We start from the raw sequence: 41,903 nt of genomic DNA on the forward strand, positions 1-41,903 counted from the left end.
TGCCCCCCGCGGGCTGGTCCACCCGGGGGCCCCGGGCCGGGCGCCCGCGGCGGGCAGGACTCTGGCGTCCTGCCCGCCGCGGCCTGTTCAGGGTGTCGGGTCGGCGCTGACCACGACGGCGTCCGGCGCGCGGGGCGGCTCGCGGTGCATCAGGTGGCGCAGCGCCGTGTTGAGCACGGCGACGATCGGCACCGCGATCAGCGCTCCGATGATCCCCGCGATAGCGATGCCCGCGGCCAGCGCCACGATCACGGCCAGCGGGTGGATCGCCACCGCGCGGCCCATGATCAGCGGCTGCAGCACGTGGCCCTCCAACTGCTGCACCAGGATCACCGCGGCGAGCACGATCAGCGCGGTGAGCGGGCCCTGGTCGACGAGCGCCACGAGCACCGCCACCGCCCCGGACACAGTCGCCCCGACGATGGGGATGAACGAGGACAGGAACACCAGCGCCGCCAGCACGAACGCGAACTCGACCCGCAGCAGCACCAGGGCCAGGCCGATGCCGACCGCGTCGATGAACGCCACGATCACCGTGGCGCGCACGTACGCCACCAGGGTCAGCCACCCGGCACCGCCGGCCTCCAGCACGGGACGGCGCGCGCGGCGCGGCAGGGCGAACGTCGCCAGGTGCCAGAGCCGATGCCCGTCGCGCAGGAAGAAGAACGTCACGACGATGACCAGCATCGCGGTGATGAGCACCTCGAATCCGGCACCGGCCGTGGCGAACAGGCCGCTGGTGAGGTTCTGCCGGTTGTCGCTCACCCAGGTGCCGGCCGCGTCGAACGTGCCGTCGAGCTGGCGGGTGGACAGGTGCAGCGGGCCGGTACGCAGCCACTCACGGACCTGCTGCAAACCGGCGGAGGCGTTCTCGGCCAAGCCGGGCATGCCGTCGACGAGCTGCGTGACCAGCAGGGTCAGAAAACCCACCGTCAGCAGCACCCCGCCGAACAGGACGATCGCGGTGGCCAGCGAGGCGGGCAGCCGCAGCCGCTCGCGCAGGATGCGCACCATCGGCGCGAGCAGCGCCGCCAGCAGCAGTGCGATGGACAGCGGCACCAGCACCTGGGCGAGCCGTCCGGCCAGCGTCAGCACCACCCAGCCGACCCCGGCGAGCACCAGCAGCCGCCAGCCCCACGCGGCCGACACCCGCAGCCAGTACGCGACGGCGAGGTCGGGGTTCCGGTGCGGGTCGTCCTCGCTGTCCGGGGCGTCCACGGTGTCGGGCAGCAGCAGCGGTGGCACGGAGCGGGCCGACTCCAGGCGCTCGCGGGCGGCGCGCAGGCTGGCCCGCCACCGTGCTGCCTCGGTCGACGGGGGAGCCGGAGTGACGGCGGGTTCAGAAAGGGACATGGGGGACCTCCGGGCAGCGGTGCGGGGGATCGGCGACGGCCGCCCGGCACGAGGGGAGGGTGACCGGCTGATCCCCCGGTTACCCTCGGCGACGATCGGCAAACGGCAACCCGCTGTCCGATGGTTTCCGTTACCGGCTGTTATCTGTCGCACATCCCGGGTACCGTCGTCGGCAGGTGCCCCGGATTTCGGGCCCTGCCCCCAGCTGTTGATCCACTTGGAGCATGTGTGTCCGCTGCATCCGTGAACCGTCCCGACCGGCCCAACCCGCCGGCCACGCTGGTCTTCAGCGCACCGGAGGAGCCCCGGACCGACACCCGCGACGCGGCCGAGCCCCGCCCGGTCGTGCTCGATCCGTTCGCAGTGCCGGCCGCCGGCAACGCCCACACGGGCGCCTGATCCGCAGCGAGACCACGGGCAGGCCGCTCGACCTCATGCGGGTCAGGAGCGAGCGGCCCAGCGCAGCCCGCGCTCGGTGAGCGTGCGGATCTCGGGGATGTCGAGGTCGGGCAGGTGGTGCCCGATCGTCGAGACGAAGATCCGGCCCAGACCCCACTGCCGGGTGTACACCGCCGGATGCGTCACCGGTTCGTCCCAGGGTTCGCCGTCCTCGACGTCGAACGTGATGGTGGCCAGGACGTCGTTGAGCGGGTCGGCGAGCATCCAGTAGCGCTCGGTGTTCAGCGCGACGGTGCTGATTCCCGCGACGATCGGATGCCCTGCCTTTTCCGGCCGCACCGTCAGCGTGTGCGGGACGAAGCCGCCCGGGTGGCAGGTGAACCAGCCGCCGGTGAGCCATTGGTAGCGGCGTTCGGTGAACGCGGCGACGATGCCCCCGTGCCAGCCTGCGAGACCGGTGCCCGCGCGCACCGCGGCGTCGAGGTTGCGGGCGCGGCCGGGGGTGAGCCCGTCGCCGCCCGCGGTCCAGCAGTTGACGATCAGGTCAGTGGCGGCGAGCAGCTCGGCGTCGTCGTATACGGCCAGGTCGTCGGCGGTGTCGACGGCGAATCCCTGCGCTGCCAGGAACGGCAGGAAGCTGTCGGTGGTGCCGACCGGGTCGTGGAACCCGGCACCACCGCGGACGATCAACGCGCTACGCATGGCGGTCAGCGTAGCCGCGCGCACGGATCATGTCTACATATGTGGACTGCAAGCGCCATCTTGGCAGGGCACTGGAATGCTGGCTATGCTGCTCGCCATGCGACGTATCTTGATCACTGGTGGCGCCGGCAAGGTGGCGACGCTGCTGCGTACGGGCCTGGCGCGGCCGGACCTCGTGCTGCGCCTGCTCGACATCCGCGAACCCGCGGTGCTGCCCGGGGTGGACGGCTCCCGTGAGGAGATCATGATCGGTTCGGTGACCGATCCCGACGTGCTCGCCGAGGCCATGCGCGACGTCGACGCGGTGGTGCACCTGGGCGGTCAGAGCCGCGAGTCCGACGTGCGCGACGTCATCGAGTCCAACATGTACGGCACGTACCTGCTGTTCGAAGCCGCGCGAGCGGCCGGGGTGAGCCGGGTCGTGCTCGCGTCGTCGAACCACGCCGCCGGCTTCCACCCCCGTGGCGAGGAACCCGCCCCGGCCGACCTGCCCGGCCGGCCGGACACGCTGTACGGCTGGAGCAAGGTCGCCATGGAGGCGTGCGGGCAGCTCTACGCCGACCGGTTCGGCATGGACGTGATCTGCCTGCGCATAGGGCTGTGGTTCCCGACGCCGCCCGGCCTGCGCGGACTGGCGCTGTGGCTCTCGCCTGACGACGGCGTACGGCTGATCGAGGCGTGCCTGTCCGTGCCGTCGCCGGGCTTCCGGATCGTGTGGGGGATCAGCCGCAACACCCGCCGCTGGTTCTCGCTGGCCGAGGGCGAGGCGATCGGCTACTTCCCGCAGGACGACGCCGAGGTGTTCGCCGAGGCGCTGATCGCCAAGCACGGCGAGCCCGACTTCGCGGCCGACCCGGTGCTGACCCGCCTCGGCGGCCAGTGGTGCGACGTCCCCCTCGGCGTCAGCTACTGACCCGTCCAGATCATTCGACCTGCCTGGCATGTGTGCGTATCTTGACCGCGCATACGCACACATGCCAGGCAAGTTCGCGGATCTTGCGGGAGGTCGGGACGCCCGACGGCGCCGTCAGCTGTCGGCGGTGTCCGTCGGCTTGCGCCAGACCGAGATGTGGCTCTCGCTGTCGGACGTGAACGGCGCCTGTGCCCAGTCCGCCACCCGCTGTTCGAGCACCAGGCCGGCCAGCCGGGCCATCAGATCGCACTCGGCCGGCCAGATGTAGCGGAAGTTGCTGCAGCCGTACCGGGTGCTGCCGTCGTCGAGCCGCCGGTAGTGGTGCGAGGTGCCCTGCTGGGTGACCATGTCGTAGGTGTCGAAGCCGACGTGCCGGTCGGTCACCGCGAACGGCACCGCGGACTGTCCCGGCGGGAACCGGCGGATGCCCGGCACCCACAGCTCGATGACGAAGCGGCCGCCCGGCGCGAGGTGCCGTGCGGCGTTCTGGAAGCAGCGCACCTGCTCGTCCTGGGTGCGCAGGTTGCCGATGCTGTTCCACGCCACGTACACCAGCGAGAACTCGCCGGGCACGGTGGCGGTCGCCATGTCGCCGACGACGACCGGCAGCTCTTCCTCGGACACCTTGCGGCGCAGGTGGTCGACCATCGGCTGCGACAGCTCGATACCGCTGACGCGGACGCCCCGGGCCGAGAGCGGGACGGCCACCCGACCGGTGCCGATCGCGAACTCCAACGCCGGGCCGGCACCGGCCAGCCGGGCGAGGAAGTCCACCGCGGGATCGAGCACGTGGGGTGCGAACATCTCGGCCGAGGTGTCGTCGTACCGCGCTGCTGCGTCCTCGTCCCACAGATCACTACTCGTCATGTGCGCGAGCCTGCCTGCCTCGATGCCGGCCCGCCACCGGTTTACGAAGAGCCCGTTCAGTTGTCGGCGACGACCAGGCCGTCTCGCTCGTCGTCCCAGGCGGCGGCACTGATCCGCCACCCGGCGGAGGTCCGGACGAACTGCATCGTCTTCATGCCCCGGCCGGTGAAGGCGGCGCCGTGCTGCGCGCCGGCCTTGGCGTAGGCGCAGAAGTGCTGGGCGATGTGGCCGAACACCTCGGTGCGTCCCGGCAGCGCCCACTCCCGGAAGCCGGTCAGCGTGCCGCCTGCCAGCAGGGCCTGCCGGGGTGCGATGAAGCCGTCGACGTCGTACATGGTCGGTTCGCCGCCGCAGGTCTTCACGATCACCGCGCCGGGCAGGAACAGCTGCCGGAGCGCGTCGAGCCGCGCGGTGCTGTCCGGGCCGGAGGTGAACGCGGCGAAGAACATGTGCACGATGTCCTCGATCGCCGCCCGGTCGGCGGCGTCCCGGCCGGTCACCGGATGCCGTGGCGGCGCAGGGTGGCGGCCAGTGCCGTCGCGGCGCGCACCACGGCCGCGGCCACGCGTGCGACTTCGGCGTCGGTGGCCAGGTCGGCGGGCATGGAGCAGCTGATCGCGTCGGTGGCCGGGATGCGGTAGTGCACGGCGGCCGCGACGCAGGCCACGCCATCGGTGCCCTGTTCGTGCTCGTGTGCCCAGCCGCGGTCGCGGACCCGGGTCAGCTCCTCGTGCAGCACGTCGCGGTCGGTGATCGAGTGGCTGGTGAAGCCGATCAGCTCGTCGGGCAGGATCTTGTCGACCTCGACCGGGGTCAGCTCGGCCAGCAGCGCCTGGCCCAGCGCGGTGATGTGCGCGGGCAGGCGGCGGCCGACCCGGGAGACGACCCGCACGGCGTCGCGCGACTCGCGGCTGCCCAGGTAGAGGACGTGGCCGTCGTCGCGGCGCGCGTAGTGCACGGTGTAGCCGATCTCCGAGCGCAGGTCTTCGAGGGCCTCGTAGACGTGCGGGAGCGCCGGATCGCGGTCGAGGTAGGCGGTGCCGGACAGCAGGGCGTGCGGGCCGACGCCGAACAGCGAGCCGCTGTCGTCGGCCTCGACCCATTTGAGCTCGCGCAGGGTGCGGACCAGGGCATGCAGGCTGCTACGCGGGTATCCCATGATCTCCTGCAGGTCGGAGATGCTCAGCCGGACGGGTGAGGCCGCCAGCGTCTCCAGGATGCGGACCGTGCGCTCGGCTGACTTCACCAGCGAGCTGTCGGGCTGGGTTGAGCTCATGGGTCCCACCGTCCACGCGAATTGTTTCGGGAGTGTTGACGGTCATAGTACCGGACGCTAACTTGTCGTTGCACCACTTGCAGATAAGAAGAATCCGTCCACATATGTAGACAGGAGGCAGCGTCCGATGCTCAGTCGAAAAGCGACCAGGCTCGTGGCGGCGCTGGCGGCCGTGTTCGCAGTAGCGACCGCGGCCGGCTGTGGTGAAGACACCCCGCCGGCGGCAGACAGCAAGGCTCCGCTGGAGATCTGGGTGCGCAAGCCCCCAGGCTCGAACACCGAGAAGACCCACCAGGCGCTCGCGGCGAAGTTCACCGAGGCTACCGGCATCCCGGCCAAGGTGACGGCCCTGTTCGAGGACTTCGAAACCAAGCTGCAGCAGGCCGCGGCCCAGAAGAAGCTGCCCGACATCGTCGTCAACGACACCGCGCAGCTGGGCACGCTGGTCAAGCAGGGCCTGGTCCGCGACGTGAACCAGGGCGACATCGCCGGCGGCGACCAGCTCACCCCGGCCTCCTGGGACGCCGCCCGCGGCGCCGACGGCAAGATCTACGCGGTGCCCTTCTCGGCGCAGTCGTTCGCGCTGTTCATCCGCAAGGACTGGCGCGAGAAGGTCGGCGCGGCGCAGCCCACGAGCTGGACCGAGCTGGACGCGCTGGCCACCGCCTTCACCACGAAGGATCCCGACGGCAACGGCAAGGCCGACACCTACGGCTACGTCATCCCCGGCTCCACCAAGCGCGGCTACCTGGACTGGTACTTCTCCAGCTTCCTGTGGGCCGCGGGCGCCGACTACTTCTCCGGCACGGCGGGCAGCCTCACCCCGGCGATCGGCTCCGACGCCTCGGTGGCCGCGGTGCAGTGGCTCAAGGACCAGTTCTGCGGCGCGAAGAGCGTCGTGCCCGGCGCGGTGACCTCGGAGACCACGCAGGCGCACCCGCTGTTCGAGGCGGGCAAGGGCGGCATCTACTTCACCGGCCCGTACAACATGGCGCGCTTCGACAAGAATCTCGGCAAGGACAAGTACGAGGTCGTGGCACTGCCGGCCGGTCCCGGCGGCAAGTCCGCGTCGCTGGCCGAGGGGGAGAACGTCTACCTCATGGCCGGCTCGGCCAACCCGGCCGGGCAGGAGAAGTTCGCCGAGTTCCTGATCACCGAGCAGGGCCAGACCATCGGCATGGCCGGTGACACCGACGGCAACGTGGTCCGGCTGCCCGTGAACAAGAACGTCGACCTGGCCAAGGTGCGCCAGGACACCCGCTGGCTGGTGTTCGACAAGGTCTACAAGGAGGCCGGCAAGTACGCGCCGGTGGTGCCCGAGTGGACCCCGTTCCGCACCGCGTCCTCGGAGAGCCTGAACGCGATCGTCGCGAACTGCTCCTCCGATCCCAAGGCGGAGCTGGCCAAGCTGGCCGCGAAGTTCAGTGAGGAACTCAAGAAGCAGAAGGCCGGCGCATGAGCGTCGGCATCGTGAGCTGGAGCGACTGATGCAGGCCACCGGTTCCGGGGCCACGGCGACCGCCGTGCGCCCCGGCCGGCGGCCCGGGCAGTCCGCCCCGCCGCCGGCCCGCGCCAGACGCGCCGGACGCTTCAACGTCAAGGCCGCACTGATCCCGTGGCTGTTCCTCGCCCCGGCGCTGGTCATCTTCGCGATGTTCAAGTTCTGGCCGATGGCGCAGGCCGTGAAGATGAGCCTGTACGAGGTCCGGCCCTACCTCGGCGACCGCTGGGTGGGCCTGGACAACTACCGGCAGATGCTCACCGATGAGGACTTCCTCGCCGCGATCGGCCACACCATTGTGCTCGCGGTCGGCCAGACCGGCGGCGCGATTGTGCTCGGCATGGGCCTGGCGCTGTTGCTGGAGGGCTCGGCCAGACACCTGTGGGTGGTACGCACTGCGGCCTTCCTGCCGACGGTCGCCGCGATGGCCGTGGTCGCCGAGGTGTGGCGCATCCTCTACTTCCCCGCGCCCGACGGCGCCGTCAACTCCATCCTGGGCTGGTTCGGGGCGGGGCCTTCGCAGTTCCTGAACGGCGAGGACAGCTCCCTGCTGTCGGTGATGGCGGTGGGCGTCTGGCGCGGTGCGCCGTACGACATGATGATCTTCCTGGCCGGGCTGGCCGGGGTCGACCGCAACCTCTACGAGGCGGCCGCGGTCGACGGCGCGAACGTCTTCCGCCGGATCTGGCACGTCACGTTCCCGGCGCTGCGCCCGGTCTTCGCCATCCTGTTCACCCTCGCCGCGATCCGCGGCCTGCGCGTGTTCACCGAGATCTTCCTGCTCACCAACGGCGGCCCCAACGGAGCGACCGAAGTGATGATGACGTTGATCTACAAGCTGGGTCTGGAACGCGGTGAACTCGGCATCGCCGCCGCCGGGTCGATGCTGCTGCTGGCGGCGACCGTGCTGCTCACCGTCGTGGTCCGCGCCGTGCAGGCCCGCTCGTCGCGGCAGGTGGCGTGATGGCGTCCGGATTCGACAGCGCGCTCGGGTTCAGCGGCCGCCGCGGGCCGGTCGCGGTCGTGGCCAAGGTCGTGGTGTACACGATCGTCGTCGCGATCTTCGCCGGGCCGCTGCTGGCACTGATGGTCGGCGCGTTCACCCGGGTGCCCGACCCGACGTCGCTGTCGCTGACCTCGGGCGAGTTCACGCTCGACAACTTCACCCGCGCCTTCGATCGCGGCGTGCTGGGTTACCTCGCGAACTCGTTCATCGTGGTGGGCGGCGGGCTGCTGCTGCAGATCGCGGTGAGCGTGTCCGCCGCGTACTCGCTGGCGCGTAAGAAGTTCCCGCTGATGAAGCTGGTGTTCCTGCTCATCCTCAGCACGATGATGCTGCCCGAGGAGGTGCTGGCGATCCCGCTGTCGCTGGTGCTGTCCGAGGTCAACCTCACCGGCTCACTGCTCGGGATGATCGTGCCGGTCGGCGCGTGGGCGTTCTCCATCCTGGTGATGACCGAGTTCATGAAGGAGATCCCGGTCGAGCTGGAGGAGGCGGCCCGCCTCGACGGGGCCGGTGACCTGCGCGTGTTCTGGTCGGTGGTGCTGCCGCTGTGCCGCCCGGCGCTCGGCGTGATCGGCATCTTCGGCTTCACCATGATCTGGGATCAGTACCTGCTCCCGCTGCTCGTCGCCACCGACGCGCAGCAGTTCACCCTCCCGCTGGCTCTGCGCACGCTGCGCTCCGACGAGGAGGTGGGCGTCGGCGTGCTGCTGGCCGCCTCGCTGCTCGCGCTGCTGCCCAGCGTGCTGGCCTTCCTCGCCATGCAACGCCAGTTCATGCGCGGCCTCACCTCCGGCGCCGTCAAGGGCTGACGCCGCCACCCGTAAGTCTGCTCAGCCACTACCGAGGAGATCCACCATGCGCCTGCAGGGGCTGCTCTCGTTCCCGCTCACCCCGTTCACCAGCGACGACAAGGTGGACCTCACCGTCTTCGCCGAGCACGTCGAACGCCAGATCGCGGCCGCGCCCAGCGCGCTGTTCGTGGCCTGCGGCACCGGCGAGTTCACGGCGCTGAGCGCCGACGAGTACCGCGACGTCGTCGCCACCGCCGTGCGGGTGGCCGACGGGCGGCTGCCGATCTTCGCCGGCTGCGGCGGGGGCCCGCAGGCCGCCCGCGAGTTCGCGCAGATCGCCGCCGAGTGCGGCGCGAACGGCCTGCTGCTGCTCCCGCCGTACCTGGTCACCTCGACGCCGGCCGGGCTGGTCGAGCACGTGCGCTACGTGGCGTCGGCGACCGCGCTGCCGATCACCGTGTACCAGCGGGCCAACGCCGTGCTCGACACCGCCGCCGCGGTCGCACTGCTGGACATCCCGACCGTCGTCGGCATCAAGGACGGCCGCGGCGACGTCGACGCGATGCTGCGCCTGGTCACCGCCGTACGCCAGTCCGGGCACCCGCGCGCGCAGGAGTTCGGCTTCCTCAACGGCCTGCCTACGGCCGAGATGTCGGTGCAGGCGTACGAGGCGATCGGCGTGGAGAGCTACTCCTCGGCGGTGCTCTGCTTCGCGCCCGACATCGCCACCGCGTTCTACCGCGCGGTCCGCGCGGGGGAGAAGGCGGCCGTGTCCCGGCTGCTGGCGGAGTTCTACCTGCCGCTGGTCGCGCTGCGCGACCGGGTGCCGGGATACGCCGTCGCGCTGGTCAAGGCCGGGGCGCGGCTCGACGGGCTGGAGGTCGGGCCGGTACGCCCGCCGCTGGTCGACCTGTCGCCCGAGCACCTGGCCGAGCTGAAGGCCATCATCGCGCGGGGCCGTGCCGCCCTGGCGCAGGTGACAGCATGATTCGCGTCCGGCACAACGGGGAGGCGGCATGAAAAGCACCGACATCAGGATCCGCGAGGTCGTCATCACGCCGGTGGCGTTCCCGGACCCGCCGATACTCAACTCGGCCGGGGTGCACCAGCCGTGGGCGTTGCGCGCGATCGTGGAACTGCGCTGCGGCGACGGGCTGATCGGGCTGGGCGAGACCTACGGCGACGCTCCGCACCTGGAGCTGCTGCGCAGCGCCGGGGCGACCCTGGTCGGGCTGGACCCGTTCGACACCAACGGGCTGTGGCGGCGGGTGTGCCGGGCGCTGGACGGCACGGACTCGCCCGACCGGCACGGCCTGACCGGCGGCTCCAGCCCGCAGAAGACCGCGCTGCGGGTGTTCAGCCCGTTCGAGGTGGCGTGTCTGGACTTGCAGGGGCACCTGACCGGGCGGCCGGTGGCCGACCTGCTCGGCGGGGCGGTCCGCGACCGGGTGCCGTTCTCGGCGTACCTGTTCTACAAGTGGGCCGCCCACCCGCCCGCCGACGGCCCGGCGTCGCTGGTCGGCGCGCTGCCGCCGGTCGACGACCCGTACCCGGAGGCGATCGACCCGGCCGGGATCGTCGCCCAGGCCCACCAGTTGATCGACCAGTACGGCTTCGGCTCGATCAAGCTCAAGGGCGGGGTGTTCCCGCCCGACGAGGAGATCGCCGCGATCAGGGCGCTGCGCGAGGCGTTCCCCGGCCTGCCGCTGCGCCTGGACCCGAACGCGGCCTGGAGCGTCGAGACGTCGCTGCGCGTCGCCGAGGAGACCGACGGGCTGCTGGAATACCTGGAGGATCCGACCCCGGGCATCCCCGGCATGGCCGCCGTTGCGGCGCAGGCCCCGATGCCGTTGGCAACCAACATGTGCGTGGTCAGCCCCGACGACATCGCGCCCGGGTTCACCCAGGGCGCGGTCGGGGTGGTGCTCGCCGACCACCACTACTGGGGCGGGCTGCGCCGCAGCGCCGAACTCGCCGCGATCTGCCGCACCTGGGGCGTCGGGGTGTCCATGCACTCCAACAGCCACCTCGGCATCAGCCTGGCCGCGATGACGCAGCTCGGCGCGGCGCTGCCCGAGCTGACGTACGCCGCGGACACGCACACGCCCTGGCAGTGCGGCCTCGACGTGCTGGAGCGTCCACTGCCGATCGTCGGCGGCGCGGTGGCGCTGCCCGACGGGCCGGGACTCGGCGTCAGCCTGGACCGCGACGCGCTCGCCCGGCTGCACGAGAACTTCCTGCGCTGCGCGATCCGCGAACGCGACGACACGGCATACCGGCGGATCTTCGAGCCCGGCTACACCAAGCGGAGGCCCCGATGGTGATCAGCGTGCACGCGTTCCCGTGGGACGTGCTCGACGACGACGGCATCGTCGACCGGTTCGCGCAGACCGGCGCGGACGCGGTGACCCTGGCCGTGTCGTACCACTCCACGCGCGCGGCCACGCCGCTGCACCCGTCGCGGCGCTTCGTCGACGCCCGCCATGCCGCGCTCTACCGGCCCGTACGCGAGCAGGCCTGGGCCGGTCGGCGGCTCGTGCCGCAGGCGCCGGACTGGACCGGCACAGCCGACGCGGCGGGGGAGGCCGCGGCGGTGCTGCGCGCAGCGGGCATACCCGTCAACGCCTGGATCGTGCTGGCGCATGACACCCGGCTCGGCCTGCTGAACCCCGACCTGACTGTGCTCAACTGCTTCGGCGAGCGGTACCCGTATGCGCTGTGCCCGGCGCAGGCAGAGGTGCGTGAGCACTGCGTGACGCTCGCGGGCGAGGCGCTGCGGGACCTGCCCGTCGACGGGGTGTCGCTGGAGTCGTGCGGGCAGATGGGTGTGGCGCACATCGGCTGCCACGAGAAGACCGACGGGGCGTACTCCCCGCTGGTCCAGCGGGTGCTGAGCATTTGCTGCTGCACCGCCTGCACCGCGGCCTGGGCCGCGCGGGGGCTGGACCCGGACCAGGTCGTCGCAGCCTTGTGCGAGGCGGTCCGCACCGAGACCCAGCTGCCCGAGCAGACGGCTGCGGCGCTGCTCGCGGCCCGGCAGGAGGCCACCGCGACGATGCTGGGCGAGGTGCTGGCCGAGGTGCGCCGGCACGCCCCGGTCGCGCCGGTGACCCTGCACGGCCACCCGGACTCGTGGGCGGCCGGCCCGTCACCGGGCCTCGCCCCGCAGGTGCTGCCACTGGTGGACCGGGTCCTGGTGCCGTGCTGGCCCACCGACCCGGCGACGGCCGACCTGGTGTCGGCACTGGCCGGACGTGTCATCGTGGACGCCTACGTGACCGTGCTGCCGCCGGCACAGCCCGACCGGCTGTCCACGCACGTGGCCCGGTTGCGCGAGGCCGGGGCGACCCGGCTCAGCCTGTACCACCTCGGCCTCGCCTCCGCCGCGCACCAGCCGCTGCTGGCCGCCCTGACCAAGGAGTTCCGCTCCTGACCGCACCCGCGGCCGCGCCGCTCCGGCAGCGCGGCCGCGGTCACTGGAACCGACGATCTCGCCGGCCGCCGACGGCGGCCGGCGACGGCAAGGAGAACACATGAACGTGTCCACCGCGGTGTCACGGGCCGTGGCGGCCGCACCGCACCTGGCCTCGCTCAGCGGCGAGCTGCGCCGCACCATGTTGCACGCGTGCGCGGACGCGCTCGCCGCGGCGGGCGGCGAGATCGTCGCGACCGCGCTGGAGGAGACCGGGCTGACCATGGCCCGGCTGCGCGGCGAGCTGGACCGCACCACCGGTCAGCTGCGGCTGCTCGGCGACCACGCGGCCAAGCCGTGGCGGCGGGTGTCCGCCGGGGTCGCCGCGGGCGGCGGTGACGTGGTGACCGTGCCCGTCCCGGTCGGCCCGGTCGCGGTGTTCGCCGCGTCGAACTTCCCGCTCGCGTTCGGCGTGAGCGGTGGCGACACGGCGTCGGCGCTGGCCGCCGGGTGCCCGGTGGTCGTCAAGGCACACCCGGCGCAGCCGCGCACCGGCGAGCTGCTCGGGCAGATCCTCGCCCGCGCCCTGCCCGACGGTGCGTTCTCGCTGGTAGCGGGCGGGCCGGAGGTGTCGCTCGAACTGGTGCGGGCGGCCGGGATCCGGGCGGTCGGCTTCACCGGCTCGCTGACCGGCGGCCGGGCGCTGATGGACGCGGCCGCGGCCCGGCCCGACCCGATCCCGGTCTACGCGGAGATGGGTTCGCTCAACCCGGTGCTGGTGCTGCCCGGCGCGGCCGTCCCGGCGACCGTGTCGGCGCTGGCCGCCGCGGTCACCGGCTCCGCGGGACAGCTGTGCACCAAGCCGGGCCTGGTCGTGACGGGGTCCGCGGCGTTCGCCGAGGAGCTGGCGAACGCGGTCGCGGCCGTGCCGGTGCACCGGATGCTGACCGCGGGCATGGCGCAGGCGCACGAGACGTGGCAGGCGCACGCGTCGGCGGCGCATCGGGTCGTCGCGGGGGCGGGCTCGCCCGCGCCGTTCGCGGTGGTCGTGGACGTCGACGACCTGGCGGGGGAGCTGCTGGAGGAGCACTTCGGGCCTTCGGTGGTGATCGCCGTCGGGGCGGCCGAGGACGTGCCGTCGCGTTTGGAGGGCTCGCTGACAGCGTCGGTCTTCGCCGACGAAGGTGACCGCGAGGCTGCCCGCTCGCTGCTGCCGGGTCTGTTGACGCGGGCCGGGCGCATCGTCTGGAACGGCGTGCCCACCGGTGTCGCGGTCTGCGACGCCATGCAGCACGGCGGGCCGTGGCCGGCGACGTCGGCGTCGTGGTCCACCTCGGTCGGCACGGAGGCGGTCGAGCGATTCCGCCGTCCCGTGGCGCTGCAGGGGTTGCCGGTGGAACTGCTGCCCTAGCTGCGAATACATATACCTGTAAGATCCACGGCGTCCATGTATGTGGACGCCGTGTCAATTTGTGGTTGCCTATTGACCTGCTGGATACATGTCAGCAAACTGTTCGATCACAGGAGTCCATTGGAGACCCCCATCCCCGGAGGCACCTGATGTCTCGACGATCCGTCCCCACCCCGCTGCTGGCCGGTGTCACCGCGGCCCTGCTCACCACAGGGCTGCTCATGGCGGTGCCCGACCGCCCGGTGCCGACCCCGGTCGCCGCGCTGACCACCCTCGACCTGTCCGCCGCCAACCGGCGGGCCCCGATCGCCGGTCTCTACGACTGGTCCAAGGCCGGCTACCGCGGCGGCGCGAACCTGCCCGGCGCGAGCGAGACCAACCCCGACGCCGCCTGCCAGATCACCCCCGCCGAGCTGGCCGCGACCTACGCCGTCACCCCGAACGACGGCGTCGACGACTCCACCGGCCTGCAGGCCGCCATCGACGCCGTGCGCACCGGCTGCTCCCCGGGCGCGAGCTACACCAAGCTCTCCCTGATCACCCTGCCCGCCGGCACGCTCAACGTGTCCCGGCAGCTCGCCGTCGACGCCGACTACCTGATCATCCGGGGCGCGGGCAGCGGCACCGGCGGCACGAAACTGGTGTTCCGGCCCGACGCGAACACCCGCTATGACGCGCTCACCGACGACGGCTCGGACTGGGACGAGGACGGCATGACCTCGGGCTCGGCCAAGGGCGGCTGGATCTGGCCCGGCCGCGGCCTGTTCCGGGTGCAGTCGCGCGGCGTGCACTCCAGCTACGCGAGCGAGTACGCCGCCGCGCCGGCCAATCGCAAGGACCTGTTCGAGGGCACCGTCAACGTGCACTGGAAGGCCGGGCTCAAGCTGCGCGGCAAGACCGGCGACACCGGCTTCGCCGCCCGCATCGGCGACACCGTGGTGCACCTGGCGACCAGCGGCTCGCTGAGCGCGTTCACGGTCGGCGGGCTGGTCAACATCCGCGCCGCGAACTCGCTGAACTTCTACGCCCAGCAGGACGTGACCCCGGCCGACGGCACCCTGCAGAACATTCACATGCGACAGCAGATCTTCACCATCACCGCCGTCGACAGCGCCAACCGCACCCTCACCCTCGACAAGCCCCTGGAGTACGACGTCCCGGTCACCTCGACCTCCGACGGCAGCGCCGCGATCGACGGCGCCGTCTACGACTCCAAGGCGGCCCCGCTGGTGGACCCGGTGCTCGGTGTCGGCTTCGAGAACTTCGCCCTCACCCAGGACATGCCCGGCCTGAACGCCGCCGACGCGGTGCACAACTACGGCAACATGTCCCCGGCCGACGAGATGCACGGCATCGTGTTCAAGTGGGCCGCCAACTCGTGGGTGCGCGGTATCAGCGCGCAGATGACCGGGTCGCACCCGATCGTCACCGAGGAGGCGTACCACCTGCAGATCGTCGGCAACTCCCTGGACGGGTCCTGGAACAAGGGCAAGGGCGGCAACGGATACTTCCGCGGCTCGCGCGTCTGGGACTCGCTGTACGCCGGCAACACCTCGCGCAACCTGCGCCACTTCACGTTCCAGTGGTCGTCGTCGGGCAACGTCGTCATCGGCAACGACTTCGACTCCGACATCAACCTGCACGGCGGCTGGGAGCGCAACAACCTCATCGAGCTCAACACGGTCACGGTGCCGTACCAGCACCGCTCCGCGAGCTGCACCGCCAACTGCGGCGAGGAGGGCGGCGGCGGCACCGACGCCTCGACCTGGTTCCCGATCTGGTGGGCCGCGGGCAAGAAGGCGGTCAAGTGGTCCGGCTCCTCCGGCCCGCGCAACGTCTTCTTCAACAACACGATGTCCAAGCAGGTCACCGCGGGCGCGGCCTACACCCCGTACTACGCCGACCACCAGCGCATCTACCAGTTCGGCTGGAACGGCACGGGATGGAAGCACCTCGACTCCGCCGGCACCCCGATCCCGGACTGGGCGGGCCGTGAACAGCTCGACTACACCGGCGGCCATGGCGTCGACGCCACCCGCACCGACACGGCCGCCTCGCTGTTCCTCAAGTCGCTGACCGGCGCGCCGAGCCCGTCCCCGACGGCCGCCTCGCCGAGCCCGTCCGCCCCGGCCTCCCCGTCGGCCTCGCCGTCGACCGTGCCGTCGCCGTCGGTCTCGCCGTCCCGGTCGCCGAGTCCGTCGCCGTCGGCTCCCGCCGGGTGCCTCACCGTGCGCACCGTGCAGACCTCGTCATGGAGCAGCGGCTACGGCATGGACGTGTTCATCAAGAACAACTGCGCCACCGCGACGACGAGCTGGACCGTCGAGTTCGATCTGCCCACCGGCACGACGGTCAGCAGCTCCTGGAGCTCCACCCGCACCTCGACCGCCCAGCACCACAAGTTCGGCAACGTCTCCTACAACGGCGACATAGCCCCCGGCCAGGAGGAGGACTTCGGCTTCAACGCCGCCGGCACCGGCCTCCCCCTCAACATAAGCGCCCGCTGACAGCACGAAGGAAGGGCACCTTCTTATCGCTCCGCGTATAAGAAGGTGCCCTTCCAACCCCGCATGGCGGGTGGGCGGGTCACCTGTCGAAGGTGATCCAGTAGCGGCGGACCCGGACCTGTCCGGTGTCGAGGATGCCCTGGAACACGCCGCCCTGGCTCTCGATGGTGCGGGCCGAGGCGACGTTGTCCTCCAGGCAGGGGATGAGCACCCGCTTCAGGCCGAGGACAGTGCGGGCTTCACCGAGCATCTCGCCCAGGGCCCAGCTCGCCAGGCCGCGGCGGCGGGCCGACGGGCGTACGCCGTAGCCGATCTGGCCGAGGTTGTCGTCCTGCCGGTGCCGCAGGGCAATGCCGCCGAGCACCTGGCCGTCCTCGACGATCCACCGGCAGGAGGCGTGCCGCTCGTCGGGGCAGGGGTCTCCGGCACCGTGGTCGAGCCGGTTGCGGCGGCCCACCCAGTCGGCGAAGCCGTCGGGGGAGTCCAGGTCGTCTTCGGGGCCGATGCCGAAGCCGTCCTCGTGCAGACCGGGCCCCCAGTCGTCACGGCAGTCTTGGAAGGCGGCATACAGCCTGGTGGTGGGCGCTATCAGAGTTGGCATGCGGGCCACCGTAGCCACGGTCCGGACCTCCGGCGACCCCGTCGTCTCCACTGTGGATCACGTCCACGGGTCGTCTCCGGGCTCGGTTGGTCTGTTCTGTTTGGGGGACTACGAGCGCCCGTTGGAGAAGGGTCCTCGACGGCCTCAGGGCGGCCGGGTGGCGGCATGCGGGACGGCGCACCCCGGCGTGCTGAAGTGCCTCCTCACCTGCCTTCGTGACCTGCGTCACAAAGTAGTCGCGGCACCCCGCGGGGGGTGCCGCGACTACTGCCTTCAGCTCGTGTTTCCCATGCTCTCCGCCGGGGGACCACCGGCGGAGAGCTGCCCGGTCACCGGGCGCGCAGTTCCGCGGCCCGGTCCGGAGAGCCGAGGATGCACAGCAGCGAGCAGGCCGTCGCCGACGACGTGCCCGACGTGCTCGGCGGGGTGCCCGGCGGCGCACCGGCCGCGCTGTAGTTGACGCCGGCCGTGTTGGTCAGCGGCAGCAGCAGTAGGAACGTCGAGCAGTGGATCTGCTTGCTCGCCCCCGCGGCCACGGTGAACGTGCCCGCCGCGGTGACGCAGCCCGGCGCGACCGAGTCGTTCACGGTCACCCCGACCGCGTCGACCGGGCCGGAGTTGGTCACCGTGATCCGCCAGTACGCCGTGCCGAGGATCCCGAGCAGCCCGGCCGGGCTGGTCTTGCCCCAGGGTCCGACGCCGCCCGGCCCGCACCGCGAGGCCCGGCTGTCCTTGCAGATCTCCTTGTTGACCGAGATGTTCGGCTGGCAGGCCTGGCCCGGGTTGATGGGCTGCTGGACGGTGTTGGAGGTGAGCGCGCCCCCGGCGTCGGTGCCGGTGGCGGTGTTGGACACGGAGTACACGCCGCAGTCGCTGCTCAGCTTGGTCTGGAAGCAGATCTGCGGCGGGTCGCCGTCGAAGCCCGCGACCAGGTGCGGCTGGTTGCCGCCGCCGAAGTCGTCGACGTTGAGCAGCCGCAGGCTGGCCTCGATGACCAGGGCCGGATGCGTGCTCGGCGAGATGCCGGACAGGTCGACGCTGCCGTCAGGCGCGAACGGCAGGGTCGCGATCACCGTGTTGTCCGGCTTGCTGATGGTCGCGGCGGAGTTGGCCAGGTCGATGTTGGTGATGTCGATGTCGACCAGGCGCGCGTCCTGGTAGCCGGTGATGTGCCCGGACGCGCCGTCGCAGTAGAAGTCGGGCGTGGTCAGGGTGAGCGACGCCCCGGCGCGGAAGCAGGGCGACGCGCCGGTGATCGGGTCCATGGAGAACAGCAGACCCGCGTCGCCGAGCCCGAGCAGGCACTCGCCGGCTTGGTCGTAGTCGTAGCCGTAGTCACGGGTGTTGCCGCTGCCGCCGACACCCGGGTGGGTCTTCGGGAAGGCCATGCCGACGCAGGCCGCGTCGGTGTTCCAGTCCCAGCAGCCGGTCGCGCCGAGGATCGGCCCGCCCCAGAACGGAAAGTAGCTGCGCAGGTGTCCGTCGGGGCCGGTGATCACCTTCGGGTTGAAGGTCAGCACGCCGTTGGGCATCGCCGGGAACGCGGGCGGGGTCAGGGTGGCGCCCGCGATCGTGTAGCAGTGCAGCTGGTAGACGCCGCCCGCCGGGGGCACGCAGACGCCCTCCTCGTCACCGCTGGTGGTGTACGTGGTGAACACCCCGTAGGTGATCAGGCCCGCCGGACCGGCTGCCTTCGGGGCGGCCCAGCCGGTACAGGCGCTGTTGGTGGCCGGGTCGAAGCAGGCGAGCTTCGCGCCACTGGTCGGCGATGAGGAGATGAAGATCTTTCCGCCGGCCAGCGTGGTGGAGCCGAAGTACTGCGTGGCGGTGTTGGGGGAGGTGTCGCTGTGCGGCGCGACGATCCCGGTGTACGGCTGCCCGGCGCACGGCGTCCGGGTGGACATCGTCAGGCAGAGCACCGATCCGTTGGTGGACGCGGCGTACAGGTTGCCGTTGGTGTAGGCCAGTCCGGCGATGTTGTTGCTGGCCGACGGGGAGCCGCCGGTCGGGGTGAGCGGGAAGAAGCCGCAGTTGGCGCGGGCGTCCAGGTCGAGGCAGGCGACGCCGAGCGCGGCGGCGGTGTGGGCGGGGAAGTAGACGACGCCCGGCCGCTGCGGGTCGAAGGCGAACTGCGGGGCCATCGGGCTGCCCAGGTCGCCCGTGTTGCCGGTGCCGAGTGGACCGGGGGTGCTGTTCAACGGCCGCGGCCAGGGCCCGCCCGCGCAGGGCTGGGCGGTCAGCAGGTTGATGCAGACGACCTTCGGTGCGGCTGTCACGAGGTGGTGGTAGACGTTCCACGACTCGACCGCGCCGTTGGCCGACCGGTAGAGCACCGGCGTGAAGCCGTCGCCGCCGGTCGCGGTGGTGGTGGGCTGCACCGGGGGCAGCAGCAGCCGGGTCAGGCTGGTGCCGCCGGGCTGCAGGTCGGGGTTGGTGGCGCGGACCGCGACCGTGCCGGAGCCCGGCTCGGTGGTCGAGAACGTCGTTCCGTCGGTTGACCAGGACTTCACCCAGTCCGGCGGCACCCGCAGCGATCCGGGGACCAGCGCCTGGCCCGAGCCGATCGGGTCGGTGACGGTCACCGAGCCGCCCGCGCCGGGGTCGTCGTAGGACATGACCCAGTTGACGACGTCGCCGTGGTCGGCCGGGTTCGAGCCGGGATCGGTGACGTTCTGCACCGATTTGGCCAATGTGCCCGGTGCAAGCGGCGGCGGATCGGCCGAAGCCATCACCGCGGGCGGCGCAAAGGTCAAGGCTAGGGCAGCGGCCAGGAGCAGGATGGGCCGGGTACCGACTTGTGATCGTCGCACGGTGACGCCTCTCTCGACGGGAGCCGTGGCGTGCGTGCGGGCGGTGGCCCGTCACGGTGCGCCAGGTAGTGGACGCCGACCGTAACCCGGTTAAATGTATGGATTGATGAATGAGATCATGAATGGGCACGCTCTTCACCGGTTCGGGTGTCGTGTCCGGCGTGGCGCCGTCCACCCGCTGGTGATCATCGGCGGGTACGCTGCGTCACGGAAACGAGGAGGCGTGATGGTGACTCGGGTGGCGATGTGGTCGGGGCCGCGCAACGTGTCGACGGCGCTCATGCGCAGTTTCGGTGCGCGGGCGGACACGCTGGTCGTGGACGAGCCGCTGTACGCGCACTACCTCGACGTCACCGGCCTGGACCACCCGGGCCGCGCCGAGATCCTGGCCAGCCAGCCCCGGCGCTGGCAGGACGTGGCCGCCGCGCTGACCGGCCCGCTGCCGGCCGGCGTCGAGGTGTACTACCAGAAGCACATGACCCATCACCTGCTGCCCGACATCGGCCGGGACTGGCTGGGCGAGCTGGCCAACGCGTACCTCATCCGCGACCCGGCGCACGTCGTCGCGTCGTACGCGAAGGTCCGCGGCGAGCCGACCCTGGCCGACCTGGGCTTCACCCAGCAGGCCGAGATCTTCGCGGCGTACGGCGGCCCCGTGGTCGACGCCGCGGACCTGCTCCGGGACCCGGCCGGGGTGCTGGCGAAGCTGTGCGCGGCGCTGGGCATCGGCTGGGACCCCGCGATGCTGAGCTGGCCGTCCGGCCCGCGCGACACCGACGGCGTATGGGCGCCCCACTGGTACGCCAATGTGGAGTCGTCGACCGGTTTCGCCGCCTACGACCCGTCCCCGGCCATGGTGCCCGACCGTCTGCGCCACCTGGTCGACGCGGCCCGGCCCTACTACGACGAGCTGCACGCGCACCGGCTGACCGCTGCGGCGTGAGGACCGGCCGGTCCGCGACAGGGCCGACCGCCAGGTGCCCGGCCGGACCAGGACCGGGCAGCCCGGTGTGGTGCGGCTCAGACGACCGGTGTACCCGACGTGCGCGCGTGCGCGAGGTAGATGTCGGCAAGCCGCTTGGTGGCCGGGCCGATCGCGCCGCCGCCGATGGTGCGCCCGTCGATCTGCACCACACCCGCGATCTCGCCCATGGTGCCGGTGCAGAACACCTCGTCGGCGGAGTACATCTCGGCCAGCGAGATGTCCCGCACCTCGACGTCGATGCCCGCGTCGGCGGCCAGGGCCAGCACGGTCTCCCGGGTGACGCCCTCGGGGCAGGCGACGGTCCGCGGGGTGGCCAGCTGCCCGCGCACCACCGCGAACAGGTGCGTGGCGTTGGTCTCGGCGACGAAGCCGCGCCCGTCGAGCATCAGCGCGTCGTCGGCCCCGGCGAGGGTGGCCTCCATCTTCGCCAGGATGGAGTTGATCAGGTTGTTGTGGTGGATCTTCGGGTCGAGCACGTCCGGGCCGGGCCGCCGCACGCTGGAGGTGGCCAGCTTCAGGCCGCCGGTGTCGTACACCGGGGACTTGTGCTCGGCGAGCACGATCAGCGTGCACCCGGACTGGTTGAGCCGCGGGTCCATGCCGCTGGTGACCTTCACCCCGCGGGTCAGCGTGAGCCGTACGTGCACGCCGTCGGTCATCTCGTTGGCCCGCAGGGTCGCGGTCAGCGCGGCGGTGATCTCCTCGTCGGAGGGGACGGCGGTGAAGCCGAGCGCGGCGGCCGAACGGCGCAGCCGCGCCAGGTGCGCGTCGAGGGCGAAGATCCGGCCCTGGTAGAGCCGCAGGCCCTCCCACACCGCGTCGCCGCCCTGCACGACGGAGTCGAACGGGGAGATCCCCGGCTCGTCGCGGTGGCGCAGCACGCCGTTGACCCAGTACTTCAGGTCGGCGTTGCGCTGGTCGTAGCGCTGAAGCATGGCGATCCCCTCACGGTGCGGACGTCTTAGGAGATCATGGGCAGCCGGTGGCCCGAAGCCCGGGGCGGAGGTCAGCCGGTGCCGCCGCGGAACCGGAACACGGGGTCGGACCAGCCGGTGTCGGGCGTCGTCCGGTCCAGCGCCTCGCTGAGCACGCGCTCCTCGAAGTTGAAGTGCGAGTCCATGATCGCTGTGAGGCCGTCGAGCTCGCGGCCGATCGCCTCCAGGTCCGCGCCGGGCGACTCGGCGGCCTGCGCGGCGAGCCTGCCGACGCGGGACAGGATCGACGTGATCCACCCGTGGTCCTCGACGAGCTTGGCGACCGTCGGGGCGAGATCGGGTCGGGCACGCAGCACGTCGGCGAACATGCCGTCGTCCTCACCGCGGTGATGCTCGGTCAGCGCCGTGCAGAAGGCCAGGCAGTGGTGGACGAGGACGTCGTCGGGCAGGGTGCGGTTTCCGATGCCCGCCCTGATCTCGCGGACCCGGCGGCGTAGTTCCTGATGCGCCCGCGCGAGCTGCAGGCTGAAGGCGACGGTGCGGTCGCCGTGGGGGGAGGCCATGAACAGGCGGACCCTTCGATGCCACACCTCCATGCCTGGCGCAGTCCGCCACCGGCACGCGATGCTCCGACCATCCGATCATGGCCGGGGGAGACCCCGCAAGCGGCCGGACTGTGACGAACGCCAACTGCGTACTATCGACAAGAAGACAAAGGTCGATATTCGATTGTCGGCCCGCGACGGCTGCTCGTAGCGTTCTGGCTACCCACAGCAACGTCCAGGAGAGTTCTCGATGTCCCAGCTCGCAGCCCCTCAGCTCGTCGTCAACAGCCGGATGCTCTACTTCGGCTGGGTGCCCGCCGACCCCGACGCGGTCGCGGCACTGGTCCCGGCGGGCCTGAAGCCCATGGCCAACCGCCAGGTCTTCATGAACCAGTACGTCGTCGACGCCCCGGAACAGACCTCCGGCTTCGGCGCGTACTCGCTGACCTACATCGGCCCCGACCTGGAGGACGCGTACGCGCCCGACGGTGTCACCCCCGGCCGCTGGTGGACCCACTACTTCAACTCCAGCGCAGTGGTGCGCGAATACGCCTCTGCCCGGGGCGTGCCCGCCACCGTGGGCACCACCACCATCGAGATCCACGGCAAGAAGCTGATCGCGACCACGACCTCCGACGGCGTGCCGGTCATCCGGACCACCGTGCGGGTCGGGCACAAGCTCGGCGAGACCGCCCGTGGCCAGCTGCGCTACCTCACCGAGGTCGGCGGCAGGTTCGTCGCGGGCAACTACCCGTTCATCTCCGAGCCGGTCGCCGACTTCGAGGTCGAGAAGCTGGAATTCCTCGACCCGACCCATTCCGTGTACGCGCTGCGCCCGGCCGACCCGCTTGAGATCACCTGGGGTTTCTACGCCCCGCGGGCCTCCTTCGCCTACCCGGGCGGCGAGACCGTATTGGACTGAGACACCGACGGTCCGACCGCCGCAGTCGTCCTCGCGAACGCAGCTGCGGAGCGGTGCGGTCCGGCTACGATGCGCGCATGAGTGGGCCGGTGTTCATCAGTTTCAGCCGTGAACACGACGTGTCCTACGTCCGCCGCCTGGCCGCCGACCTCATCGCGTCCGGACTGTCCATCGTGTACGACACCCAGCCGATGACCGACGGCTGGTGGTCCACCTACACCCGGTCACAGCTTGCCGGGTGTTCGGCGGGCAGCGGGGCGTTCCTGCCGCTGGGGTGCCGCAGCTGCGGGTGACGTTCCAAGTGGACCGGACGGGTGTGTTCCGCCTCACCGCGGTGGACGCCGCCGGCCGTGAGGTGAGTGTCCGCACCGTTCCCGGCTGAGCATCGCCGCTGTTCGGGGGTGGGGGTGACGGCGCGGATTCGCTAGTTTCATGAGCATGGATGCGATGATCGTCGCTGCTGCACCCGACGGTGTCTGGGGCGATGTGCCGAGCTGGGTCGCCGCGGTCGCCACCGTGCTCGCCCTGGCGTTCGCGGCGGTGGCCGCACAGGCCGCGCTGCGCACGTACCGCATCGAGTCCGAGCGTGATCGGGTCAACGCGGAGTCCCGGCGTGCACAGGACGACTACCTGCGCCGCACCCAGGCGGCCCTGGTCTCGGCGTGGTGGGGCGAGTCGCCCGACCAGCCGGGTGTCTGGGGAGCCCATCTGCGCAACGCCTCCGGCGCTCCGGTCTATCAGGTCTACTGCACGGTGGTCGATGCCGACGACGATGCCGAAGAACGGCGTATCCACCATCCGGTCGTCCCACCCGGCACCGTCGCCCAATTCTCGGGCCTGGTCAGGCCCGCCGAGGTGCCCGCCCTCGAGCCGGTCCGCCGGGTCAAGGTCAGCTTCACCGACTCCGCCGGCATCCGCTGGTTGCGCGACCAGTACGGACGGCTGATCGAACTGCAACCCACGCTGCGGGTGAAGGCCGACCGGGCACGCACGGCGGTGCTGACCCAGTTCGAGGCCAAGTTTCGCGCCACCTACGGGGTGACGGTGGCGTTCGAGGTGGATGCGGAGGGCCACCCGCAGGACGCGTTCATGGCCGACGTGCGCGGGTCCGCCGTCGCCGATGCGTTGGTCTGCCCGCACGACTGGATCGGCGTGCTGGCCCGGGACCGGGTGATCGAACCCGTCGTGCTGTCGACCGAGCAGCGCTCGGCATTCGCGCCCTGGACGCTGGACAGCCTGGTCCACGAGGGACGGCTGTACGGCGTCCCCACGACGATGGACACCACGGCGCTGCTGCGCAACACCGAGCTGGCCCCGCACGCTCCGGCCACATTCGAGGAGCTCGTCGCGATGGGGGAGGAACTGCTCCGGCAGGGACGGGTCGGCGAGGTGTTCGCCACCCGCATCGGTGACCGCGGTGACCCGTTCCAGACCTGGCCGGTCTTCACCAGCGCGGGCGGATGGCTGTTCGGCCGTGATCCGGACGGCTCATGGAATCCCGGCGAAGTCGGGTTGGACAGCCCGGGATCCATCGCGGCCTTCGAGTGTTTCAGGATTCTCGGCGAACAGGGCATGCTGCGCCGCGGAGTGGACAGGCTGGCCGCCAGGCGGGCCTTCAGCGAGGGCCGCACCGCGTTCCTGCTCACCTCCTCGGACGGACTGCAGGAGGCGCAGGCGGCGAAGATCCGGGTGTCGGTGAGCGCCATGCCGCCGTTCGCACAGGGCCTGCCCGCTCGTACGTTCAGCCTCGTGCACGGTCTGACGATCGCCCGCGAGGGCGCGAACAGCGCCATCGCCCACGACCTGTTTGCCGACTTCCTGACCCACGGCCATGTCATGACCGCCCTGTCGCAGGCTGTGCACTGCCCGGTGGCCCTGCTCGCCGGCAGTGGCGAGAGCGAGGCCGTGCAGCAGTACCGCCGACTGTGCGAGGTGGCGGACCCCATGCCGACCTTCGCTTTCATGCGCCGAGTGTGGGACGTCCTCGGCGAGGCGCAGGCAGATGCCGTCGCGGGTGCGCGAGGCGAGGTCGTCGGACGCCGGGCCGCGGCGGCCGTGCGCGACGCGGTCCGCAACGGCTGACGCAGGTCAGTCGGCGGGTGGCTGGTGACCGGCGGTGCGCAGCTGCTCGGCCAGGACGGCGAGCCTGCGGCCGTACGCCTCGCCGTCTCTGCGCCCCAGCGGCGTGCGCTCCCAGATGTCGCGGTCGGCGTTCTCCCGGAAGTCGGCCTCCCAGTACAGCGTGCCGTCGGCGGCCCACTGGGAGTCCACGGCGAACCCGCCCGGCGCGGGTCCCAGCCCGTCGCCGACCCCGAACAGCGACTGCGCCAGCGCGGTCCGGTACTCGGTGCGGTGGTAGAGCTGCAGGAACGAGTCCTCGTCGCCGACCAGGGGCAGCAGCACCGGCAGGGTCTCCTCGCGCAGCAGCCGGCTCTGCGGATACTGCCAGGTGGTGCCGTGCCAGCGGGGGAACGTGTTGACGGTGTCGAAGTCGAGCACCCGGCAGTCGTGCAGCGCGTCCATCGCGGCGACCGGCCGGTGGCCGTTGCCGGCCCGGATCCGCCAGGTGGGGCGGCGCAGCAGCCGCAGCAGCACGTCGTCGTGGTAGCACGCGACCGCGGCGAGGCTCGCCGTCTTCAGCGCCAGCAGCGCCGGGTAGTGCTGCAGGTTCGCCCAGCGCGGGTCCGGTTCGCCCTCGGGGCGGCGGCGGGCGCGCATGAGCTGCTCGATGACGCGTACCCACAGGGCGGTGTGCTGCCGGTCGCGGTCGAGGTAGACCCCGTGGGCGAGCAGCCGCATCAGCGTGTCGCAGCGGGCGCGCACGTCGTCGTGGGCCCGCTGCAGGGCCGCGGGGTCGGGTGTTGGGGGTGCCGGTGGCATGGTCCGCAGGTAGTCGCGCAGCCGCCGGATCTCGGTGTCGAACAGGTCGGCGACCTCGATGTGCTTGACCGGATCGGGCAGCAGCCGCTTGAGCCGGGCCACCGCCATGGCCTTGGTCAGCGGCGGGTCGGCGAGGTCGTCGAGGGCTTCCAGCCGGTTGACGAGGTCGGGGAAGAACTGTTCGGCGGCGGCCCCGGTGATGACGTGGGCGCGGTGCTGCGCGACCAGGCGCTTGGCGATCTGGCCCAGCTCGCCGCGGGAGGCCCAGAACAGCGGGTAGCGCCGTGACCGGGTGCCTTCGAGGGCGGCGACCAGGCCGTGGTCCCAGTCTCCGGACCAGCCGTTGACGATCAGGCCGTACTCGTCGAGCACGCGTTCGAGCAGTCGCTGCCACGGCGCGGAGTAGGCGCTCAGCTCCTCGACGGTGTTGAGCTGGTCGGTGCGGGCGTAGTCGCCGTGCAGCTTGATGACGGTGCAGCGGGCGTGGGGCAGCGGCTCCATGCCCTCGATCGCGGCCGGGCTGGCGATGACCTGCGGGAAGATGCCCTCGGCTTCGAGCGCCTGCTCGATGAGCCGGTCGAAGTTCGTGGTGATGACGACGCGCACCGCACCGCGGGCGACCAGTGCCGCGATGGCGCGGTGGGCGGTGCCGGGGACCTTGATGCCCTGCTGGCGCTCCTCGGGGGTCGGCTCGAAGAACGACGCGAGCAGTGCCCGCCGCGCCGCCGGGGTGCTGGCCAGTGATTCCAGCAGCGCGGAGTAGCCCAGTGGCGCGCCGTCGCCGTGTTCGGTCCACCACTTCTCGATGTCGGCGTCGGTGGGCATGGCCTCACCGGCGGCCGCGGCGACCTTCGCGACCAGCGCCGTCACGACGCCCCAGCCGGTGGGCACGCCGGCCGCCGTGGAGGTGCCGGAGCCGAGCAGCAGGGCGTACACGCCGGGCTGCGCGTGCACGGCGGTGGCCAGGCTGATGCGGGCGTCGAAGACGGGTCGGCGGGGCGCGAGGAGGTCGTCCATGGCGTGAACCATAGACATCCGTGGCGACAGAGTGGAGGGTGCGTCCGCGGGACGACAGCGCGCGGTCGTGCGCTTGCGTACGGTGGCGCTGCGGCGATGACATCCGTTCCCATGTTCATGTTGCAATGAATTCATGATTCGCTGTACTGTCGGGTGCCGCGCGCGTCGGGGCGGCTCTTTCCCCTGCTGGGGCGCACGATGTCAGCATTCCGGGCACGAGGTGGACGACGATGCATGACGACCATGGGTACGACGGGCACGCTCACGACGGGCATGCTCATGAGGGACACGGCCACTCCCACGGGGTGAGCCGCGACGCCGACCGGCGGTGGCTGGCGATCGCGCTGTCGGTCATCGCCGCGTTCATGGCGGTCGAGGTCGTCGTCGGGGTGCTCGCGCAGTCACTGGCCCTCATCTCCGACGCCGCGCACATGCTCACCGACGCCGCCGCCATCGTGCTCGCGCTGATCGCCATGCGGTTCGCCGCCCGGCCCGCCGGCGGCCGCTACACGTTCGGCCTGGCCCGGGCCGAGATCCTGTCCGCCGCGGCCAACGGGTTGAGCCTGCTGCTGCTGGCGGGCTGGCTGGGCTACGAGGCGATCACCCGGCTGGCCGAGCCCACCGAGGTCACCGGGTGGATGGTCGTGGTCACCGGACTGCTCGGCCTGGCCGTCAACGTGCTGGCCGCATGGGCGATCGGCAAGGCCAACCGGTCCAGCCTCAACGTCCAGGGCGCCTACCAGCACGTGCTGATGGACATGTTCGCCTCGGTCGCGGCGACGGCGGCGGGCCTGGTGGTGCTGCTGACCGGCTGGGCGCGCGCCGACGCGATCGCCACGCTGGTCGTGGTCGTGCTCATGATCAGGGGTGGCTGGCAGCTGCTGGGCGAGTCCGGCCGGGTGCTGCTCAACGCGGCGCCCGCCGGGGTGCGCCCCGACGTGATCGGGGTGGACATGCTCGCCGCCGACGGCGTCGTCGAGGTCCACGACCTCCACGTGTGGACGATCGACTCCGGGCAGGCGGCGCTGTCGGCGCACGTGCTCGTCGACGAGCCTGCCGACTGCCACCTGGTGCGGCGGGAACTGGAGCGGACGCTGGCGGCGGCGCACGGGATCACCCACACCACGCTGCAGGTCGACCACCACGTCCAAGAGAGCGTCGACGAGCACTGCGAGTCCGCGCACGGCCAGGTGCACCGCCGCTGAGGCGTACACCAGGCATTTGTTCAGCTGGCGATGTACTATTCGGCCGTGGACATGATCGCCTCGCCGCCGACCTACGCCCAGGTGCTGGCCCGCTTCGGGCACGCGCTGTCCGACCCGACCCGCGCCCGGCTGCTGCTCGCCCTGCGCGACGGCCCGGCCTACCCGGCGGACCTGGCCGACCTGCTCGAGGTCAGCCGGCAGAATATGTCCAATCACCTCGCCTGCCTGCGCGGCTGCGGTCTCGTCGTCGCCGTGCCCGAAGGCCGCCGCTCGCGCTACGAACTGGCCGACCCCCGGCTCGCCCACGCCCTCGGCGACCTGCTGGGCGTGGTGCTGGCCGTCGACCCGGCCGCGTGCCGCGCCGCGGAGACCGGCGACCTGCTGCGAAGCTGACCCCGAGGCGCATAGACTGAAGGAGCCTCGCTGTACGCGTCCGGAGACCGTGCGGCGGGGCTTTCTCATTTCCGCGGATAGTGCGAACCTGCTGCACGCGGCAGGTCGGGGCGGGTATTCGTAGGAGAGCAGGGCCGCAGCGCCCGGCCGGGAGCCCGTGTTCGCTCCGGTCGCGGCGGCCACAGGCTGGCGAGGCACGGGAGGCAGCCGACATGAACACCACCGCCGGAGAGCACGACCGGTCGCCCTCGGCCGCGTACGCCCAGGCGGCCGAGGCGGCCGGCCGCGCCCCCTCGATCCACAACACCCAGCCCTGGCACTGGCAGGTCCACGCCGACCGCCTGGACCTCTTCGCCGACACGTCCCGGGCCCTGCCCGGCATCGATCCCGACGAGCGGATGCTGCTCGTCAGCTGCGGCGCCGCGCTGCACCACGCGCAGGTCGCGCTCATGGCGCAGGGCCACACGGTCGAGGTGCGGCCGCTGCCGGACCCGGCGCAGCCGGACCACCTCGCCACCCTCGTGATCACCGGGGACGCGCCGGTGACCGCGGAGGCCGTACACATGATGCAGGCGCTGCGACTGCGGCACACCGACCGCCGCCCGACCGTCGACACCCCGGTCACCGCGGAGCAGGTCGACGAACTGCGCCGGCTCGCGGGCGAGTTCGACGTGCATCTGCACCGGCTCACGCCCGACCAGGTCAGCGAACTCGCCGTGGCCGTGTCGCACGCCGAGGAAGCGGCGGCGGCCGAACCAGCCTGGCAGGCCGAGACCGCACGCTGGGTCGGCCCGGGGCGTCCCCCCGGCACCGGGGTTCCGCCCGAGGTGCTCCCCGACAAGCGGCCGGAGACCGATGTCGGCGAGCGCGACTTCGGCGCCCGCGGCGCGCTCACCGTCGGCGGTGGCCACGACAAGTCCTCGACCTACGTCGTGCTGTTCGGCGACGGCGACGATCGGGCGGCGTGGCTGCGCGCCGGGCAGACCCTGTCCGCGGTGTGGCTGCACGCCACCGGCCAGGGGCTGGCCGTGCTGCCGTACAGCCAGGTCATCGAGATCGACGGCACCCGGGCGATGATGCGCCGCATCCTGTCGAACCTGGGCTACGCCTACATCGTGCTGCGGCTCGGCGTGGCCGACCCCGACCACCCGCTGCCCGGCCACACCCCGCGGCTGCCCTTCGACGCCACCGCCACCGTCGACCCGGACTGACCCCCTGCGGAAGTCGAGCTTGCATCCGGGGAGCGCGGTGGCGCTCGTCGCGGCGATCCCCGCTGGTCTGGTGACAAGCCACCTCCCCTTCCCTGCTGCTGAGAGCGCTTTCACGCGCCGCCTGCTGTGAAGCAGGCGGTTGGAGAGAGCGTTCTCGCATGACAAAACTCTTGACTGCCACGGGCATGCAGTCGTAATTTTCTTTATCTAAGTCTCTCAATGAACATTATGTTCATCCCCCTGGGAGGTTGTCATGTTCCGAAAACCGGCCGCCGCGAGCGCGGCCGTGCTGCTGGTCGCCGCTGGGCTGACCATCGTCTCCGGATCCTCGCCCGCCATCGCTGCCACCTGCAGCGTCCTGTTCGACGACTTCAACTACAGCTCGTCGGCCGATCCGGCGCTGGCCGCCCGGCACTGGACGGTCCGCACCGGCGGCGGGGGACCGGGCATCGCCGGTGCCTCCTGGCTGGCCTCCAACGTCACCTTCCCGGTCGCGGACGGGCAGAAGGTCCTCCAGCTGTCGTCCTACACCGACGGCAGCGGTGCGGGAACCGCGCAGAGCGAGATCTACCACCAGCGCAAGTTCTTCGAGGGCACCTACGCCAGCCGCGTCCGCTTCACCGACGCGCCGACGTCCGGCAACGACGGCGACAAGGTCGTGGAGACCTTCTTCACGATCACGCCCCTGGCATACGCGATGGATCCGAGTTACGGAGAGATCGACTTCGAGTACCTGGCGAACGGCGGGTGGGGCGAGACCGGTCCGGCTTTCTTCGAGACCACCTGGGAGACCTACCAACCCGACCCGTGGATCGCCGACAACGTCCACGGCGTCCAGCGGCGCAGTCACGACGGCTGGCATGACCTCGTTGCGCAGGTCAGCGGCGGTCGGGTGAAGTACTTCATCGACGGTGCGCTGGTCGCCGACCACGGGGACAGGTTCTACCCCGAGACGCCGATGTCGATCAATTACAACCTCTGGTTCATCGACAACTCCGGTCACACCGGCGGCCGCAGCACCTACATCCAGCAGGTGGACTGGCTCTACTTCGCCGGCAACGAGGTGATCTCGGGCGACGTCGCCCGCAACCGGGTCAACGCCTACCGGAGCACGGGGACCTCGCACGTCGACGCGGTCGGCACCGGCGGCACCTGCCCGGAGCCGGGCGGAGGTGGCGGGCCGATCTCGCCGTCGACCTGGTACAGCGTCGTCAACAAGGCCAGCGGCAAGTGCGTCGACGCCCGGTCATCGGGCACGGCCAACGGCACCGCGATCCAGCAGTACACGTGCAACAACAGTTTCGCCCAGCAGTACCTGTTCCAGCCCACCAGCGGCGGCAAGGTCCGGATCAACAACCGTAACAACGCCGGTCAGGTCCTGGACGTGAGCGGGGTGTCCACCGCCGACAACGCGGTCGTGCACCTGTGGGGCTACGTCGGCGGCGCAAACCAGCAGTGGACAGCGGTGTCCGAGGGCGGCGGCTACTACCACTTCGTGGCCGCACACAGTGGAAAGTGCCTCGACGTGCCCGGCGCCTCCACCGCGGACAGCGTGCAACTCGTGCAGTACACCTGCAACGGCACCGGGGCGCAGTCCTTCCGGCTCGTCGCCCAGCCATGACGCCCCGGCCGCTCGTGGTCTGCCGACCGCGAGCGGCCGGACGTCCAGGCCCGCTGCCGTGGCGGGTTCAGGTCACGAAGACGGTGAACGCCGCCCGGTGCACCACCCCGGCGACCTTGAATTCGAGGTACAGGCGCTGCTCGCCGCGGTTGGCGAACTCGACGTGAAAGGTCAGCGTCGCGTCCGGGGACTCGGCGGCCGCGTGGGCGTGGGTCAACGACAGTGTGCGCACCTCGAACGCCGACATGTGCGCCATCGCCCCCAGGTGGGGCTCCAGGACGGGCGGTCCGGCGGCGGAGGAGACCTGGAACCGCAGCAGCTGGCCCCGTCCGGCGCGCAGGTGGGCGACCCCGTCCAGCCTGGTCAGGGTGAATCCGTCGACGGTCGTGGCCGGGGCGGGTGCGGGCAGGGGAGCCAGCGCGGTGTCGCCGGTGATCAGGAAGGGCAGGCCGAGGACTGTCGGGTGGCCGAGGGCGTCCTTGCCGCGCGGGACGAACTCGGCGTAGAAGCGGTAGGAGCCGCCGTCGGTGACGTCGACCTTCGTCGTCCAGGTGTCATCGGCGAGTTCGGGGTGCAGGTGCTGGTAGCGGCTGGCGTCGTCGCGTACCAGGTAGAGGTGTAGTTGCTTGGTCTGGATCGTCTCGTAGGAGCGCAGTGGCAGCCCGTCCGGGCCGAGGATGCGGAAGGCGACCGGGATCGCCTTGCCGCGTTTGGCGGGCAGGGTGACGGGCTGGATGAGGTAGCCGTCGTGGCTGTCGGACAGGCCGTCGCTGTGCATGAACGGGGTGGGCGACGGCGAGGCCGCGGGGGCGGCGCCGGACGGGGCGGCGGGCAGCTCGTCGAGCACGTACCCGACCGTGATCGCGCTGGCGGTGACCAGCACCAGGTATGGCACAAACCGTCGCCATTTGCCAGCCGACACGGCAGGTCCCTTCGGGTGAGTGGTTAGGAAGGGCACCTTCCACTACCTATAGCGATGTGAAGGTGCCCTTCCTTTCACTGGCGGGTGATGGTGACGTCGTCGACGGCGGCTTCGAGCAGGCTCGCGCCGGACAGGTCGGCGGCCTGGACGAGGATCTGGACCGACTGGCCTGCGTAGGCGGACAGGTCCCAGCTGCCGGTCGTCCACGCGCCGTTGCGGTTGGACGCCGCTCCGGCCTGGTTGAACAGCTGGGTGGTGCCGCCGGACTGGACGACCGAGACCCGGAAGTAGTCGGCGCTGGAGGCGTTGCTGCCGTGGGCCAGATACCAGGACAGGTTCAGCTTCAAGACGCCGCTGCCCGGGAGGGTGACCGACGGGGAGCGCACGCTGGTGATGCCGCCGTCGACGTCGTAGTCGCCCGCGGCCGTTCCGGCCAGGCGGCCGGTGACCAGGTCGTTCACGCCGCTCACGGTGGTGCCGAGCTGCTTGGCGCCGCTGGAGGTGGTGGCCGCGGGGTCGCCGCGCTCCCAGGCGCCGAGGGTGGCGGTGTCGGTGCCGGTGGGGTTGACGGTCCAGCCGGTGGCGGTCTCGAAGGTGTCGCTCCAGACCGTGGTGACGGGCGCGCCCGGGTTGTGCTTGACCAGCACCAGACCCTGCTCGATGCCGCTGATCGCGATGGTGCCGCTGGCGAAGAACGGGTACACGTTCCAGGCCCCGTTGAAGCCGGTGTTGTTCGACGCCGGGTAGATGTCGAAGTAGGCGATCTCGCTGAGCGCGTTCGACGCGATCCCGGTGATGTCCAGGATGCGCAGGCCGGCGCGGTAGCTGGCCTGGTAGGCCTTGGTGCCGATGATGTACAGGTTGTGGTCGGTGGCCTGGATGGTCGGCGACACGTGCACCCCGGTGTTGACCGGCGCGTTGAGGTCGGACACGTTCCAGATGAAGGTCTTGGTGCCGGGCAGGTCCGAGTCGGTCTCGTCGTCCATGAGCAGGCGGGCGTGGTCGCCGGTCAGCCAGCCCTGGTGGGTGTACCCGACGCCGACGTACCCGGTGCGCGACAGCTGCACGGGCGCGGCCTTGTTGGTGACGTCCACGATGGTCAGCGTGTCGACGTTGTAGTTGAAGCAGATCTCGTGATTCGTGTACGTGGTGTCCGGCCCCTGGTAGACCACGCACTGGTTCTCGTGCACGTAGCCGTCGTTGCTGACGCAGCCCGCGTTGACCGGGACCTTCGGGTTCTGCACGTTGACCATGTGCACGCCGCCGCTGCAGGTGTTGGTGCCGACGGCGTAGATGAACCCGGTCTGCTCGTTGACCGACAGCGTGTGCGAGTTGCCGAAGCCGGTGTAACGCGCGTCGGCGGCGAAGGTCTGCGGGGTGGTGACGGTGCGCAGCCGGGTGAGGTCGAAGACCTGCATGCCGTGCGAGCTGATGGAGTCCGCGCCGATGTAGGCGTGGTTGGCGTACACCTTGATGTCGCGCCAGGAGCTCGACGTGCCGTTGTAGGACGGCAGGTTGCCGAGGTAGACCGGTGCGGTCGGCACGGTCACGTCGACGAACGCCGCGCCGGTGGTCCGGCCGAAGATGATGTACTCCTTGCCGGTGGTGCTGTCGGTCCAGCCCCACATGCTGTTGCCGTTGCCGCCGCCGATCGAGCCCAGTGGCAGCACGCTGAGCAGGTCGACGTTGCTGCACGGGTAGGTTCCGGCGAAGCCGCCGACGCACGGGGTCGCCGCGAGCGCGGCGGCCTGCGCGCGGACCGGCGCTTCGTAGTCCTGCATGATGCGCCGCACTTCTTCGCGGCCTTCGGCGCTGTTCGGGTCGTGTGCCCAGGCCGATCCGGCGGCCAGTGTCAGTGCCAGCACTCCCGCTACGAGCCCAGCTGTTCGCAAGGTCTTTCGCATGGCGCGGTCTCTCCCCTCGACGGTGCACTCATCGTCACATGCGAATGTTTCAAGGGCAATGAGACGGTGAACGGCCGGTGGCGGGGGCCACCGGCCGTTCGGGGGAGCGGGGCTGTCAGCTGATGGTGCCGGTGACCGAACCGCTGGTCGCCTTGGTGACGTAGTAGGTGACCGTCGCGCCGCTCCAGAAGTGGAACGTCAGCGTCACCCGGGAGCCCGCGTTGACCTCCGCGAAGAACTCGGGCTTCAGCGTGATCGTGTTGGCCGTGTAGTTCGGCGCGAACGCCACGTCGAACTCCTTGAACGAGGTCCAGTTGTGCGGGCCGGCGAAGGTGCCGTCGGCGTACTTGGCCTCCATGGTGGCGAGCTGGTCGCCGCGGAACTGGGCGGGCACGGCGAAGGAGGCCGCGGTCCCGGTCGCGTTGGACACGATCGGGGTGTCGTAGGTGACGACGTCGATGCGCCATGGCACGCCCTGGGAGAACCGGGCCTGCAGGGTGGCGTTGACGCCGTACGCCCGGCTGCCGGTCAGGCGGGTCAGCGCGGCGGCGGTGAGCGTGAGCGTGCCGCCGGAGACCGTGTAGTCGCTGCCGCTGACCAGGTCGGTGCTGCCCTGGCGCAGGCCCTGGAACGTGGTGCCGTTCAGGTTCAGGGCGAGCGTCTTGGCGGTGATCGCGGTGGCCTTGGGCACGTACACCTGGTCGGCGTACGCCGTGCCGGAGCGCGTAGTCCAGCTCGACTTGAGCTGCGCGAACAGCTCCGGGTCGCTCCACGCCAGCGAGGTGCGGCCCAGGTGCTGGCCGTTGTCCCACAGCATCGTGCTGAGCTGCTTGGTGCGGGCGTAGTAGCCGAGGTACTCGAAGAACTTCAGCTTCTCGCCCTGCTGGATGGTGCCGGTGTGCCGGTCGAAGCCGAGCAGGCCGTACTCGCCGATGATGACCGGGATGCCGCGCGCGACGAACGCGTTGTAGACGCGGTCGAACTGCCCGACCAGGTCGGCCTGCGTCGTCGCGTCGAACCGGGTGCCGCCCGCGACGTTGACGCTGAACGGCCAGTATCCGTAGAAGTGCACGGTGGCGATCAGGTTCGGGTCGTTGAGCTGCGTGAACGTGCTCACCAGCTCGTCGATCCGGGCCTGGTCGGCCGACGTGTGCAGGGTCGGCAGGACCAGCAGGCGGGTCGCGTTGTTGCCGCCCGACTGGCGCACGATCTGGCGGAACGACGTGTTGAGCTCGTGCAGCAGTTGCGCGTTCTGGGCGTCGCCGGAGCTGCCGGTGAACTGCGGCTCGTTGACGCTCTCGAAGGTCAGCTTGTTGGAGTGGTTGCGGAAGGCGGCGGCCAGCTGCGTCCAGAGCGCGTTGTACCGGTTGAGCACATTGGTGCGGTCGCCGGGCATGTTGGCGATCCACTGCCAGGAGTCGTGGTGAATGTTGATCATCACGTAGAAGCCGTCGGCGAGCGCCCAGTCGACCACCTCCTTGACGCGGCTGAGCCACGCGGCGTCGATGGTGTAGTTCGGCGCGGCGCCATGGTGCTGGCCCCAGGTCACCGGGATGCGGATGCTCTTGAAACCCTGCGCCTTGACGGTGTCCAGCAGTGCCTCGGTGACGCGCGGGTTGCCCCACGAGGTCTCGTCGGCGCCGGTGGCGTCGAAGGAGTTGCCGAGGTTCCAGCCGGGCTGCATCGCGGCGACCGCGGCCATCGGGTTGACGGCCGGCGGACCGGACGGGGACGGCGAGGCTGACGGGGAACTGCTCGCCGAAGGGCTCGCGGCCGGGCTGGACGGCGGCGGCGTGGTGCCGCCGACGCTGCCGGTGCAGGCGACGCCGTTGAGCGTGAAGGAGGTCGGGGCGGTGTTGGTGCCCGACCATGAGCCGTTGAAACCGAACGAGACGGTGCCGTTGGTCGCGATCGCGCCGTTGTAGCCGACGTTGGTCGCCGTGACCTGGCTGCCGGAGGAGGTGACGTTGGCGCTCCACGCCTGGGTCACCCGCTGTCCGGACGGAAACGTCCAGACCAGGGTCCAGCCGTTGATCGGGTCACCGAGGTTGGTGACATTCACGTTGGCGGTGAAGCCGCCGGGCCACTGGCTCGGGGCGGCGTAGGCGACGCGGCAGCCCGCTGCGGCGTACGCGCCCGTGGCGGCGGCGATTCCGAAGCCTGCTACCAGGGCGGCGGTTGCCGCGGCGGCCAGCCCTGCCCGCCATCGTCTCATCCGTGCTGTGCTCGATTGACCCGCCATGATGCTGCTCCTTAGTCGTGGGCGCGACCGGATGCGGTGCACGGCCGGGCTGCCGCAGACACCGCTGATGATCAATGGACATTAGTTTTGTCGATAAACTTTGTCAATCGGTGTGAGGCGATGCCAGGCGCGTTCGTCCGGATCGGGCGGACCGCGGGGCGCGCACCGCTTGTGCGATGCCTCAGGCGTCGCATGCGCGACGGTGACTCACACATGGGTGGTTGCCGATGTGTGGCGCGCGTAATGTCCTGGGGCGGGTGGTGTGACGCCTCGGTAACGGCGGGTTCCTACCGTCGGGAGGCATCACGGGGCGTCGCCCGGGTGCCTTAGCCGACAGTGGAGGAATCAGGCATGGCGTCCGCTGACCGTGCTGGGACTTCCCAGGTCAGGACAGTGTGTTCGTACTGCGGCGTCGGCTGCGGGGTGATCCTGCACATCGGGCAGGACCTCGACGGCGGCCGCCGTGTGCTGAAAGTTTCCGGCGACCGCGAGCATCCGGCCAACCGCGGCAGGCTGTGCACCAAGGGCGCGACCAGCGCCGAGATGCTGGCCGCGTCGGGCCGGCTGGCGACCGCGCGGGTGCGGCCGGCGCGCGGGGCCGAGCCGGTGGACGCGGGCGTGGACGAGGCGATCACCCGCACCGCGCGGGGGCTGCGCCGGATCATCGACGAGCACGGCCCGGACGCGGTGGCGCTGTATGTGTCGGGCCAGCTGACGCTGGAGGCGCAGTACCTGGCGAACAAGCTCGCCAAGGGCTTCATCGGCACCAACCAGATCGAGTCGAACTCGCGGCTGTGCATGGCCAGCGCAGGCAGCGGCTACAAGCTGTCGCTGGGCGCGGACGGGCCGCCCGGGTCGTACGACGACCTCGACCACGCCGACCTGTTCTTCGTCATCGGCTCGAACATGGCCGACTGCCACCCGATCCTGTTCCTACGGATGATGGACCGGGTCAAGGCCGGCGCGAAGCTGATCGTGGTCGACCCGCGCCGCACCGCCACGGCCGACAAGGCCGACCTGTTCCTGCAGATCAAGCCGGGCACCGACCTGGCGCTGCTCAACGGCCTGCTGCACCTGCTGGTCGAGGCCGGTGACATCGACGAGAAGTTCATCGCCGACAGCACCGAGGGCTGGGCGGCGATGCCCGAGTTGCTGGCCGACTACCCGCCTGCGGTGGCCGCCCGGATCACCGGCATCCCGGAGGCGGACATCCGGGCCGCCGCGGCGCTGATCAGCGCGGCCCCGAACTGGATGAGCTGCTGGACGATGGGGCTCAACCAGAGCACCCACGGCACCTGGAACACCAACGCCCTGTGCAACCTGCACCTGGCCACCGGTGCGATCTGCCGGCCCGGCAGCGGGCCGTTCTCGCTCACCGGCCAGCCGAACGCGATGGGCGGCCGGGAGATGGGCTACATGGGGCCGGGCCTGCCGGGGCAGCGCTCGGTGCTGGTCGCGGCCGACCGGGAGTTCGCCGAGCGGGAGTGGGGCCTGCCGGCCGGCACGCTGCGCACCGAGGTGGGCAAGGGCACCGTGGAGATGTTCTCGCGGATGGCCGACGGTCAGATCAAGGCGTGCTGGATCATGTGCACCAATCCGGTCGCCTCGGTCGGCAACCGGCGCACCGTCATCGCGGGGCTGGAGGCGGCCGAGCTGGTCATCACCCAGGACGCGTACGCCGAGACCGAGACCAACGCGTACGCCGACGTGGTGCTGCCCGCGGCGACCTGGTCCGAGACCGACGGCATCATGATCAATTCGGAGCGCAACCTGACCCTGGTGTCCGCGGCCGTGCCGCCGCCCGGACAGGCGCTGCCGGACTGGCAGCTCATCGCCCGGGTCGCCGCCGAGATGGGCTACGCCGAGGCGTTCGACTACGCCAGTGCCGAGGAGGTCTTCGCCGAGCTGCGCCGGTTCGCCAACCCGCAGACCGGATACGACCTGCGCGGCGTCACCTACGACCGGCTCCGGCAGACCCCGGTGCAGTGGCCCGCGGCTCCGGACGGGCCCGCCCGCAACCCGGTGCGCTACCTCGACGGGCAGCTCGCCGACGGAACCCGGCCGCGGTTGACGTTCCCGACGGCGAGCGGCCGGGCGGTGTTCCATCCGCGGCCGCACCTGCCCGCGGCGGAACTGCCCGACGACGACTACCCGTTCGTGCTCAACACCGGACGGCTGCAGCACCAGTGGCACACCATGACGAAGACCGGCAAGGTCGCCAAGCTCGGCCGGCTCAACCCCGCGCCCTTCGTCGAGATCCACCCGGCGGACGCCGCGGACCTCGACGTGCACGACGGCGACCTGGTCGAGGTCGCGTCCCGCCGGGGCCGGGCCGTGCTTCCGGCGGTGGTCACCGAGCGGGTGCTGCCCGGCAGCTGCTTCGCCCCGTTCCACTGGAACGACCTGTACGGCGAGTACCTGAGCATCAACGCCGTGACCAGCGACGCCGTCGACCCGATCTCCTTCCAGCCGGAGCTGAAGGTCTGCGCCGTCGCGTTGACGAAGGTGCCCGCACCGACGGACGCGACGCCCCCTCCCGCGACGGAGCGACGGCAGCCGTGGGACGGCGCGGCCGAGGCGCTGCCCGACGCCGGTCTCCTGCCGCTGCCCGACGCCGCCGCGAGCACGCTGCTGGCGGCCGACGACCTGGCGCCGCCGGTGTTCAGCCGGGCGCAGCGACGCTACCTGGCCGGGTTCCTGTCCGGCGTCTCGGCCGCGCCACCGACTCCGGGGTCCGTGCCGTGCCTGCCGGGCGACGCCCCGTTCGACGCCGATCAGGCCGGGTGGCTCAACGGCTTCCTGGCGGGCAGGTTCGCCCGCACCTCGGCTCCCGGCGGTCAATCGGCCGTCGCCGACCGGCCGCGCTCGGCCGCGCCCGACCCGGCTCAGCCGGTCGCGCCGGATGCGCGGGTGGTGGAGGTGCTCTGGGCGTCGCAGACCGGCAACGCCGAGGAGCTGGCGGCGACGGCCGCCCGGCGGCTGGCCGAGGCGGGCTGGCAGGCCCGGCTGCGCGGCATGGACGGCCCCGCGGCCGACCTGTCGGCAGGCGAGGCGGCCCTGCTCGTGATCACGAGTACGTTCGGTGACGGCGACGCCCCGGACAACGGCGCCGGGTTCTGGGACTTCCTGGACCGGCCCGACGCGCCCCGGCTCGACGGCCGCCGCTACGCGGTGCTGGCCCTCGGCGACTCGTCCTACGCCGACTTCTGCGGTCACGGCCGCCGGCTCGACAGCCGTCTCAGCGAGCTGGGCGGGCAACGCCTGGCCGAGCGGGTCGACTGCGAGCCCGACTACGACGACACCGCGCTCGCCTGGCTCGAACAGGTGGTCGCCGCGCTGGACGCCGACACCGCGTCCCGGCAGGGCACGTCTTCCGCGCCCGGCGCGGCCGGTGCGGCTCTCGCCCGATCCGGCCGGAAGCCGGTGTCCGCCCGGGACGTTTCACCGACCTCGGACTTCGTGGCACTGGCGGAGGTGGCCGTCCGCCGGGCCGTCACGCGACAGGCCGGGCCCGGATCAGGATGGTCCGGCGCGTCCGGAGCGGTCACCGTGGCGGCTGCGCCCAGGCCGGACGGTGGTGGTGGGGGATCGGCGACGGCGGTCCTGGACGCCCAGCCGACCAAGGTCAGGCCGATGACGGCGGTGCTGACCGGCAACCGGCTGCTCAGCCTGGACGGCTCGGCCAAGGAGGTGCGCCGCTTCACCTTCGACACGAGCGGGGGCGCGCTGGACTACGCGGCCGGGGACGCCCTGGGCGTATGGCCGACCAACTGCCCCGACCTGGTCGCCGAGTGGCTCGCCGTGACGGGCCTGCACCCGGACCAGGCCGTCGACGTCGGCGGGCCGGTGCCGCTGGCCGAGGCGCTGCTGCGGCGGCTCGACATCACCCGCGTCACGCCGGGCCTGCTGCGCTTCGTCGCCGACCGCAGCCACGACACGCACCTGAAGACCCTGCTGCGCCCCGACAACAAGGGCGAGCTGGCCAAGTGGACGTGGGACCGGCAGGCCGTCGACGTCGTGGCCGAGCACGCCGTGCGGGCCGCGGCGGCGGACTGGGTCGCGGTCCTGCCGAGGCTGCAGCCGCGGCTCTACTCGATCTCCTCGTCGCCGCTGCTCGATCCGTGCCGGGTCAGCCTCACCGTGTCGGTGGTGCGGTTCGGCAACCACCGTGGACAGGCCCGCAAGGGCGTCTGCTCGTCGTATCTCGCCGACGCGTCACCGGATACGCCGGTGCCGGTGTTCCTGCAGCGTACGCCGCATTTCCGGCCGCCCGCCGACGGGGCCACACCCATGATCATGGTCGGTCCGGGCACCGGGGTCGCCCCGTTCGTGGCGTTCCTGCAGCAGCGGCGCGCGTCGGGAGCCCGGGGGCGCAACTGGCTGTTCTTCGGCGAGCAGCGCCGCGCCACCGACTTCTACTACGCCGACGAACTCGCCGAGCTCGCCGCCGACGGCGTGCTGACCAGGCTCGACCTGGCCTTCTCGCGGGACCAGCGCAGCAAGGTGTACGTGCAGGACCGCATGCGCGAGCACGGCGCGCAGCTGTGGGCCTGGCTGTGCGACGGAGCGCACTTCTACGTGTGCGGCGACGCCGGGCGGATGGCCAAGGACGTCGACGCGGCGTTACGGGAGATCGTGTCCGTGCACGGCCGCCTCGATCCGGACGCGGCCACCGCGTACGTCAAACAGCTGGCGGCGGACCGGCGCTACCTTCGCGACGTGTACTGACCGGGTCGGGCGCATCACGGCGTCTGCCCGTCGAGGGCCTGGTCGCGCGCAGGCCGGGGATGATCCGGGAGAATGGCGGCGTGTCCATGCGTGATCTTCTGCGAGGGCTGCCGGTCTTCGCCCAGCCTCTGCCCGCCTTCGACCCGGACGCCGCCGCGCCGGACCCCGCCGACCTGCTGGCCGCCTGGCTGCAGGAGGCCGTCGCGGCCGGGGTGTCCGAACCGCACGCGATGACCCTGGCCACCGCCGGGCCCGACGGCCTGCCCGATCTGCGGGTGCTGATCCTGAAGGACCTCGACGCCGAGGGCCTGTACTTCGCGACGGAGTCGATCAGCGCGAAGGGCGCCCAGCTCGGCGTCAATCCGCAGGCCGCGCTCGGGTTCTACTGGCGTGAGCAGGGGCGGCAGATCCGCGTCCGCGGCCCGGTCCAGCCCGCCGGTCCCGAGGTGAGCGCCCAGGACTTCCTGGCCAGGCCGATCGGCTCGCGCACGGCGAGCCTGATCGGACGCCAGAGCACCGTGCTGCACGATCCGGCCGACCTCGCCGCCGAGCTGGCGGCCGCGCAGGCCCGGTTGGAGGCCGATCCGCAGCTGGTCGCCGAGCACCACACCGTGTACCTGCTCAAGCCGATGAGCGTGGAGTTCTGGCAGGCCGACGCCGAACGACGCCACATCCGGCTGCGCTACCGCCGCACCCCGGACGGCTGGCGCACCGAGCGCCTGTGGCCGTGACCGACCTGGCCCGGGCGTGACCGTGCCCGACCGCACGTGACCAGGGTCGGCGGGGTGCCGCCGTGGGGGGGGGGGCGGGGCGGGGCCCCCGCGCGGGGGGGGCCGGGGAGGGC

General features: G+C 71.3%; 33 protein-coding genes. 20 read left to right on the plus strand and 13 right to left on the minus strand.

Going from position 1 to position 41,903, the window contains the following annotated elements; genetic code table 11:
* Window positions 1-87: 87 nt before the first annotated feature.
* A complete protein-coding gene (locus tag F9C41_RS24275) occupies window positions 88-1,353 on the minus strand; it encodes an AI-2E family transporter (RefSeq protein ID WP_155389145.1) in 1,266 nt (421 codons plus the stop codon).
* Window positions 1,354-1,581: 228 nt separating this feature from the next.
* Between F9C41_RS24275 and F9C41_RS24280 the strand changes: the two genes are divergently transcribed.
* The gene (locus F9C41_RS24280; RefSeq protein ID WP_170212912.1) at window positions 1,582-1,752 is read left to right on the plus strand and encodes a hypothetical protein; all 171 of its coding nucleotides are present in this window, start codon (window positions 1,582-1,584) and stop codon (window positions 1,750-1,752) included.
* 42 nt (window positions 1,753-1,794) lie between these two features.
* Here F9C41_RS24280 and F9C41_RS24285 read toward each other — a convergent pair whose 3' ends face one another.
* Window positions 1,795-2,454 carry a ThuA domain-containing protein gene (locus tag F9C41_RS24285; RefSeq protein WP_155389147.1) on the minus strand — a complete coding sequence of 220 codons (660 nt, stop codon included), beginning with the start codon at window positions 2,452-2,454 and terminating at the stop codon, window positions 1,795-1,797.
* Between the two features lie 97 nt (window positions 2,455-2,551).
* Here F9C41_RS24285 and F9C41_RS24290 point away from each other — a divergent pair, with 97 nt between their 5' ends.
* A complete protein-coding gene (locus F9C41_RS24290) occupies window positions 2,552-3,367 on the plus strand; it encodes an NAD-dependent epimerase/dehydratase family protein (RefSeq protein ID WP_155389148.1) in 816 nt (271 codons plus the stop codon).
* Window positions 3,368-3,481: 114 nt separating this feature from the next.
* On the opposite strand, the gene F9C41_RS24295 is transcribed toward F9C41_RS24290, so the two are convergent.
* Genes F9C41_RS24295 through F9C41_RS24305 form a run of 3 tightly spaced genes read right to left on the minus strand, consistent with a single transcriptional unit; the run spans window position 3,482 to window position 5,510 of the window.
* The gene (locus F9C41_RS24295) at window positions 3,482-4,234 is read right to left on the minus strand and encodes a class I SAM-dependent DNA methyltransferase (RefSeq protein WP_155389149.1); all 753 of its coding nucleotides are present in this window, start codon (window positions 4,232-4,234) and stop codon (window positions 3,482-3,484) included.
* A gap of 56 nt (window positions 4,235-4,290) precedes the next feature.
* The gene (locus F9C41_RS24300) at window positions 4,291-4,734 is read right to left on the minus strand and encodes a DUF4440 domain-containing protein (protein WP_155389150.1); all 444 of its coding nucleotides are present in this window, start codon (window positions 4,732-4,734) and stop codon (window positions 4,291-4,293) included.
* Window positions 4,731-5,510 carry an IclR family transcriptional regulator gene (locus F9C41_RS24305; protein ID WP_155389151.1) on the minus strand — a complete coding sequence of 260 codons (780 nt, stop codon included), beginning with the start codon at window positions 5,508-5,510 and terminating at the stop codon, window positions 4,731-4,733. The genes F9C41_RS24300 and F9C41_RS24305 overlap by 4 nt, the downstream gene beginning before the upstream one ends.
* A 127-nt stretch (window positions 5,511-5,637) precedes the next feature.
* Here F9C41_RS24305 and F9C41_RS24310 point away from each other — a divergent pair, with 127 nt between their 5' ends.
* From F9C41_RS24310 to F9C41_RS24345, 8 genes are all read left to right on the plus strand, one after another.
* Window positions 5,638-6,969 (plus strand): sugar ABC transporter substrate-binding protein, encoded by a 1,332-nt coding sequence (locus F9C41_RS24310; protein WP_155389152.1) that lies wholly within the window; start codon window positions 5,638-5,640, stop codon window positions 6,967-6,969.
* A 28-nt stretch (window positions 6,970-6,997) separates the two neighbouring features.
* Entirely contained in the window at window positions 6,998-7,975 is a 978-nt protein-coding gene (locus F9C41_RS24315) for a carbohydrate ABC transporter permease (protein WP_155389153.1), read from the plus strand.
* Window positions 7,975-8,826, plus strand: coding sequence for a carbohydrate ABC transporter permease (locus tag F9C41_RS24320; RefSeq protein ID WP_155389154.1), 852 nt, complete (start codon window positions 7,975-7,977; stop codon window positions 8,824-8,826). The genes F9C41_RS24315 and F9C41_RS24320 overlap by 1 nt, the downstream gene beginning before the upstream one ends.
* Before the next feature lie 46 nt (window positions 8,827-8,872).
* Window positions 8,873-9,796: a 5-dehydro-4-deoxyglucarate dehydratase gene (locus F9C41_RS24325; RefSeq protein WP_155389155.1), complete on the plus strand. Its 924-nt coding sequence runs from the start codon at window positions 8,873-8,875 to the stop codon at window positions 9,794-9,796.
* Between the two features lie 28 nt (window positions 9,797-9,824).
* A complete protein-coding gene (locus tag F9C41_RS24330; protein WP_155389156.1) occupies window positions 9,825-11,132 on the plus strand; it encodes a glucarate dehydratase family protein in 1,308 nt (435 codons plus the stop codon).
* The gene (locus F9C41_RS24335; RefSeq protein ID WP_155389157.1) at window positions 11,126-12,241 is read left to right on the plus strand and encodes a hypothetical protein; all 1,116 of its coding nucleotides are present in this window, start codon (window positions 11,126-11,128) and stop codon (window positions 12,239-12,241) included. The genes F9C41_RS24330 and F9C41_RS24335 overlap by 7 nt, the downstream gene beginning before the upstream one ends.
* Window positions 12,242-12,296: 55 nt before the next feature.
* Window positions 12,297-13,631, plus strand: a complete 1,335-nt coding sequence (locus F9C41_RS24340) for an aldehyde dehydrogenase family protein (RefSeq protein WP_269058969.1) — start codon at window positions 12,297-12,299, stop codon at window positions 13,629-13,631.
* Between the two features lie 149 nt (window positions 13,632-13,780).
* Window positions 13,781-16,138: a cellulose binding domain-containing protein gene (locus tag F9C41_RS24345; RefSeq protein WP_230689964.1), complete on the plus strand. Its 2,358-nt coding sequence runs from the start codon at window positions 13,781-13,783 to the stop codon at window positions 16,136-16,138.
* Window positions 16,139-16,217: 79 nt separating this feature from the next.
* On the opposite strand, the gene F9C41_RS24350 is transcribed toward F9C41_RS24345, so the two are convergent.
* Window positions 16,218-16,739, minus strand: a complete 522-nt coding sequence (locus tag F9C41_RS24350; RefSeq protein ID WP_155389159.1) for a GNAT family N-acetyltransferase — start codon at window positions 16,737-16,739, stop codon at window positions 16,218-16,220.
* A 329-nt stretch (window positions 16,740-17,068) separates the two neighbouring features.
* Window positions 17,069-19,417, minus strand: coding sequence for a DUF11 domain-containing protein (locus F9C41_RS24355; RefSeq protein ID WP_230689966.1), 2,349 nt, complete (start codon window positions 19,415-19,417; stop codon window positions 17,069-17,071).
* A 358-nt stretch (window positions 19,418-19,775) separates the two neighbouring features.
* On the opposite strand from F9C41_RS24355, the gene F9C41_RS24360 reads away from it, so the two are divergent.
* Complete coding sequence (locus F9C41_RS24360) at window positions 19,776-20,492, plus strand: sulfotransferase-like domain-containing protein (RefSeq protein WP_155389161.1); 717 nt, start codon at window positions 19,776-19,778, stop codon at window positions 20,490-20,492.
* 77 nt (window positions 20,493-20,569) lie between these two features.
* On the opposite strand, the gene F9C41_RS24365 is transcribed toward F9C41_RS24360, so the two are convergent.
* Entirely contained in the window at window positions 20,570-21,469 is a 900-nt protein-coding gene (locus F9C41_RS24365; RefSeq protein WP_155389162.1) for an aminotransferase class IV, read from the minus strand.
* A gap of 71 nt (window positions 21,470-21,540) precedes the next feature.
* Window positions 21,541-22,032 carry a hemerythrin domain-containing protein gene (locus tag F9C41_RS24370; protein ID WP_155389163.1) on the minus strand — a complete coding sequence of 164 codons (492 nt, stop codon included), beginning with the start codon at window positions 22,030-22,032 and terminating at the stop codon, window positions 21,541-21,543.
* A gap of 232 nt (window positions 22,033-22,264) precedes the next feature.
* Here F9C41_RS24370 and F9C41_RS24375 point away from each other — a divergent pair, with 232 nt between their 5' ends.
* The 3 genes from F9C41_RS24375 to F9C41_RS24385 all read left to right on the plus strand — a co-directional run bounded on the left by F9C41_RS24375 (window position 22,265) and on the right by F9C41_RS24385 (window position 25,018).
* On the plus strand, window positions 22,265-22,936 hold the full coding sequence (locus tag F9C41_RS24375) for an acetoacetate decarboxylase family protein (RefSeq protein ID WP_155389164.1): 672 nt from the start codon (window positions 22,265-22,267) through the stop codon (window positions 22,934-22,936).
* Between the two features lie 77 nt (window positions 22,937-23,013).
* Entirely contained in the window at window positions 23,014-23,229 is a 216-nt protein-coding gene (locus F9C41_RS24380; RefSeq protein ID WP_155389165.1) for a TIR domain-containing protein, read from the plus strand.
* Between the two features lie 154 nt (window positions 23,230-23,383).
* Window positions 23,384-25,018: a sugar ABC transporter substrate-binding protein gene (locus F9C41_RS24385; protein ID WP_196279920.1), complete on the plus strand. Its 1,635-nt coding sequence runs from the start codon at window positions 23,384-23,386 to the stop codon at window positions 25,016-25,018.
* Window positions 25,019-25,024: 6 nt separating this feature from the next.
* Here F9C41_RS24385 and F9C41_RS24390 read toward each other — a convergent pair whose 3' ends face one another.
* Entirely contained in the window at window positions 25,025-26,833 is a 1,809-nt protein-coding gene (locus tag F9C41_RS24390) for an SIR2 family protein (RefSeq protein WP_196279921.1), read from the minus strand.
* A gap of 230 nt (window positions 26,834-27,063) precedes the next feature.
* Here F9C41_RS24390 and F9C41_RS24395 point away from each other — a divergent pair, with 230 nt between their 5' ends.
* The 4 genes from F9C41_RS24395 (at window position 27,064) to F9C41_RS40800 (ending at window position 31,263) form a co-directional block, all read left to right on the plus strand.
* Window positions 27,064-28,038: a cation diffusion facilitator family transporter gene (locus F9C41_RS24395; protein ID WP_155389168.1), complete on the plus strand. Its 975-nt coding sequence runs from the start codon at window positions 27,064-27,066 to the stop codon at window positions 28,036-28,038.
* A 51-nt stretch (window positions 28,039-28,089) separates the two neighbouring features.
* Window positions 28,090-28,431: an ArsR/SmtB family transcription factor gene (locus F9C41_RS24400; protein WP_155389251.1), complete on the plus strand. Its 342-nt coding sequence runs from the start codon at window positions 28,090-28,092 to the stop codon at window positions 28,429-28,431.
* Between the two features lie 212 nt (window positions 28,432-28,643).
* Window positions 28,644-29,642, plus strand: coding sequence for an Acg family FMN-binding oxidoreductase (locus tag F9C41_RS24405; protein WP_155389169.1), 999 nt, complete (start codon window positions 28,644-28,646; stop codon window positions 29,640-29,642).
* Between the two features lie 253 nt (window positions 29,643-29,895).
* On the plus strand, window positions 29,896-31,263 hold the full coding sequence (locus F9C41_RS40800; RefSeq protein WP_196279922.1) for an RICIN domain-containing protein: 1,368 nt from the start codon (window positions 29,896-29,898) through the stop codon (window positions 31,261-31,263).
* Between the two features lie 67 nt (window positions 31,264-31,330).
* Here F9C41_RS40800 and F9C41_RS24415 read toward each other — a convergent pair whose 3' ends face one another.
* From F9C41_RS24415 to F9C41_RS24425, 3 genes are all read right to left on the minus strand, one after another.
* Window positions 31,331-32,158, minus strand: coding sequence for a hypothetical protein (locus tag F9C41_RS24415; protein WP_230689968.1), 828 nt, complete (start codon window positions 32,156-32,158; stop codon window positions 31,331-31,333).
* Window positions 32,159-32,259: 101 nt separating this feature from the next.
* Window positions 32,260-34,089: a choice-of-anchor B family protein gene (locus F9C41_RS24420; protein WP_155389170.1), complete on the minus strand. Its 1,830-nt coding sequence runs from the start codon at window positions 34,087-34,089 to the stop codon at window positions 32,260-32,262.
* Between the two features lie 115 nt (window positions 34,090-34,204).
* Window positions 34,205-36,304 (minus strand): cellulase family glycosylhydrolase, encoded by a 2,100-nt coding sequence (locus tag F9C41_RS24425; RefSeq protein WP_155389171.1) that lies wholly within the window; start codon window positions 36,302-36,304, stop codon window positions 34,205-34,207.
* Between the two features lie 420 nt (window positions 36,305-36,724).
* Here F9C41_RS24425 and F9C41_RS24430 point away from each other — a divergent pair, with 420 nt between their 5' ends.
* A complete protein-coding gene (locus F9C41_RS24430; RefSeq protein ID WP_456236819.1) occupies window positions 36,725-41,059 on the plus strand; it encodes a molybdopterin-dependent oxidoreductase in 4,335 nt (1,444 codons plus the stop codon).
* An 86-nt stretch (window positions 41,060-41,145) separates the two neighbouring features.
* Window positions 41,146-41,790, plus strand: a complete 645-nt coding sequence (locus F9C41_RS24435; RefSeq protein ID WP_155389173.1) for a pyridoxine/pyridoxamine 5'-phosphate oxidase — start codon at window positions 41,146-41,148, stop codon at window positions 41,788-41,790.
* Window positions 41,791-41,903 lie beyond the last annotated feature (113 nt).

Origin of the sequence: Catellatospora paridis (assembly GCF_009720365.1) — a bacterium.
Taxonomy (GTDB): domain Bacteria; phylum Actinomycetota; class Actinomycetes; order Mycobacteriales; family Micromonosporaceae; genus Catellatospora; species Catellatospora paridis.

What these genes read in the sequence shown, in the direction of transcription:
- F9C41_RS24275 (WP_155389145.1), bottom strand. Translation starts at nt 1,353, where the DNA reads ATGTCCCTTTCTGAACCCGCCGTCACTCCGGCTCCCCCGTCGACCGAG.
- F9C41_RS24285 (WP_155389147.1), bottom strand. Translation starts at nt 2,454, where the DNA reads ATGCGTAGCGCGTTGATCGTCCGCGGTGGTGCCGGGTTCCACGACCCG.
- F9C41_RS24290 (WP_155389148.1), top strand. Translation starts at nt 2,552, where the DNA reads ATGCGACGTATCTTGATCACTGGTGGCGCCGGCAAGGTGGCGACGCTG.
- F9C41_RS24295 (WP_155389149.1), bottom strand. Translation starts at nt 4,234, where the DNA reads ATGACGAGTAGTGATCTGTGGGACGAGGACGCAGCAGCGCGGTACGAC.
- F9C41_RS24305 (WP_155389151.1), bottom strand. Translation starts at nt 5,510, where the DNA reads ATGAGCTCAACCCAGCCCGACAGCTCGCTGGTGAAGTCAGCCGAGCGC.
- F9C41_RS24310 (WP_155389152.1), top strand. Translation starts at nt 5,638, where the DNA reads ATGCTCAGTCGAAAAGCGACCAGGCTCGTGGCGGCGCTGGCGGCCGTG.
- F9C41_RS24315 (WP_155389153.1), top strand. Translation starts at nt 6,998, where the DNA reads ATGCAGGCCACCGGTTCCGGGGCCACGGCGACCGCCGTGCGCCCCGGC.
- F9C41_RS24320 (WP_155389154.1), top strand. Translation starts at nt 7,975, where the DNA reads ATGGCGTCCGGATTCGACAGCGCGCTCGGGTTCAGCGGCCGCCGCGGG.
- F9C41_RS24325 (WP_155389155.1), top strand. Translation starts at nt 8,873, where the DNA reads ATGCGCCTGCAGGGGCTGCTCTCGTTCCCGCTCACCCCGTTCACCAGC.
- F9C41_RS24330 (WP_155389156.1), top strand. Translation starts at nt 9,825, where the DNA reads ATGAAAAGCACCGACATCAGGATCCGCGAGGTCGTCATCACGCCGGTG.
- F9C41_RS24335 (WP_155389157.1), top strand. Translation starts at nt 11,126, where the DNA reads ATGGTGATCAGCGTGCACGCGTTCCCGTGGGACGTGCTCGACGACGAC.
- F9C41_RS24345 (WP_230689964.1), top strand. Translation starts at nt 13,781, where the DNA reads ATGTCTCGACGATCCGTCCCCACCCCGCTGCTGGCCGGTGTCACCGCG.
- F9C41_RS24350 (WP_155389159.1), bottom strand. Translation starts at nt 16,739, where the DNA reads ATGCCAACTCTGATAGCGCCCACCACCAGGCTGTATGCCGCCTTCCAA.
- F9C41_RS24360 (WP_155389161.1), top strand. Translation starts at nt 19,776, where the DNA reads ATGGTGACTCGGGTGGCGATGTGGTCGGGGCCGCGCAACGTGTCGACG.
- F9C41_RS24365 (WP_155389162.1), bottom strand. Translation starts at nt 21,469, where the DNA reads ATGCTTCAGCGCTACGACCAGCGCAACGCCGACCTGAAGTACTGGGTC.
- F9C41_RS24370 (WP_155389163.1), bottom strand. Translation starts at nt 22,032, where the DNA reads ATGGCCTCCCCCCACGGCGACCGCACCGTCGCCTTCAGCCTGCAGCTC.
- F9C41_RS24375 (WP_155389164.1), top strand. Translation starts at nt 22,265, where the DNA reads ATGTCCCAGCTCGCAGCCCCTCAGCTCGTCGTCAACAGCCGGATGCTC.
- F9C41_RS24380 (WP_155389165.1), top strand. Translation starts at nt 23,014, where the DNA reads ATGAGTGGGCCGGTGTTCATCAGTTTCAGCCGTGAACACGACGTGTCC.
- F9C41_RS24385 (WP_196279920.1), top strand. Translation starts at nt 23,384, where the DNA reads ATGATCGTCGCTGCTGCACCCGACGGTGTCTGGGGCGATGTGCCGAGC.
- F9C41_RS24390 (WP_196279921.1), bottom strand. Translation starts at nt 26,833, where the DNA reads ATGGACGACCTCCTCGCGCCCCGCCGACCCGTCTTCGACGCCCGCATC.
- F9C41_RS24395 (WP_155389168.1), top strand. Translation starts at nt 27,064, where the DNA reads ATGCATGACGACCATGGGTACGACGGGCACGCTCACGACGGGCATGCT.
- F9C41_RS24400 (WP_155389251.1), top strand. Translation starts at nt 28,090, where the DNA reads ATGATCGCCTCGCCGCCGACCTACGCCCAGGTGCTGGCCCGCTTCGGG.
- F9C41_RS24405 (WP_155389169.1), top strand. Translation starts at nt 28,644, where the DNA reads ATGAACACCACCGCCGGAGAGCACGACCGGTCGCCCTCGGCCGCGTAC.
- F9C41_RS40800 (WP_196279922.1), top strand. Translation starts at nt 29,896, where the DNA reads ATGTTCCGAAAACCGGCCGCCGCGAGCGCGGCCGTGCTGCTGGTCGCC.
- F9C41_RS24420 (WP_155389170.1), bottom strand. Translation starts at nt 34,089, where the DNA reads ATGCGAAAGACCTTGCGAACAGCTGGGCTCGTAGCGGGAGTGCTGGCA.
- F9C41_RS24425 (WP_155389171.1), bottom strand. Translation starts at nt 36,304, where the DNA reads ATGAGACGATGGCGGGCAGGGCTGGCCGCCGCGGCAACCGCCGCCCTG.
- F9C41_RS24435 (WP_155389173.1), top strand. Translation starts at nt 41,146, where the DNA reads ATGCGTGATCTTCTGCGAGGGCTGCCGGTCTTCGCCCAGCCTCTGCCC.